This is a genomic window from Burkholderia sp. 10_S31 (assembly GCF_056930375.1).
The window spans coordinates 743726-801396 of record NZ_JBXOWK010000002.1; the positions used below are offsets into that span (position 1 = coordinate 743726).

Below are 57671 nucleotides of genomic sequence, written 5' to 3' on the forward strand. Positions count from 1 at the left end.
CATGTAGGACGGGCCGCCCAGCAGCGCGGGCGTGACGAAGTAGCCGAGCGCCATCACGAACACCATCAGCGCACCGGAGGCCACGCCCGGCATCGCGAGCGGCACGAGGATGCGCCAGAACGCCTGCCAGCGGCTCGCGCCGCACACCGCGGCGGCACGCAGCGTCGACGGGTCGATGCCACGCAGCGTGGCGTGCAGCGGCATCACGAGGAACGGCAGCATGATGTAGGTCATGCCGATCGTCACGCCGGTCAGGTTGTTCACGAGCGACAGCGGCTCGTGAATCACGCCGATCGCCATCAGCGCGCGGTTGATCGGCCCGGTCCCCTGCAGCAGCACCATCCATGCGAACGTCCGCGCGAGCAGGTTGGTCCACATCGACAGCAGCAGGATCGCGAACAGCACGGCACTGAGCTTGCGCGGCGCGATGGCGAGCAGCCACGCCATCGGAAAGCCGACCAGCAGCGTGACGAGCGTCACGACCGTGGCCACGAGAAACGTATTGCCGAACACGCGCACATACGTCGTCGAGCCGAGCAGCTGCGCGTAGTTGTGCAGCCCGGGCGTCGGCTCGAGCACGCTGCGCAACAGCAGCGACAGCACCGGCAGCAGGAAGAAAATCACGAGCAGCAGCATCGCGGGCGTCAGCAGCCGCATGCTGCGCCAGTCGCGCCGCTTGCGCGCTTTCGCCGCGGGCGGATGCGCGACGGTACTCAATACGTTTGGCATGGTGTCTCCTTTATCGGCCAGGGCCGGCGCTTCAGCGCCGGTTACCCTGGCCCCATGCAGATGCGTTGCTCGGCCGGCCCGGTTCGATTCGGTTCGTCATCCTGACCGGAACGCGTGCCGGTACCCTGTATCCAGGCCTGCTTACTTCGACTGCCACGCGTACCAGCGCTTCGCGATCGCGTCGCGGTTCTCGGCCCAGTACTTCATGTCGAGATTGATCTGCGAGGTCTTGTACTGGTCGGGCAGCGTCTTGGCGATCGCCGGCGGCATCAGCGCGGCAGACTTCACGTTGATCGGCGCATAGCCGGTGTCGGCCGCGAATTTCGCCTGGGCCTGCGCGCTCGTCGCGGCGGCCAGGAACTTCATCGCCGCGTCGCGATGCTTCGCGCCCTTCGGGATCACGAGCATGTCGGCGGCGGTCAGGTTCTGGTTCCACGACATGCCGACCGGCACGCCGGTCTGCGCGAGCGCATGCAGGCGGCCGTTCCAGAACATGCCGACCGGCGCTTCGCCCGACGCGAGCAGCTGCTGCGACTGCGCGCCGCCGCTCCACCAGACGATGTCGCCCTTGATCGAATCGAGCTTCCTGAACGCGCGGTCGAGGTCGAGCGGATACAGCTTGTTGGGCGCGACGCCGTCGGCGAGCAGCGCGATTTCGAGCACGCCCGGCGCCGACCACTTGTAGAACGTGCGCTTGCCCGGGAAGCGCTTGGTATCGAACAGGTCCGCCCAGTTTTGCGGCTGCGCGCCCGTGTACTTCGCCTTGTTGAAGCCGAGCACGAACGAGTAATAGAAGCTGCCGACCGCGGAAGGCGTCGCGAAGCGCGGGTCGAGCTCGGCCTTCTTCACCACCGAATAGTCGATCGGCTCGATCAGCCCGGCCTTTTCGGCTGCGTAGGCAAAGTCGCCTTCGACGTCGACCACGTCCCAGCTCACGTTGCCGCTGTCGACCATCGCCTTGAGCTTGCCGTAGTCGGTCGGCCCGTCCATCAGCACGTTGATGCCGCTCGCCTGCGTGAACGGCTGCGCCCAGTCCTTCTGTTGCGACGACTGGGTCGTGCCGCCCCAGCTCGTGAACACGATCGGGTCCGCGGCCAGCGCGGGCGCGGCGCACAGCGCGACCAACGGGGCGATACAGGCGAGGCGCGATGCTGCGAAACGCGGGATGCTTCTGCTGCTCATGGTCTCTCTCCAGGGGGAAACGGTTGCGGCTCGCGGCCACCGGGGCGGCAGCCATTCGAATACGCGTGTTCAGGCCGGCAGCGCCCGCCGCGCCGGCTTCTCGATCTTGTTGTTCATCGCTGTGCCGCGATCGCGATGGCACGGGGGCAACCCGCGCGGCACGTCGGTTTTGTCCGGCGCCGTCAGTGCGCGAGCGCGAGCGGCTGCACCGTGCCGGCTTCCGTATCGCCGACATAGATGCCGTACGCGTCCTGCCGGCGTTCGCGCACGTAGCGTTCGAGCATCGCGCGCACGGCGGTGTCGGCGATCTCGTCCCACGGCACCTGCCAGAGCGGCACGATGCGGATGCTGCTGTCGAACCATGGCGAACCGGTGGGAATCACGCGGCCGCGGTAATAGATATGGACGCCCGGCTCGCGCTCGCCGGCCGATTCGAATACGGCGAACAGGAAGTCGAGATGCGCGTTGAGGCCGAGCTTCGCGAGCACGCCGCGCAGGCTCGCCGCGTCGCTCGCCGGATCGAGCCGGATGCCGGTCGGCAAGCGCAGGCCTTGCGGCGTATCGACGAGCACGAGCCCGTCGCGATGTTCGAGAATCGCGCCCACCTGCGCGCGGCGGAATCCGAGCGTGTCGAATACCTGTTGCCGCGCGGTTGGTCCGGTCATCGACTCAGTCATGGCGTGCTCCCGTGGTCACTGCGTTACTCGATGAGATTATGGTATGCCATCTTATGGACTACAACAATGAGCATCGTATTATGGAATACCATGAGTTGAACCCGTCGAATCGACAGACAAAACAAAAGGCCGCCGGTGTGATGCCGGCGGCCTTTGCTGTTCAATCGTGCGTTTCGATCCCGCGCCCGGGATTCCGTCAGTTGTCGGTGACCGCCTCGTCCTGTTGCTGCGCGAGCGCCGACAGCGCCAGCTCGGAAACCCGCTTGATGTGCGCGGCGGACGCCGCCGAAGCCGCATCGCCGTCACGCCGCTCGATCGCGTCGAGCAGGCGGTTCATCTCGGTGTTCGAGTCGCCGCCGCGGCCCGGCATCGCGATGGTCAACGCGCGCAACCGGTTGATGCGCGCGTTGAGCGTCTTGACGACCGTCAGCGACACCTGCTTCCCGGCGGCTTCGAACAGCGCTTCATAGAAGCGCTCGGTGTACTCGAGCACACGCGGCAGCTCCTGCTTCTCGAATGCATCTTCGATCGTCGCGCGGATCTCGCGCAGCTGCTGCACGACTTCGGGTGTCGCGCCCTCGGCACAGGCACGCGCGGCATTGGCTTCGAGCAGGCCGCGCAATTCGTAGATCTCGCCGACTTGCGCCGGATCGAGCCGCGCGACCACCGGCCCTTGCCGCGACACGGTCTCGACCAGCCCTTCGGTCTCCAGATGTCGGAGCACCTCGCGCACCACCGTGCGGCTGACGCCGAGTTCATCGCACAGCGTGCGCTCGACGAGCCGCGCGCCGGGACGGAAATAGCCCTGCACGATCGCACCGCGCAGTTTGTCCAGCGTCAGTTCGCGCAAAGTCTTGGCATTGCGGTCGATTTTGAGGTCTTGCATGGGTGGCACTCTGAAAACGGGTGGGCGGCCTGCACCCGGCGATGCGCCGGGCACAGACATGGAATGCCATATTATGACCGAACTGTCAGCGGGCTTTCCATCCCGCCCGCCGCACACCCGCCGTCAACCGCGCGTTCAGCCCTCCAGGCCCTCGACGATCGATATCTGCGCGCGGCAATGTCCATCGCGTTTCGCCTTCGCCGCCTGGTATTCGGGCGAGTGATAGCACGCGAGCGCCGTCCGCATATCCGGGAAGCGGATCACGACGTGGCGCTCGAACGATTCCCCCTCCAGCACCTCCGATGCGCCACCGCGCGCCAGGAACACCGCGCCGAACTTCTTGAACGCCTGCGGCGCGAGGTCCGTGTAGTCCTTGTATCTCACAGGGTCCAGCACCTGCACGTGGGCAATCCAGTACGCACTCATTTTTCGCCTCCAGATTCGGGAAATTCCCGGACACGGGTTAACACTCATGGCATGCCGTAACATGGTATACCACAATGAATCCCACAATCAACGCACGAAAGGAAGGTGCCATGAGCCTGATTCGGAAATCCGTCCTCCATGTCGAGACGCTCTATGTGGATGGTGACAAGGTCGCTGCCAAACCGCTGAAGATGATCGGGGCGGTCGCCGTGATCAAGAACCCGTGGGCAGGCCGCGGGTACGTGGAGGATCTGTCGCCGGAGATCCGCGCGCTGGCGCCGCAGCTCAGCGAACACCTGACGAAGATGATCCTCGACGAAGCCGGCTCCGGCGACGCGGTCGAGGCGTTCGGCAAGAGCGCGATCGTCGGCCTCGACGGTGAAATCGAGCATGCATCCGCGCTGATCCACACGCTGCACTTCGGCAACACCTATCGCACGGCGGTGGGCGCCAAGTCGTACCTCGCGTTCAACAACACGCGCGGCCCGGCCAATGCGCCGCTCCTCATTCCGATGATGGACAAGAACGACGAAGGCCGCCGCTCGCACTACCTGACGCTCCAGTTCGCGATTCCGGACGCACCGGCCGCCGACGAACTGGTCATCGCCATCGGCGCCGCCACCGCCGGCCGTCCGCATCACCGCATCGGCGACCGCTACAAAGATCTCGCAGAGCTCGGAAATGACGTCAAGAACCCTGCCGCTGTCAAATAAGCGCGTCGCCCACTATCTCGACCAGGGCGCCGGCGAACCGCTGGTGCTGATTCACGGCGTCGGCATGCAGGCGAGCGCGTGGTATCCGCAGATCGACGACCTGTCGCGCGATTTCCGCGTGATCTCCGTCGACATGCCGGGCCACGGCATGAGCGATGCGCTCGACACCGGCGCCGACCTGCAGCAGTTCGTGCAATGGGCGATCGAATTCATCGAGGCGCTGCAGGTCGGCCCGGTCAACCTGGCCGGCCACTCGATGGGCTCGCTGATCGCCGCCGGCGTCGCGGTGACGCGGCCCGACCTGGTCAAGCGCGTCGCAGTCCTGAACGGGGTGTACCGCCGCACCGAAGAGGCGCGTGAAGCCGTCCTGCAACGCGCCGCCGAACTGCGCTCGGGCACCATCGACGTCGATACGCCGCTGCGGCGCTGGTTCAACGCGGAGGAAGCGCAGCAGGCCGCCGCGCGGAAGGTGCAAGCATGGCTGCAATCCGTCGACCTGGCCGGCTACGCCACCGCGTACACCGCGTTCGCGAAGGGCGACGAAGTGTATGCCGACGGCTGGCACCGGATCGCCTGCCCGGCGCTCGTGCTGACCGGATCGGACGACCCGAATTCGACGCCCGAGATGGCCCGGCAGATGGCGCAGGCCGCGCATGACGGCCGGGCCGTCGTGATCGAGAACGAGCGCCACATGGTGAACCTGACCGCGCCCGAGCAAGTCAATCGCGCGCTGCGTGCCTGGTTGCAAGCCGTGCCGCAGGCGGAAACCCTGAAATCGGAAGTGTGACATGAGCCAAGCAACCCGCCAGGAAGTCCCGACGATCAACACCCGCGAGCTGCGCGATGCGTTCGGCGCGTTCATGACCGGCGTGACGATCGTCACCACCGCGCGCGACGACGGCCAGCCGCTCGGCTTCACCGCGAACTCGTTCTCGTCCGTGTCGCTCGACCCCGCGCTGCTGCTCGTCAGCATCGCGAAGACGTCGAGCAATTTCCAGACGTTTTCCACCACGGGCCACTTCGCGATCAACATCCTCGCGGAAGGGCAAAAGGACCTGTCGAACACCTTCGCGCGGCCGAGCGACGATCGCTTCGCGCAGGTCGGCTGGCACCTGAGCGCGCATCGCAACCCGCTGATCGACGACGTCAGCGCGTGGTTCGACTGCACGACGCACGCGGTGATCGACGCGGGCGATCACGCGCTCATCATCGGCAAGGTCGAGGCGTTCCATTCCGCCGGCTACGCGGGGCTCGGCTATTACCGCGGCGGCTATTTCACGCCGGCGAAGCTGTCGGCCGAAGTGATCGCCGGCCCGAAGGTGATCGTGAGCGCGATCATCACGCGCGACGACAAGGTGCTCCTGGTGAAGACGGCCGACGGCAAGTGGGCGCTGCCGACGAAGGAGATCGGCAACGAAGGCGCCGACAAGGCGCTCGCCGAACTCTTCCGGCAGTACCAGCCGGACGCATCGGCAAGCTTCATCTATTCGGTCTACAACAATACCGAGACGCACTACCAGTACATCTCGTTCCTCTGCAGCGCACCGGACGAAGCGGCGGTCGCCGGCGAATTCGTGAGCCTCGACGACATCGAGGCCGGCGCGTTCCAGGACAGCGCACTCGCCAGCATGCTCGAACGCTATCGCAGGGAGAGCCAGTTGAAGAGTTACGGCCTGTACTTCGGCGATCACAGCACCGGCACCGTCCGCCCGCTTCTTTCCTGAAAGGTCACATCATGCGTTTTTCGCTTTTCGTCCACATGGAGCGCGTCTCCGACCAGACCAGCCAAAAGCAGCTGTACGACGAGATGGTCGAGCTCTGCCAGATCGCCGATCGCGGCGGCATGCACGCCGTCTGGACCGGCGAGCACCACGGCATGGACTTCACGATCGCGCCGAACCCGTTCATCAACCTCGCCGATCTGGCCAACAAGACGAAGCGCGTGCGGCTGGGCACCGGCACGGTCGTCGCGCCGTTCTGGCACCCGATCAAGCTGGCCGGCGAAGCCGCGATGACCGACATCATCTCGGGCGGCCGCCTGGAACTCGGGATCGCGCGCGGCGCATACTCGTTCGAATACGAGCGCCTGATGCCGGGCCTCGACGCATGGGGTGCGGGCCAGCGCATGCGCGAACTCATTCCCGCGGTGAAGAAGCTGTGGGAAGGCGACTACGCGCACGAAGGCGAGTTCTGGCAATTCCCGGCGACGACGTCGTCGCCGCTGCCGCTGCAGCAACCGCATCCGCCGATCTGGGTGGCCGCGCGCGATCCGAACAGCCATGAGTTCGCGGTCGCGAACGGCTGCAACGTGCAGGTCACGCCGCTGCACCTCGGCGACGAGGAAGTCGAGAAGCTCGTCGGGCACTTCAACGCCGCGTGCGAGAAGTTCAGCGACGTGCCGCGCCCGCAGATCATGCTGCTGCGTCACACCTACGTGGCGAGCAGCGAGGACGACGCGCAAGTAGCCGCCGACGAAGTCAACGTGTTCTACAACTACTTCGGCGCGTGGTTCAAGAACGAGCGGCCGGTCAGCCGCGGGATGATCAAGCCGTTGAGCCGCGACGAAATCGCCGCGCATCCGTTCTACACGCCGGAAGCGATGCGCAAGAACAACGTGATCGGCACGCCCGCCGAGGTCATCGAGCGTCTGAAGGCATACGAGGCGCTCGGCTTCGACGAGTACTCGTTCTGGATCGATACCGGCATGAGCTTCGAGCGCAAGAAGGCGTCGCTCGAGCGGATGATCCGGGACGTGATGCCTGCGTTTCAATAAGGTGCCGATGCCATGAACGTGCCTTTTCAGCTGTATATCGACGGGAAGTTCGAACCCGGCGCCGCGACCTTCGGCAGCATCAATCCGGCGACCGGCGCCGTGTGGGCGCAGATGCCGGAAGCGCGCACCGACGAGGTCAACCGCGCGGTCACGGCGGCCGGCCGCGCATTGACCGATCCGGCCTGGGCGGGACTGTCCGCATCGGCGCGCGGCAAGCTGCTGTACAAACTCGCCGATCTCGTCGAGCGGGCGGCGCCGCGACTCGCTGAAATCGAAACGAACGACACCGGCAAAATCATCCGGGAGACGTCGAGCCAGATCGCGTACGTCGCCGAGTATTACCGGTACTACGCCGGCATCGCCGACAAGCTCGAAGGCAGCAGCATCCCCGTCGACAAGCCCGACATGCAGGTGTGGCTCGAGCGGCAGCCGGTCGGCGTGGTCGCCGCGATCGTGCCCTGGAACAGCCAGCTGTTCCTGTCCGCGGTCAAGGTCGGCCCGGCCCTCGCGGCCGGCTGCACGGTGGTGCTCAAGGCGTCCGAGGAAGCGCCGGGGCCGTTGCTGGCGTTCGCGCGGCTCGTGCACGAGGCGGGATTCCCGCCGGGCGTCGTCAACGTCATCACCGGCTTCGGCCCGGAATGCGGCGCGGTGCTGAGCGGCCATCCGGGCGTGGACAAGGTCGCGTTCACCGGCGGCCCCGAGACCGCGCGCCACATCGTGCGGAACACGGCCGGCAATCTCGCGAAGGTGTCGCTGGAGCTCGGCGGAAAGTCGCCGTTCATCGTGTTCGCCGATACCGACATCCAGAGCGCGGTGAATGCACAGGTCGCCGCGATCTTCGCGGCGAGCGGCCAAAGCTGCGTCGCGGGTTCGCGCTTGCTGATCGAGGCTTCCGTCAAGGAGCAATTCCTTTCCCTGCTGGTCGAGCGCGTGTCGCGCATTCGCGTGGGGTTGCCCAACGAGCGGGAAACGGAGTACGGCCCGCTGTGCACCGAGCGCCAGCTTCGCAACATCGAGGCGGTCGTCGAGCGCTCGGTGCGCCAGGGCGCAAAGGTACTCACAGGCGGAAAGCAGCTGGCGCGCGACGGCTATTACTACGCGCCGACGATCCTCGACTGCACCGGCGTCGAGCATGCCGACAGCATCACGACGGAACTGTTCGGCCCGGTGCTGTCGGTCGACACGTTCGAATCCGAGCAGGAAGCAATCGAAAAAGCCAACAGCACGGCCTACGGTCTCGCCGCCGGCATCTTCACGACCAACCTCACGCGCGCCCACCGCGTATCGAAGCGCGTGCGCTCGGGCATCGTGTGGATCAACACCTATCGGGCCGTGTCGCCGCTCGTGCCGTTCGGCGGCTTCGGCCTGTCCGGGCACGGCCGTGAGGGCGGCCTGAGCGCCGCGCTCGAATACACGACGACCAAGTCCGTGTGGCTGCGTACGTCGGACGAGCCGATCAGCGACCCGTTCGTGATGCGTTGAGCGAAAACGCATTCGCCTGCAGTATCGATTCAAAGCCGCAGAAGCCATGTCGTGCCATGCCGCGCCGCGCCAGCGAGCCCGTGCGGCGCGGCATGGCCCCGGCAATAAAAATGGAGACAGCATGACAAAGCAGGAAAGCGACGGCAGCGTTCTCGCCATCGAAAGCAACTCGATCGAGTATGTTGCCCCGAAGGCGCGGCACGGCAAGCCGGCCGACCTCTTCACCCTGTGGTTCTGCACCAACGTCGCACCGCTGGCCGTGATCTCGGGCGCCACGTCGGTGCTGGTGTTCCACCTCGACCTGGTGAGCGCGATTCTCGCGATCGCGGCCGGGCAATGCTTCGGCGCGATCTTCCACGCGCTCACCTCCGCGCAGGGGCCGCTCGTCGGCGTGCCGCAGATGATCCAGAGCCGCGCGCAGTTCGGCCGGTACGGGTCGCTGCTGGTGGTGGGGTTCACCACGCTGATCTACCTCGGCTTCTTCGTGTCGAACATCATTCTCGCGGGCAAGACGCTGCACACGGCAGCGCCCGCGGTGCCCGTGCCGGTCGCGACCGTCATCGGCGCGGTGCTCGCGACGCTGGTCGGCGTGATCGGCTGCCACTTCATTCATCGCTTCAACAAGGTCGGCGCGTGGTTCATGGGCGGCGCGCTGCTGATCGGCATCGCGCTGATGGCGCCGGGCCTCGATGCACGGATCTTCCAGCAGGGTCATTTCGATCTCGCGAACTGGTTCGCGATGTTCGGGCTGTGCGCGGTGTGGCAGATCAGCTTCGCACCCTATACGTCCGATTATTCGCGCTACCTGCCGGCCTCCACCGGATTCGGGAAGACCTTTGCGTATACGTATCTCGGCACGTCGCTGGGCACGATCTTCGCGTTCCTGTTCGGCGTGCTCGCCGTCAGCACCGGGCATTCGACCGACGCGATGCAGGCGGTCCGCGAACAGACCGGCGCGTTCGGCTACGTGCTGATCTTCCTGTTCCTCGTCAACATCATCGGCCACAACGGGATGAACCTGTATGGCGCGGTGCTGTCGTTCATCACCGCCGCGCAGACGTTCCGCCCGCGCTGGGTGCCCGGGCGCAACGTGCGCGTCGTCGTGTCGGCGGTGCTGCTGGTGGCGTCGACCGCGACCGCGTTATGGGCGTCGAGCAACTTCATCTCGATCTTCCTCGGCGCGATCTTCGCGTTGCGCATCGTGCTGGCGCCGTGGATCGCGATCAACCTGATCGACTTCTACCTCATCAACAACCGGCACTACCGCGTCGCGGAAATCATCAGCAACAATGGCGGCGCTTACGGGTCGTTCAACGTCAAGGCGATCGCGATCTACGTGTTCGGCATCGCGGTCCAGGTGCCGTTCATGGAAGAAAGCTTCTTCCACGGCCCGTGGGCGTCGATTCTCGGTGGCGCGGACGTGTCGTGGATGGTGGGCCTCGTCGCCACCGCGCTGGCGTGCTACCTGTTCGCATCGAAGGACGGTGCGCGCTCGCGCGGCCGGTGTCCGGCGGGCGCCGGGGCTTTGGATTAACAAAGGAGATCAATCATGAATGAAGACGATGCGCTGTTTCAGAAAGGCTTGCCGATCCGCCGGGAAGTGCTCGGCCCGGAGTACGTCGATGCATCGATGGAGAAAGCCGACGCCTTCATGATGGCGTTCCAGCGCGCGACCACGGCCTGGGCGTGGGGCTGGGCATGGGGCGACGACACGCTCGACCGCAAGACGCGCAGCCTGCTCAACCTCGCGATGCTGACCGCCGGCGGCCATACCAACGAACTCAAGCTGCATGTGAAGGGTGCGCTGAACAACGGCGTGAGCGTCGACGAGATCAAGGCGACGCTGCTGCATGCAACCGCTTATTCGGGCATCCCGCATGGGCTCAGCGCGTTCAAGGCCGCGCATGAGGTGCTGGTGGCCGAAGGGGCGTTGAAGTAATCGACCGGCGACACGCCGGTGCTTCCGATCGCAGGAAGCACCGGCATGGATGAGTTGCCCCACCACACCCGTCACAGCGCGTTCGGCGCCGCCCTCCCGTCCAGCACCGCCGCGACGTTATCGAGCGCGGTAAACCCCATCTGGTCGCGCGTCTCGATCGTCGCGCTGGCCATGTGCGGCGACAGAAACACATTGTCGAGCGTGGCGAAGCGCGGATCGATGTTGGGCTCGTTGCGATAGACGTCGAGCCCCGCGCCAAACAGCCGCCGCGACGCCAACGCATCGTACAGCGCATCCTCGTCGACGAGACTTCCACGCGCCGCGTTGACGAACACCGCACTATCGCGCATCAAACCGAACTCGCGCCGCGTCATCAACGGCGTGCCGCCGCCCGGCACGTGCAGCGTGAGGATGTCGCACTGCGGCAGCAGCGTGTCGAGATCCGCGCAATAGCGCGCGCCCGCCTCGATCTCGGGCGGAGCCGGCCGCCGGTCGGTATAGACGATCCGCATCCCGAACCCGCGCGCACGCTGCGCAACCGCGCGGCCGATCCGGCCGAAGCCGACGATCCCGAGCGTCTTGCCGTTCACGCGCGTGCCGAGCATGTCGGTCATGCCGAACGACTTGCCCCACCCCGCGCGCACGATGCGCTCGTACTCCGATGCACGCCGGCACGCGGCCAGAATGAGCAGCATCGTGAAATCGGCCGTGCAATCGGTCAGCGCGTCGGGCGCATTGCTGACCACGATCCCGCGTGCGCGCGCGGCGCCCACATCCATGTGGTCGTAGCCGGCGCTCGCGTTCGCGATGATCTTCACGCTCGGCGGCAATGCCGCGATGTGCTCGGCCTGCAGCCCCGATTTCTTGCCGATCAGCACCGCCGGTGTTTCGTAACGGTTGCAGAACTCGACGACGGACCGCGCATCCATGTCGGCGTCCGTCACGTACGCATGGAATTCGGCTTCGGCGCGTGCGGCCACGGCCGCGGGAACCCGTCGCGCTACCAGCAGGCGGGGGCGATTGTTATCAGGCATGGTCTCGTCCTTGGGTCGGAAAACGGAGCACAGCCTACGAAGCGCACTCGGCGCGGGTCAATATTGATTGATTCAATCAACGTGTCGGCGCGGCATTGGCCGCGCGCCTGCAGGGCCGGTTCGATTGCGCCGCCCGATGCGTACCACGCCATGAAGGCCCGGTGAACGACGTGCCCGCGAACTCAGGAAAACCCTGACGCTGCCCCGTCGCGACGGGACAGTTGATATTGATTGAAAGAATCAAGATTGCTGGGGAATCGTCACCGCGCAATGCTTTTTGCATGTTCAACGGACTGAAGACGAGGTCGTGAAAATGCAGGAACGAAAAAAAATCGCGGCAGTGACGGGCGCCGGCACCGGAATCGGCCAGGCCGCGGCCGTCGCGCTGGCGCAAGCCGGATTCGGCGTGGCGTTGCTCGGCAGGCGCATCGAGCCGCTGCTCGCGACAAAGGAGATCATCGAGCAGGCCGGCGGCGTGGCCGCGGCAATCCCGACCGACGTCGCCGACGAGGCATCGGTGGACGCGGGCTTCGCACGAATCGAGCGCGAGTTCGGACACCTCGACGTGCTGTTCAACAACGCCGGCCGCAACGCGGGCGCCGTGCCGCTCGACGACTACTCGCTCGAATTCTGGAACGACGTGGTCGCGACCAACCTGACGGGCGTCTTCCTGTGCGCACGCGCCGCGTGGCGCCAGATGAAGCGCCAGACGCCGCAAGGCGGCCGCATCATCAACAACGGTTCGATCTCCGCGCATACGCCGCGCCCGAACACGATCGCGTACACGGCCACCAAGCATGCCGTCCTCGGCATCACGCGCTCGCTCGCGCTCGACGGCCGGCCGTTCAACATCGCGTGCGGCCAGATCGACATCGGCAATGCCGCCACGTCGCTCACCGAGCGCATGAACAGCGGCGTGCCGCAGGCCGACGGTCGCGTCGCGCCCGAGCCGCGCGTCGACGTCGCGCACGTTGCGCACGCCATCGTGCAGATGGCGAGCCTGCCGCTCGAGGCCAACATTCTGAACATGACGATCATGGCGACCGCGATGCCCTTCGTCGGGCGCGGCTGACCGGACGCTCGCCGGCGCACACGACAACCACGCGCCGGCCCACCCATCAGGAGACGATATTGAAAACCGCAGAAGAACAGGTTTCGGTCATGCGCGAGTTCGACTCGCACGCGGGCGTCACCAGAAGATCGCGCGTGCGCTACGGCGTGCTGTCGATGCTGCTGGTGGCGACCATCCTCAACTACGTCGACCGCTCGGCACTCGGCATCGTCGCACCGGCGCTGTCGAAGGACCTCGCACTCACCCGCGTCCAGATGGGCGAGCTGTTCGCCGTGTTCGGCCTTGCATACTCGCTCGCGCTGCTGCCGGCGGGCGTGCTTGCCGACATGCTCGGCTCGCGCGTCGCCTATGCGCTGTCGCTGGTCGGCTGGTCGCTGGCGACGCTGACACAAGGGCTCGCGCACGGCTACCACATGCTGCTCGGCTCGCGGGCCGCGATGGGCGCGCTGGAAGCGCCGGCCTTTCCGTCGAATGCCCGCGCGGTGACGATGTGGTTCCCGGTGCAGGAGCGCGGCTTCGCGACCAGCGTCTACGTGATGGGGCAATACATCGGCACGCCGCTCTTCACCGGGCTGCTGCTGTGGATCTCGTCGGCATTCGGCTGGCGCGCCGTGTTCTTTGCGACCGGCGGCTTCGGCATCCTGTTCAGCGTCGTCTGGTACCGGCTCTATCGCGATCCGTCGCGGCATCGCAGCGTCAATGCGGCCGAGCTGCAATACATCACCGAAGGGCGCCCGGTCGTGACCGCGCGCGAGCGTTTCGACTGGCGCATGGCGCTGCGCCTGCTCGGTTACCGGCAGATCCTCGCGATCTGTCTCGGCAAGTTCTGCAACAACACGCTGCTGGTGTTCTTCACGACCTGGTTCATGACCTACCTGGTCGAGGAACGGCACATGTCGATGATCAAGGTCGGCTTCTTCCAGGCGATGCCGTTCATCGGCGCGACGCTCGGGATCCTGATCGCCGGCTACCTGTCCGATCTTTGCATCCGGCGCGGCGTGTCGATGTCGTCGTCCCGCAAGGCGCCGCTCGTGATCGGCACCTTCCTCGGCGCGTCGATCGTGCTCGTCAACTTCGTGCACTCGAACGCGCTGGTGATCGCGATCCTGACCGTCGCGTTCTTCGCGCAGGGGATCGGCTCGATGTCCTGGGCCGCGGTATCCGAGATCGCGCCGAAACGCTATGTCGGGCTCACCAGCAGCATCACGAGCCTCGCGGCCAATATCGCGGCCGTCACCACGCCACTGATGATCGGCTACGTGACGCAGCACACCGGCAGCTTCTTCTGGGCACTGAACCTGATGGGCGCGATCTGCCTCGTCGGCACGCTGTCGTACTCCGTGCTGCTCGGCAAGTTGTCGCGCATCGAGCTCTGACCCCGTTCGAATCTCCTTACCTGCCGCTCTTGCGGCTTCACCCAATCCAGTCTGCGCTCATGATCGAATTCAAATGGGATCACCTGCAACTCTGCTCGGCTGACGCCGAGGCCACCGCCGCGTGGTTCGCGCGCTGCCTGAACGCCGACATCGTGCGGCGCCCCGGCCGCGTCGACCTGCGGATCGGCACCATCAACCTGTTCATCACGGCCCTGCCCGACGCACGACCGGCCGCCGTGCCCGACGGCGCGCGCGTGCAAGGCATCGATCACTTCGGCGTGCTGGTCGACGATCTCGATGCCGCGTATGCACACCTGCTCGAGCATGGCGCCGACATCGTCCAGCCCGTCACACAGATCCGTGCCGGCGTGCGCGGCTGTTTCGTGCGCGCGCCGGGCGAGATCCTCGTCGAGGTGCTCGAGCGGCGCCCGGCCGAGATGACATTCAGTTGAACCCGGTCTATAGTCGGCGCAAGCGGCCGCGCACCGGCCGCGTCCTCATCACGACTCCCCATGCACAACTGGATCACCCTGACCGAAGCCGCACGGCGGCTCGGCGTGCGAGCGCAAACCGTCTATGCGTATGCGAGCCGCGGCAGCATCGCCGTGATGCAGGATCCGGACGATCCGCGCAAGAGCCTGTATCGCGTCGAGGACGTGGTCGCGCTGTGCCGCAAGAAACAGGTCGGCCGCAAGCATGCGGCGCTGGCGGCGAGCACGATCTTCGGTGCCGAGCCCTGCATCTACAGCGGCATCACCACGTTCGCCAAGGGCCGCGCGTGGTATCGCGGCCGCGACAGCATTCAACTGTCGGACACCGCCACGCTCGAGGAAACGGCCGCGCTGCTGTGGCAGGCCACCACGCCGGTGTCGTTCGATACGCCCGCGGTTACGCTGCCGCCCGGCGAGCGCGATCGGCAATGCGCGTTCACGATGCTCGCGACGCTGGCCGCGCACGGGCACTCGACGCTCGGCCGGCTCGACAGCGCGCTGCACGCCGAGGCCGGGCAGCTCGTCGCGATCGTCTCGCGCGCGTTCGGCGCGCATGACGACGCCGATGCGGGCCCGCGCTGGACCCATCAGCGGCTCGCAGCCGGCTGGGGCCTCGACGACCATGGCGCGGATCTGCTGCGCCGCGCGATGGTGCTGGTCGCCGATCACGAGATCACGAGCTCGGCGTTCGCCGCGCGCATCACCGCATCGACCGGCGCGTCGCTCGCGGGCTGCCTGCTGACCGGACTCGCGACACTCTCGGGCCCGCTGCACGGCGACGCATCGGGACGCGTGCGCGCGGTGTTCGACGACGTGGAGCGGCTCGGCGCCGAGCACGTGGTCGATCATCACCTGAAGTCCGCGATCCCGATTCCCGGTTTCGGCCATCATCTTTATCCGGATGGCGATCCGCGCGCGGCCGCATTGCTCGCGCGGCTCGATCCGCCGGCGGAACTGGCGCACTTCATCGACAAGGTGACGACACTCACCGGCCAGCGGCCGACCATCGACGTCGCGCTCGCGATGCTGTCGGTGCAGCTTCGGTTGCCGCGCGACGCGGCTTTCGGGCTGTTCTCGATCGCGCGCAGCGTCGGGCTGCTGGCCCACTGCATCGAGCAGCTGCGCGTGGGCAAGGTGATCCGGCCGCGCAGCCGGTATACGGGGCCGGCGCTCGACGAACGGCATCTGCGCGCCGAGGCCGATGACGACGGCAAATTGCCGAAAGCCGGCGTGATCGAGAAGAATCGCGTGTTCAAGATTGTGGATTGACTGCGGCTACGATCGACTGCCAGGCATCGACGCGGTCTTTCGACCCATCATTGTTCCGAGCAAAGATTGCACTCGGCGTCGCGACCCAACGCGTCGACCGATAGTATTCACGAGCGATACGCCCCTAAAACCCGAACGTTTCACGACTGAAACATTTCCCATGCGGATCCGGCACCGCGCCGGCCGCGTTTTCCGCGTGTGCCGCCGCATGCAGCCTTCTCCAGTGCGCCGTTGCCGGTGCGTCGGTACGAAAGCGCGCGGCGTTCGCGCAGACGAAACGTATCAGACCTGAAACCAAATCGGCATTCGAGCCCCGCTGCCGCCGACGGCATGCCTCCTTCCGCCGTCAGACGCACCCGCCGCCGCATCTGGCCCGCTCCTTGCTGTTGCTCCGATGCAAACACAAGCAGTCGCACCAAGCGACCAACAGCACAAAATAATATCGGGGTGAGCGATGAACAAGACGGAGCGCTTGGCGGCCGGCATGTGCGCGCGCGGCGAGTTGCCGCGGCGGTCGGACCGTCATCAGGCTGGCGGCGCGCTGTAATGCAGGCCGCCGCCACGCAAGCCGCTGCCGCGGCCGGGGAGCCGTGCGCCGATCACGGCTGGAATCTGCCACACGGATCGGGTATCGAAGACGATCCGCTGCTCGGCTGCCTGCTCGTGCTGACGCGGCTGTTCGACCGGCCGGTGGGCATCGACACGCTCGTGGCCGGGCTGCCGCTCGCCGGCCGGCGCCTGACGCCGGCACTGTTCGTGCGGGCCGCGGCGCGCGCCGGCCTCTCGGCCAAACTGGCCCGGCGCGCGCTGCGCGACATCCCGGATGCGGTCCTGCCCGCGGTGCTGCTGCTCGACGACGGCCAAGCCTGCGTGCTGGTTCGCCGCAACGCGTGCGGCACCTTGCAGGTGATCCTCCCTGAAACCGGCATCGGCGAAGAAACCGTCGACGCGACTGAACTCGCGCAACGCCATGCCGGCCATGTGCTGTTCGCGCGCCCGGCCCACCGGTTCGATGCGCGCGACACGGAAAGCGTCGTGCCGCGCCCGCGCCACTGGTTCTGGGGCGTGGTCGCGCAATCGTGGCCGATCTATGCCGAAGTCATGCTCGCGTCGACGCTGATCAACCTGTTCGCGCTGGCGATGCCGCTATTCACGATGAACGTCTACGACCGTGTCGTGCCGAACCGGTCGCTCGAGACGCTGTGGGCGCTGGCGGCCGGCATCGCGCTGGTGATCGTGTTCGACGTGGTGATGCGCACGTTGCGCGGCTATTTCATCGACGTGGCGGGCAAGAAGATCGACGTGATCCTGTCGGCGAACCTGTACGAGAAGGTGCTCGGCATCCGGATGGCGGCGCGGCCGCCGTCCGTTGGCGGGTTCGCGTCGCAGATCCAGGAATTCGAAGCGGTGCGGGAGTTCCTCACGTCGGCGACGGCGGCGGCGCTGATCGACCTGCCGTTTTCGATCGTGTTCGTCGCGGCGATGTTCTGGGTCGGCGGCGGGCTCGGCTGGCTGCCGCTGCTGGCGTTGCCGCTCGTGATCGGCGCGGGCATCGCCGTGCAGGGGCCGCTCGCGCGTGCCGTGCAGGCCAGCCAGCGCCACGCGAGCCAGCGCCAGGCCCTGCTGATCGAGACGCTGGTCGGGCTCGAGACGATCAAGGTCAACGGCGCGGAAGGACCGATGCAGGCGCGCTGGGAGCAGCAGCTTGGCGAGATCGCCCGGCTCGGGCTCAAGTCGCGCCTGCTGTCGGGCTGCGCGGTCAATTTCGCGATGTTCGCGCAGCAGGCGGCCTATCTCGCGGTGGTCCTGTGCGGCGTGTACATGATCGGCGACGACCGGCTCACGACCGGTGGACTGATCGCCTGCACGATCTTCACCGGCCGCGCGCTCGCGCCGATGGGCCAGGTGGCGTCGCTGCTGACCCGCTACCACCAGTCGCGCAGCGCGCTGGCGTCGATCGACGGCGTGATGAACCTGCCCGGCGAGCGTCCGGCCGAGCAGCGCTTCGTCCATCGGCCGGCGCTGCGCGGCGAGATCGAATTCCGCAACGTCAGCTTCGCTTACCCGGGCCAGAGCGGCGTTTCGCTGGACGGCGTGTCGTTCCGCATCGCCGCGGGCGAGCGCGTCGGCATCATCGGGCGCGTCGGCTCGGGCAAGACCACGATCGAAAAACTCGTCCTCGGCCTCTATCCGCCGGCTTCCGGCAATGTCCTGATCGACGGCGTCGAGCTGCGTCAGTACGACCCTGCCGCGCTGCGGCGCGGGATCGGTCACGTGCCGCAGGACGTGATGCTGTTCAACGGCACCGTGCGCGACAACATCGTGCTGGGCGCACCGGGCACGGACGACGACGCCGTGCTGCGCGCCGCGCAGGTCGCCGGCGTCGCGGACTTCGTCAACCGTTTGCCGAACGGCTTCGATCTCGCGGTGGGCGAGCGCGGCGAAGCGCTGTCCGGCGGACAGCGCCAGGCCGTCGCGATCGCCCGCGCGATGCTGCTGTCGCCGCCGGTGCTGTTGCTCGACGAGCCCAGCAGCGCGATGGACAACCGCTCCGAAGAGCTGTTCAAGGCACGTCTGTCGGTCCAGTTGGCCGGCCGCACGCTGCTGCTCGTCACGCACCGTCCGTCGCTGCTCACGCTCGTCGACCGCCTGATCGTGATGGATCAGGGCCGCGTCGTCGCCGACGGCCCGAAGGACCAGGTCCTCGCGGCGCTTGCAGGGAGAACGCTCCATGTCGCTGCTGGCTGAACCCGACGGCGCCGGCGCGCCGCCGACGACGCGCATCGCCGCGCTCAACGCGCTGCGCGGGCGAATCGGCGCCGCGCTGAAGCCGCGCGCCGACGATACCGCGTTCATGCGCGAACGCTGCGCGGCCGCGCTGGAGGGGCCGCGCTACTTCACCCATTGGATCCTGTGGGCGACGCTCGCGTTCTTCGTCGTCGCCCTCCTGTGGGCCGCGTTCGCCGAAGTCGATGAAGTCACCGTCGGGGAAGGCAAGGTGATCCCGTCCAGTCGCGTACAGGTGGTGCAGAACCTCGAGGGCGGGATCGTCTCCGAGATCATGGTGCGCGTCGGCCAGGTCGTGCAGAAAGGCCAGCCGTTGATGCGCATCGACGATACGCGGTTCACGTCGTCGTACAAGGAAGGACAGGCGAAGGATGCCGCGCTGCTTGCCCGTATCGCGCGCCTGAGCGCCGAAGCGAACGGCACCGCCTTCGTCGTGCCCGATCGCCTGGCACCGACGAACCAGGGCCTGCTGGACGAGGAACGCTCACTGTTCGAGTCCCGTCAGCGCGAATTGCAGGCCAATCTCGACGTGCTCCGGCAACAGGCCGAACAGCACCGTCAGGAACTCGCGGAGAAGCGCTCGCGCGAGGCGCAGCTGCAGCGCAGCTACGGGCTCGTCGCGAAGGAGCTGGCGTTGACGAGCCCGCTCGTGGCCAAAGGCGCGGTATCCGACGTCGAGGTGCTGCGGCTCGAGCGGCAGGCGACCGACATGAAGGGCGACCTCGATGCGACGCGCCTCGCGATGCCGCGGCTGGAAGCCGCCTATCGCGAGGCACGCCAGAAAATCGACGAAACGACCGCGCATTTTCGCGCCGATGCAATGAAGGAACTGAACCTCGCGCGTGCCGATCAGTCGGCGCTGAGTGCGGCCAATGTCGCGCTCGAGGACCGCGTCACGCGCACGCTGGTGCGCGCGCCGCTGAAGGGCATGGTCAAGCAGATCAAGATCAATACCGTCGGCGGCGTGATCCAGCCGGGGATGGACCTGCTGGAAATCGTGCCACTCGACGACACGCTTTTGATCGAGGCACGCGTGCGACCGTCGGACATCGCATTCCTGCACCCGGGGCAGGACGCGACCGTCAAGCTGTCAGCGTATGACTTCTCGATCTACGGCGGCTTTCCCGCCGTCGTCGAGGACATCAGCGCCGACACGATCGTGCCGGACCGTCCCGGCGAGAAGCCGGACAGCTATTACCGCGTACTGGTGCGTACCCGGCAAAGCAAGCCGAGCGGACGGAGCCAGCCGGTCGCGATCGTGCCGGGCATGATCGCGACCGTCGACATCCGCACCGGACGCCGGACCGTACTGCATTACCTGCTCAAGCCCGTCATCAAGACCAAGGAAATGGCATTGCGCGAGCGCTGACACGAGAACCGATTTGCAGTTCATCGGGCATGCGCCGCATCGGGTGGCGCAGCGCCCGCATCAAAACATGACAGGACGGGGAGCACGACATGGCGACGACTTCAAGCGGAACCGCGGTTTCCATGAGCAATACGCCGCAGGCAACGAACGACGTGTTTACGTCGGCTCAGACGGGGCTCACGGACAATACGCTCACCACCGTTTACCTGAACGTGATGGCGAACGACCTCGGCGGGGCGGCCAAGACGCTCTACTCGCTCGACTCCGGCACCGAAACCACCGTCGCGCTCGAACAAACCGCGTTGCTGACGCAGGATACGAGCCGCGCGGAATCGGTGAGCGCGGATTTCAGCGCGCACGGCGCGCACATCTGGATCACGTCGGACGGCAAGGTCGGGTATGACGCGAGCCACCTCGACGCATCGTGGCTGTCGAACAGCTTCAATACGCTCGGTTACGCGCAGGACAGCTTCACGTACGCGATCCGGCTGGGCAACGGTACGCTGAGTTGGGCAACGGCCTATGTCGATATTGCGCCGCCCGCCCCTGTCGTCGCGCTGGCGCACGACATGGGGATCTCGGCCACCGACGGCATCACATCGGACGGTACGCTGTCGGTCGGCGGGGTGGCGCACGGCGCGACCGTTCAGTACAGCACCGACAACGGCGCGCACTGGAACACGAGTTTCAGCGCGGTCGAAGGAACGAATACCGTGCTGGTGCGGCAGATCGATGTGACCGGCAACGCGTCGTGCGTGTGTTCGTGCTCGTTCACGCTGGATACGACGGCCGGGACAGCACCTGGGGTGGCGCTGGCGGTCGATTCAGGCAGCAGTGTCAGCGATCACATCACCAACGTCGGCACCTTGAATGTCACTGGCGTCGAAACGGGTGCCACGGTGCAGTACAGCGTCGATGGCGGTTCGCATTGGAACACGAGCTTCAGCGCGGTTGAAGGGTTGAACAACGTGCAGGTCCGGCAGGTCGATGTCGCGGGCAATACGTCGTCGGCTGCGGCGATCAGTTTCACGCTCGATACGTCGGCTGCGGCGCCCAACGTCGCGCTGACGACCGACTCCGGTAGTAGCGCTACCGATCACGTCAGCAATGTCGGGACGCTCAATGTCACTGGCGTCGAAACGGGTGCCACGGTGCAGTACAGCGTCGATGGCGGATCGCATTGGAACACGAGCTTCAGCGCGGTCGAAGGACTGAACAACGTGCAAGTCCGCCAGATCGATGTCGCGGGCAATACGTCGTCGGCTACGTCGTTCGGTTTCACACTCGATACGTCGGCTGCTGCGCCCGGTGTTGCGCTCGTGACCGACTCCGGTAGTAGCGCTACCGATCATGTCACCAATGTCGGGACGCTCAATGTGACCGGTGTCGAGGCAGGTGCGACCGTGCAGTACAGCATCGACGGAGGTTCGCATTGGAACACGAGCTTCAGCGCCGTCGAAGGACTAAACAACGTGCAGGTTCGCCAGGTCGATGTTGCAGGCAATACGTCGTCGGCTACGTCGTTCAGCTTCACGCTCGATACGTCGGCCGCTGCGCCCGGTGTTGGGCTGACGACCGACTCCGGTAGCAACGCGACCGATCACGTCACCAATGTCGGTACGTTGAATCTCACCGGTGTCGAAACCGGCGCCACGGTCGAATATTCGATCGATGGCGGTCATACCTGGAACACCAGTTTCAGCGCCGTTGAAGGCGTGAACGACGTGCAGGTTCGGCAGGTCGATGTCGCAGGCAATACGTCGTCGGCTACGTCGATCAGTTTCACACTCGATACGTCGGCCGCTGCGCCCGGTGTCGCGCTCACGACCGACTCCGGTAGCAACGCGACCGATCACATCACCAATGTCGGTACGTTGAATCTCACCGGTGTCGAAACCGGCGCCACGGTCGAATATTCGATCGATGGCGGCCATACCTGGAACACCAGCTTCAACGCCGTTGAAGGTGTGAACGACGTACAGGTTCGGCAAACCGATATCGCAGGCAACACCTCGTCGGCTACGTCGTTCAGCTTCACGCTCGATACGTCGGCCGCCGCACCCAGCGTTGCGTTGACCACCGACTCCGGCAACAACGCCACCGACCACATCACCAATGTCGGTACATTAAATCTCACCGGTGTTGAAGCCGGCGCGACCGTCGAATACTCGATCGATGGCGGCCATACGTGGAATACCAGCTTCAGCGCGGTTGAAGGCCTGAACGACGTACAGGTTCGGCAGACCGATATCGCGGGCAACACCTCGTCAGCCATGTCGTTCGGCTTCACGCTCGATACCTCGGCGGCGGCACCCAGCGTTGCGCTGACGACCGATTCCGGCAGCAACTCTACCGATCACATCACCAACGTCGGCACCTTGAATCTCACCGGTGTCGAAGCCGGCGCCACCGTCGAATATTCGATCGATGGCGGCCATACCTGGAACACCAGCTTCAGCGCGGTTGAAGGCGTGAACGACGTACAGGTCCGGCAGACCGATATCGCGGGCAACACCTCGTCGGCTACGTCGTTCAGCTTCACGCTCGATACGTCGGCCGCTGCACCCGGTGTTGCGCTCACGGCCGATTCCGGTAGCAACGCCACCGACCACATCACCAATGTCGGCACGTTGAATCTCACCGGTGTCGAAACCGGCGCCACCGTCGAGTATTCGATCGATGGCGGCCATACCTGGAACACTAGCTTCAGCGCCGTTGAAGGCGTGAACGACGTGCAGGTTCGGCAGGTCGATGTCGCAGGCAATACGTCGTCGGCTACGTCGATCAGTTTCACGCTCGATACGTCGGCCGCTGCGCCCGGTGTCGCGCTCACGACCGACTCCGGTAGCAACGCCACCGACCATATCACCAATATCGGCACGTTGAATCTCACCGGTGTCGAAACCGGCGCCACGGTCGAATATTCGATCGATGGCGGCCATACCTGGAACACCAGTTTCAACGCCGTTGAAGGCGTGAACGACGTGCAGGTTCGGCAGGTCGATGTCGCAGGCAATACGTCATCGGCTACGTCGATCAGTTTCACACTCGATACGTCGGCCGCTGCGCCCGGTGTCGCGCTCACGACCGACTCCGGTAGCAACGCGACCGACCACATCACCAATGTCGGCACGTTGAATCTCACCGGTGTCGAAACCGGCGCCACGGTCGAATATTCGATCGACGGCGGTCATACGTGGAACAGCAGCTTCAACGCCGTCGAAGGCGTGAACGATGTACAGGTTCGGCAAACCGATGTCGCAGGCAATACCTCGTCGGCTACGTCGTTCAGCTTCACCCTCGATACGTCGGCCGCTGCACCCGGTGTTGCGCTCACGGCCGACTCCGGTAGCAACGCGACCGACCACATCACCAATATCGGCACGTTGAATCTCACCGGTGTCGAAACCGGCGCCACGGTCGAATATTCGATCGATGGCGGCCATACCTGGAACACCAGCTTCAGCGCCGTTGAAGGTGTGAACGACGTACAGGTTCGGCAAACCGATATCGCAGGCAACACCTCGTCGGCTACGTCGTTCAGCTTCACCCTCGATACGTCGGCCGCTGCACTCGGTGTTGCGCTCACGGCCGATTCCGGTAGCAACGCCACCGACCACATCACCAATATCGGCACGTTGAATCTCACCGGTGTCGAAACCGGCGCCACGGTCGAATATTCGATCGATGGCGGCCATACCTGGAACACCAGCTTCAGCGCGGTTGAAGGCGTGAACGACGTACAGGTTCGGCAAACCGATATCGCAGGCAACACCTCGTCGGCTACGTCGTTCAGCTTCACCCTCGATACGTCGGCCGCTGCACCCGGTGTTGCGCTCACGGCCGATTCCGGTAGCAACGCCACCGACCACATCACCAATGTCGGCACGTTGAATCTCACCGGTGTCGAAACCGGCGCCACCGTCGAGTATTCGATCGATGGCGGCCATACCTGGAACACTAGCTTCAGCGCCGTTGAAGGCGTGAACGATGTACAGGTTCGGCAAACCGATATCGCAGGCAACACCTCGTCGGCTACGTCGTTCAGCTTCACGCTCGATACGTCGGCCGCTGCGCCCGGTGTTGCGCTCACGGCCGATTCCGGTAGCAACGCCACCGACCACATCACTAACATCGGCACACTCAACGTGTCAGGAGTTGAGACCGGCGCCACCGTCGAATACTCGATCGATGGCGGTCATACGTGGAACGCTAGTTTCAGCGCCGTCGAAGGCGTGAACGATGTACAGGTCCGGCAAACCGATATCGCGGGCAACACCTCGTCGGCTACGTCGTTCAGCTTCACACTCGATACCTCGGCCGCTGCACCCAGCGTTGCGCTCACGACCGACTCCGGCAGCAGCGCCACCGACCACATCACCAATGTCGGCACGTTGAATCTCACCGGTGTCGAAGCCGGCGCAGTTGTCGAATACTCGATCGACGGCGGCCATACGTGGAACACCAGCTTCAACGCCGTTGAAGGCGTGAACGATGTACAGGTTCGGCAAACCGACGTCGCAGGCAACACGTCGGATCCGACGTCGTTCAGCTTCACGCTCGATACCTCGGCCGCTGCACCCAGCGTTGCGCTCACGACCGATTCCGGTAGCAGCGCCACCGACCACATCACCAATGTCGGTACATTGAATCTCACCGGTGTCGAAACCGGCGCCACCGTCGAGTATTCGATCGATGGCGGCCATACCTGGAACACCAGCTTCAGCGCGGTTGAAGGCGTGAACGACGTACAGATCCGGCAAACCGATGTCGCAGGCAACACCTCGTCGGCTACGTCGTTCAGTTTCACCCTCGATACCTCGGCCGCCGCACCCAGTGTTGCATTGACGGCCGACTCCGGTAGCAGCGCCACCGATCACATCACCAACGTCGGTACGTTGAATCTCACCGATGTCGAAACCGGCGCCACCGTCGAATACTCGACCGACGGCGGCCATACGTGGAATACCAGCTTCAGCGCGGTTGAAGGCCTGAACGACGTACAGGTTCGGCAGACCGATGTCGCAGGCAACACCTCGTCGGCTACGTCGTTCAGTTTCACCCTCGATACCTCGGCCGCCGCACCCAGTGTTGCATTGACGGCCGACTCCGGTAGCAGCGCCACCGATCACATCACCAATGTCGGTACGTTGAATCTCACCGGTGTCGAAACCGGCGCCACGGTCGAATATTCGATCGACGGCGGTCATACCTGGAACACCAGTTTCAACGCCGTTGAAGGCGTGAACGACGTGCAGGTTCGGCAGGTCGATGTCGCAGGCAACACGTCGGATCCGACTTCGTTCAGCTTCACCCTCGATACCTCGGCCGCTGCACCCAGTGTTGCATTGACGGCCGACTCCGGTAGCAGCCCCACCGATCACATCACCAACGTCGGCACCTTGAATCTTACCGGTGTCGAAACGGGCGCCACCGTCGAATACTCGACCGACGGCGGTCACACCTGGAATACCAGCTTCAGCGCGGTCGAAGGCCTGAACGACGTACAGGTCCGGCAAACCGATATCGCGGGCAACACCTCGTCGGCTACGTCGTTCAGCTTCACACTCGATACCTCGGCTGCTGCACCCGGTGTTGCGCTCACGGCCGACTCCGGTAGCAGCGCCACTGACCACATCACCAATGTCGGCACGTTGAATCTCACCGGTGTCGAAGCCGGCGCAGTTGTCGAATACTCGATCGACGGCGGCCATACGTGGAACACCAGCTTCAACGCCGTTGAAGGCGTGAACGACGTACAGGTTCGGCAGACTGATATCGCGGGCAACACCGCGGATCCGACGTCGTTCAGCTTCACGCTCGATACCTCGACCGCTGCACCCAGCGTTGCGCTCACGACCGATTCCGGCAGCAGCCCCACCGATCACATCACCAATGTCGGTACATTGAATCTCACCGGCGTCGAAACCGGCGCGACCGTCGAATATTCGATCGATGGCGGTCATACCTGGAACACCAGCTTCAGCGCCGTCGAAGGCCTGAACGATGTACAGGTTCGGCAAACCGATGTCGCAGGCAACACCTCGTCGGCTACGTCGTTCAGTTTCACCCTCGATACGTCGGCGGCTGCGCCCAGCGTTGCGCTCACGACCGACTCCGGCAACGCCACCGATCACATCACCAATGTCGGCACATTGAATCTCACGGGCGTTGAAGCCGGCGCAGTTGTCGAATACTCGACCGACGGCGGTCATACGTGGAACAGCAGCTTCAACGCCGTCGAAGGCGTGAACGATGTACAGGTTCGGCAAACCGATGTCGCGGGCAACACCTCGGATCCGACGTCGTTCAGCTTCACGCTCGATACCTCCGCCGCTGCACCCAGCGTTGCGCTCACGACCGATTCCGGCAGTAGCGCCACCGACCACATCACCAACGTCGGCACCTTGAATCTCACCGGTGTTGAAGCCGGCGCGACCGTCGAATATTCGATCGATGGCGGTCATACCTGGAACACGAGCTTCAACGCCGTTGAAGGCATGAACGATGTACAGGTCCGACAAACCGATATCGCGGGCAACACGTCGTCGGCCACCTCGTTCAGCTTCACGCTCGACACCTCGGCGGCTGCACCCAGCGTTGCGCTGACCACCGACTCCGGTAGCAGTACTAGCGATCACATCACCAACGTCGGAACGCTCAATGTAACCGGTGTCGAGACAGGTGCGACCGTGCAGTACAGCGTCGACAACGGTTCGCATTGGGGCACGAGCTTCAGCGCCGTCGAAGGGTTGAACAACGTGCAGGTCCGGCAGATCGACGTCGCCGGCAACACCTCGTCGGCGACGTCGTTCAGTTTCACGCTCGATACGTCAGCCGCTGCCCCGAGCGTCGCGTTGACGACCGACTCCGGCAGCAGCGTCACCGACCACATCACCAACGTCGGCACGCTCAATGTCGCTGGCGTCGAAACGGGGGCCACGGTGCAGTACAGCGTCGATGGCGGTTCGCATTGGAACACGAGCTTCAGCGCCGTCGAAGGGTTGAACAACGTGCAGGTCCGGCAGATCGACGTCGCCGGCAACACCTCGTCGGCGACGTCGTTCAGTTTCACGCTCGATACGTCAGCCGCTGCCCCGAGCGTCGCGTTGACGACCGACTCCGGCAGCAGCGTCACCGACCACATCACCAACGTCGGCACGCTCAATGTCGCTGGCGTCGAAACGGGGGCCACGGTGCAGTACAGCGTCGATGGCGGTTCGCATTGGAACACCAGCTTCAGCGCGGTTGAAGGGTTGAACAATGTGCAGGTCCGGCAGGTCGATGTCGCGGGCAACACGTCGTCGGCTACGTCGTTCAGTTTCACACTCGATACGTCGGCCGCTGCCCCGAGCGTTGCGCTGACCACCGACTCCGGCAGCAGCGCCACCGATCACATCACCAACGTCGGCACGCTCAACGTCACCGGCATCGAAACCGGCGCCACCGTGCAATACAGCATCGACAACGGCGCACACTGGAACACCACATTCAGCGCCGTCGACGGCGTGAACAACGTGCAAGTCCGCCAGACCGATGTCGCAGGCAACACCTCGTCGGCGACGTCGTTCAGTTTCACGCTCGATACGTCAGCCGCTGCACCCAGTGTCGCGCTGACGACCGACTCCGGCAGCAGCGCCACCGACCACATCACTAAGATCGGTACGCTCAACGTGACCGGTGTCGATGCAGGTGCGACCGTGCAGTACAGCATCGACGGCGGTTCGCATTGGAACACGAGCTTCAGCGCCGTCGAAGGACTGAACAACGTACAGGTTCGGCAGATCGACGTCGCGGGCAACACATCGTCGGCCACGTCGTTCAGCTTCACGCTCGACACGTCGGCCGCTGCCCCCAGCGTTGCGCTGACCACCGACTCCGGCAGCAGCGCCACCGACCACATCACCAACGTCGGCACGCTCAACGTCACCGGCATCGAAACCGGCGCCACCGTGCAATACAGCATCGACAACGGCGCACACTGGAACACCACATTCAGCGCCGTCGAAGGCGTGAACAACGTGCAAGTCCGTCAGATCGACGTCGCGGGCAATATCTCGAACGCCACCAGCTTAAGCTTCACGCTCGACACCACCGCGCCGTCGACGCTGTCATGGCAATACACGAACAGCAGCCACACGCTGACCGCCACCACCGACACGTCCGGCGTATGGAAAGTCCTGGTCCACGACAACACGCACAGTGGCGATTACACCGCAACGCAACAAACCGCCGGAACCTGGACCGTCGCGCAAACGGGCCTCAACAATGACTCCCTCACCGTGACCGAGTGGGACACCGCGGGCAACTCGCTCTCGTTGACGCAGAAGGCGCCCGCCGGGGTCGCCGGATCCGAGATCAACCTGGCGCTCGCCGATCCGTCCGGCCACGCGTCCGATCTCGCGGTGACGATCGCCGGCATCCCGTCCGGCTGGACGCTGAATGCCGGCACCGACCTCGGCAACGGCGCATGGGTCGTGCCGACGAACGACCTCGGCGCGCTCACCGTCACGCCGCCCACCTCCTTCACCGGCGCCACCGTGCTCACGGTGACCGAAACCTGGACCGCCGCCGACGGCAGTCACGCAACCGCCACGATCGCGGACAACGTCGAAGCGTACGCGGCCAACGCGCCGATCTTCGCATGGTCGGGCGACGACCAGCTGACGGGATCCGCCGGCCACGACCTGTTCGTCCTCTCGCAGCCGATCGGCAACGACACGCTGCACACGTTCGACCTCGCCGCCGACAAGATCGATCTCGTGGGCTTCACGGGCATCGCAAGCTTCAGCGACGTCCAGGCGCACCTGGCAGACGACGCCAACGGCAATGCGGTGCTCACGCTGGGCGACGGCGCCACCATCACGGTGACGGGCGTTCATTCGGCCGACCTCACCAGCGGCAACTTCGTGTTCGACCAGGAACCGGTGATGCAAAACGCCGGCATCATAACCGTGAACGACGGCGCGATGCTGCCGATCGGCGGGACCGTGGAGAACACGGGCACGATCGCACTCGGCTCGACCGGCGACATCACCCGGTTCGAAATCCTCGCGAAAAGCACGACGCTGGAAGGCGGCGGGCACGTGACGCTGTCCGACGACAGCCACAACGTGGTGTTCGGCAGCACGCCGGATGCAACGCTCGTGAACGTCGACAACACCATCGCGGGCGCCGGCCAGCTCGGCGCCGGCCAACTGACGCTCGTCAACGAAGGAACGATCGTCGCCGACGGCGCCAACGCGCTCGTCATCGACACGGGCACGCACGCCGTCGCCAACGCCGGCACGCTCGAGGCGACGGGCAGCGGCGGCCTCGTGATCGAAAGCGCGGTGACCAATACGGGCAACCTGTGGGCCAACAACGGCAACCTGACGATCCACGGCGACGTAACGGGCGCCGGCAGCGCGACGATCAGCGGCGCCGCAACGCTGGAGTTCGGCGGCGCGTCCGCGGAAAACACGACGTTCGCCGATGGCGCTGCGGGGACGCTCAAGCTGGATCACTCCGCCGGCTTCACCGGTACGGTCAGCGGCTTCGGCGCCGGCGACTCGCTCGACCTGACCGACGTTCTGTTCGGCGATCACACGACGCTGAGCTTCACGGCCAACGGCGCGGGAACGGGCGGCACGCTGACGGTCAGCGACGGCGTCCACACCGCGCAGGTCGCGCTTCAGGGCGATCTGTCGGGCGGCAGCTTCCAGCTCGCGCACGATCAGGGCAGCGGCACCGTGGTCACTTACGTCCCGCCGCCGCTGCCGCACGTTCAGGACGTTTGAGCCGATCATGAACAAGAACCGTCCTCTGCTTGCCGTGCTCGCACTCGCGTCGGCGCTCGCGGGCACCGCCGCGCCCGCCGCCGCGCAAAGCCTGCAGGAGGCGGTCGAGCAGGCGATCCGGACCAACCCCGAGGTCCTTGCCACGACCTACAACCGCGAAGCGGCGGATCAGGGCCTGAAGCAGGCGCGGGCCGGCTACCTGCCCCGCGTGGACGTCGACGCATCGATCGGCAAGGAGCAGCGCGACGACGTCGAAACGCGTCTGCTCGGGCTGAACCGAACGACGTTCACGCACCGGACGGCCAACGTGACGTTGTCGCAAATGCTGTTCGACGGTTTCGCGGTCAGGAGCGAAGTGGCGCGGCAACGGGCACGCATCGACTCATCCGCGAATCGCGTCGCGTCCACGTCGGAGGATGTGGCGCTACGCGTGGTGGGCGCGTACCTGGAAGTCCTGCGGCGCCAGGAAACGGTCGCCGCCGCCACCGACAATCTGGAGTCCCACCGCCGGATCCACGATCAGATCAAGCTGCGCAGCGACCGCGGCGTCGGCCGGCGCGCCGACCTTTACCAGGCGGAAAGCCGGCTGGCGCTCGCCGAGGACAACTTGCGGTCCGAGCAAAGCAACCTGAAAGACGCCGAAGTGGCCTACGCGCGGCTGGTGGGCGTGCCGCCTGATGTGCTCGTCAAGCCGGTCGCGCCGGAGGCCGCGCTTCCGCCGACGGAACGACTCGCACTGGATACGGCGCTGGCAAGCCACCCGTCCCTCGCGGTCGCCGATGCGGACGTCGCCCAGGCCAATGCGCAATATGACGTGGCGAAGGCCGCACTATGGCCGCGCCTCGACCTGGAGCTCAGCGCGAGCCACGACCGCGACGGCGTGCTCGGTCCGACGAACGACCGTCGCGTAATGCTGCGGCTGCGCTACAACCTGTTCCAGGGCGGCGCCGACAAGGCGCGAATCGGCGAAGCGCATGCGCAGATCCGGGAAGCCGAGGAAGACCGCAACCGCACGCGCCTCGAGATCGCGGAAAGCGAGTCGCACGCCTACAACGCGTACGTCACCGCACGTGATCGCCTGGTCGTGCTCAAGCAGTACGTCGATTCCAGCGCGTCGACGCGCGAAGCGTACCTGTTGCAGTTCGGCATCGGTCAACGTTCGCTGCTCGACCTGCTCAACGCCGAGAACGAGTATTACAGTGCCCGCGTCGATTACATCAGCGGTCAGTATGCGGAAGTGGCGAGCGCGTACCGCGTGTTCGCAGGGATGGGGCAGCTGCTCGACACGCTTCACGTCGCGCGGCCGGCGCAGGCATGGGGCGCGGGCGCCGTGCAGCCGGCAATGGCCTTCGACCGGCGCGCATCCGATCCCGGCAAATGACACGACCCCGGGTTCGGCATTCCGCCCCCGGGGCCCCTGTCGTCGTCGAAGCAGCCTGAGGCGTCGGGCATTATTCGCAGGCCCGACGCCCGCGACGGTCAATGCACTTCGCGTCGCATCAGAACCGATACCCTGCGCCCACCACCGCACCGAAGTCCGACCGCGTGTTGCCCGTCACCGACGCCTTGACGGCCCAGCGATTGCTCTCCGTCACGTACGAATAGCCGGCCGCGAACGCGATTGCGCGTCGCACCGAGCCTGCCTCCATTCCCGTCGTTTCGACACGCTCCGTCGTGCTGTCGCGGCCCTGCCAGCCAAGACATGCTTTATCGCCGGACCTGTCGCGCACGAGTCGGTGCGCGTCGGCCTGCGACCCGCGGGCGTGCATCGCGATGTGAGACCCTTTTCATGTCATCCGTCGTATGACAACACTATTAAATAGTAGGAATCCATCGCTTTGCACACCTGAAAAGCCTCCATCCCGGCAGCCGACGACGATCATATCTCGCAAACGTATCAATCGTCATTTTATCGCCCATTATTAGCATATTAATAAACAAAATCATTACAATCGGCATCCGAAAAATATGTCGTGTCGTGACGAACAGGTCATCGAAAAAGCCGATCCTTCCAGTACAATCCGCGTCGTCATGCGATGACTGATTTCACGTGGGCGCTGCCTCATTTCAACCGGGTCCCGTCAAGGAAGGAACGAACGCAACATGAACGACTCGCGGCTTCGACTTGAATCCGGTGTGCACATTTCCCGGCGCACGTTCCTTTACAGCATCGGCGCGCTCGCGCTTTCCGCATGCGGCGGCACGGGGGCAAGCGAAAGCGCCGCCGGCACCGCGGTCGCCGCGGCCGGCAACCGTGCGCTCGCGCGCATGGCGACCGGCACCCCGGCCATTGCCACGAACGAAGCGTTCGCGCATCCGGGCCTGCTGCACACGCAAGCGGATTTCGACCGGATCGCGCAGAAGGTGGCGGCCGCCGCGTCGCCCTGGCTGGAAGGCTGGAACACGCTGATCGCGAACAGTCATGCGCAGCTGACGTGGTCGCCGCGCCCGCAGGCCGTCGTCACGCGCGGCGGCACCGGCGCGCAGAACTACCCGGTGCTGTACAAGGACATCGCGGCCGCCTACGCATGCGCGCTGCGCTGGAAGATCTCGGGCAATACCGCAGTTGCGTATGCGAACAAGGCCGTGCAGATCATGAACGCGTGGTCGTCGACGCTGCAGAACCTCGCCGGCGACTCGAACGTCGATCTCGCGGCCGGCATCTACGGCTACGAATTCGCGAACGCGGGCGAAATCATGCGCACTTATCCCGGCTGGGCCGCGGCCGACTTCGCCGCGTTCCAGGCGATGATGGCCGACAAGTTCTACCCGATCAACGCCGACTTCCTGACTCGCCACAACGGCACGGACATCACGCACTACTGGGCGAACTGGGATCTGTGCAACATCGCATCGATGATGGCGATCGGCGTGCTGTGCGACGACCACGCGAAGTTCGACGCAGCCGTCAACTACTTCATCGACGGGCCGGGCAACGGCGCGATCGCGCAGGCGGTCTACTACCTGCATCCCGGCCATCTCGGCCAATGGCAGGAGTCCGGCCGCGACCAGGGGCACAACACGCTCGGCATCGCGCTCGGCGGCACGATCTGCGAAATGGCGTGGAACCAGGGCATCGACCTGTACGGCCACGACAACAACCGTTTTCTCGCGGGTGCCGAATACGTCGCGAAGGCGAACCTCGTGCAGCCGGACGGCACGTTCCTCCCGGTGCCGTACGTGCCGTACGCGAACGTCGACGTGACGCAAGCGCAGTTCTCGACCGCCAGCCAGGGGACGATCCGTCCGTGCTGGGCGCTCGTCTACAACCACTACGTGAACCGCAAGGGGCTGGCCGCGCCGTGGTCCGAGAAGTTCGCCCGCGCGATCCAGCCCGAGGGCGGCGGCGGCAACTACGGCGAAGCGAGCGGCGGCTACGATCAGCTCGGCTACGGCATGCTGACCTGCACGCGCGACCCCGTTGCGCCCGCAACCGCACCGAGCGGGCTGACCGCGTGGCCGGCCGCCGGGCAGGTCGTGCTGTCGTGGTGGGGTGTCGCAAACGCAGCGAGCTATGACGTGAAACGTGCGTCCGTCCCTGGCGGTCCGTATACGACCGTCGCAAGCGGCATCGTCGATCCGTTGACGTACACCGACAGCCCGGCGTCAGGCGTGTGGTACTACGTGATCAGCGCGCGCAACGCCGCGGGCGAATCCGCGAATTCGCCGGAACTCGCCGCATCGACGGCGCTGCAACTGCATACGCTGCTGTCGTTCGACGAGACAAGCGGCACGAGCGCCGCGGACGCGAGCGGCACCGGCCATGCGGGCACGCTCGCCGGCGGCGCATCGCGCGTCACGGGCAAGCTCGGCAATGCGGTGTCGCTCGACGGCTTGACCGGCTACGTCGCACTGCCGAACGACATCGTCGCCGATGTGTCGGATTTCACGATCGCGGCGTGGGTCAACTGGCGCGGCGGGCAGACGTGGGCCCGCATCTTCGATTTCGGTTCGGGCACCGGGCGCTATCTGTTCGTCACGCCGAAGAGCTCACGCGGGACGATGCGCTTCGCGATCACGACCAACGGCGGACATGGCGAGCGCGTAGTCGACGGCAGCACCGCACTGCCGGCCGGGCAATGGGCGCACGTCGCGGTCACGCTGTCGGCCGCGACCGCGACGCTCTATCTGAACGGCGCCGCGATCGGCTCGGCAAGCGACGTCATCTTCGCGCCATGGCGCGTCGGGAGAACCGCGCAGAACTGGATCGGACGTTCGCAGTATCCGGGCGATCCGTTCTTCAACGGCATGATCGACGAATTCCGCATTCATCGCGGCGCGCTGACGGCCGAGCAGGTAAAGGCGCTCGCGCAGGGCGCGTGATGGGCGCCGGCGTGCATGGGTTCAGCGGCGGCGCCCGATATCGCGACGAGTGCCGCAGCATCCCGCGGCGTCACTCGTCGCGATAATCAAGGATTTTTCGCGCGCCGTGTGCATGGGCTCACGCCGGTCAATCGCGTGAAAGTCGGCGTGAAGTGATTTCGATCGGCGAAACCGCCTGCCTCCGGGATCACGCTCAGCGGCAGGTACCGAAGTAACGCTGCGCCAGAGCAACCCAATACCGGACCCCGGCCGGAATGATGTCGTCGTTGAAATCGTATTTCGGGTGATGCAGCGCCGGGGCGGCCGCTCCGCCCGGCGCATTGCCGATCAGCACGTACGCGCCGGGGCGCTCCTCCAGCATGAAGCCGAAATCTTCGGAGGTCATGTTCGGCGGCACGTCGCGGTACAGGCGTTCATCGCCGAACGTGTCGCGAATCACCGCTTCGCAGAGCGCCGTCTCGGCCGGCGTGTTGACCGTCGCGGGGTAGTACTGAAAGAACTCGACGTCGACCTGCGCGCCATAGGCGCCGGCCAGCCCCTCGCACATGAGCTGGATATCGCGCTGCAGCTGTTGCTGCAGTGTCGACGACAGCGTGCGGATCGTCCCGCGCAGCTCGGCGCTGTCCGGAATGACGTTGTCCGTCGTTCCCGCATGGAACATGCAGACGGAAATGACGGCGGGATCCACCGGATCCTTGTGCCGCGCGGCGATGGTCTGGCATTGCAGCACCATCGAACAGGCGAGCGGCACGGGATCGATGCCCAGATGCGGCTGGGCCGCATGCGCGCCTTTGCCGGTTACCGTGATCCTGAACCGCGAGCCCGCGGCCATGATCGGCCCGGTGCGCAACCCGAAATGCCCGGCAGGCAAACCCGGCCAGTTGTGCATGCCGAATACCGCTTCCGTCGGATATTGCTCGAACAGCCCGTCGTCGATCATCTTGCGCGCGCCCGCGCCGCCCTCTTCTCCGGGCTGAAACACGAAATGAACCGTGCCCGGCAGCTGCGGCAAGTCCTTCAGCACGCGCGCGGCTCCAAGCAACATGACGGTATGGCCGTCGTGCCCGCACGCGTGCATGATCCCGTGCGCGCACGACGCATGCGCGAAGTCATTCGCTTCGTGAATCGGCAACGCATCCAGATCGGCGCGCAGCACGATTCCCCGGCCCGGATCCGCACCGGGCAGGCTCGCGACGACGCCCGTGCCGCCCAGACCGCGCGACACCGCATAGCCGAGCGCTTCGAGCTCGCGGGCCACGACGTCGGCTGTCCTGTGTTCTTCGAATCGCAATTCGGGATGCGCATGCAGGTCGCGCCGCAATCTCGCCCAGTGCGCGTGATGCGCGCGCAGCGACGCTTCGGGGATGACGGGGTTTTCCAATTTCGGCACCTTCGGAAAATAGACGGCTTCCATTCGACACGGCCGCCGCGTTCGCGCGCGGCAACTGCGTCAGTCGTAGAAGCCCACGATCGACTTGACCTCCATATACTCTTCCATCCCTTCGATCCCGTACTCGCGGCCGTTGCCCGACTGCTTGTACCCGCCGAACGGCGCCTGCGGGTCCCAAGCCGGGTAGTTCAGATGCACCTGGCCCGACCGGATGCGCGCGGCCACCGCGCGCGCGCGTTCCTTGTCGGTGCCCTGCACATGCGCGCCGAGCCCATAGACGGTATCGTTCGCGATCGCAACGGCTTCGTCGACGGTGTCGTAAGGCAGGATCGCGAGGACCGGACCGAAGATCTCCTGCTGCGCGATCGTCATGTCGGTGCGAACGTCGGAAAAGATCGTCGGCCGCACATAAAAACCGCGATCCAAACCGGCGGGCCGTTCGGGCCCGCCAGCGATGAGCTTCGCCCGTTCGTCGATGCCTGCATCGATCATCTGCCCGACCCGGCCGAACTGCGCGCGATTGGCCAGCGGCCCATGCGTCGTCGCCTCGGCGAACGGATCGCCGACGATCATCTGCTCCATTGCCGCGACGGCCAGCTCCTCTACCGCGCCGAGCACGCTGCGCGGCACGATCATTCGGGTCGGCGCGCTGCACGACTGGCCCATGTTCCGGAACGCGGCGGCCACGCCCGGCGCGATCGCGCGCGACAGGTCCGCATCGGGCAGCACGATGTTCGGCGACTTGCCGCCGAGCTCCTGCGCGACGCGCTTGACGGTCGGCGCCGCCGCCTGCGCAACCAGCACGCCGGCACGCGTCGACCCGGTGATCGACACCATGTCGACCTGCGGGTGCGACGAAAGCGCGGCGCCCACTTCCTCACCACTGCCGCTCACCAGGTTGAATACGCCCGCGGGCACGCCCGCATCGGCGATCACTTCGGCAAACAGCAACGCGCTGAGCGGCGACAGCTCGCTCGGTTTCAGCACCACCGTGCAGCCCGCCGCGAGCGCCGGGCCGACCTTCGCCGTGATCTGATAGATCGGCCAGTTCCACGGCGTGATCAGCGCGCATACGCCGATCGGCTCGCGCGCGATCGCGGTCGTCCCGCGCTGCTTCAGGAACGGATAACTGGCCAGATTGTCGCGCGCGACCCGGATATGTTCGGCCGCGAGCGGCACATGGGCGCCGCGTGCATAGCTGATCGGCGCGCCCATCTCCAGCGCGAGCGCCGTGGCGAACTGCTCGGCGCGCTCCAGCATCAACGCATGCACGCGGTCGAGCAGCGCGGCGCGTTGCTGCGGCGACGTCGCGGCCCAGCGTTCGAAAGCGTTGCGCGCGGCCTGCACCGCGCGGTCGGCGTCGCGCGCGCTCCCGAGCGGGATGTCGCACAGCGTTTCTTCGGTGGACGGGCAAACGACCGCGAACCGGTCGCCGCCGTCGGGCAAGACCCAGTCGCCGTCGATGAAGAAGCGATCCAGCCTGCCGGCTTCCATCAGGTGACGAACCGGTGAATTGTCGGGTGAATTCATTTCAGGGTGTCCTTGCATACCATGCGCCGACGAACGGCGGAAACCATCGCTTGCCGAAGCGGCCGTGAAGCACCGCGGCCATCCGCCATCGCAGGATCGGCCGGCTTCCTTCGTTCGACGGTCCGGACCCACACGAGTCCGGAGTCCGGAGTCCGGAGTCCGCCGCCATCGTCCGCGAAATGGCTTCAAAACTAGAAATCGGCAACCTTGCCCCATGCGGAATCGACGAACCGGCCCGGCCGATACGGTACCGGGTCCACGATCGGCTCCGCGCCCGTGGCGAGATCCGCGATCAGGTGACCGGCACCGGGGCCGATGCCGAAGCCGTGCCCGGAAAAACCTGCCGCCAGGATCAATCCCGGCACGCCCGGCACTTCGCCGATACCCGGCACGCCGTCCGGCGTGCTGTCGACGTACCCGGCCCATGCGTGCGTGATCGTCGCTTCGCGAAGTTCGGGCAGCAGTTCGACCGCACGGCGGTATGTTTCGGCGACCGTCGGCATGTCGGGCTTCGGATCCAGAATGCGTACCGCCTCCATCGGCGTCGGCGCATCGAGGCGCCAGCGCTTCAGCGTTTCATGGCCGCCGCGCACCCCTTCGAGGCCGCCCGGCAGAAGATTGCGCCAGCGCTTCGCGAACATCGGCACGAATTGCGGCGCGAAGCGCAGGAACTGCGGCGTCAGGTCCACGCGCGCGCGGCCGCTGATCGCCAGCGCGTAGCGTCCGTCGCAGCGGCGCGTCACGGACACGCCGGACGTATACAGCGCATCCGGCAGCGGATGCTCGACGGGCGACACGCTCAGGATCGACTGACGGATCGACGCCTGCGGAAAACGGATACCGAGCTGGCGGCAGAACGACGACGCCCACGCACCGCCCGCGAGCACGACCGTCCGGGTCTTGATGACGCCCGCCTCCGTGACGACGGCGCTGACGCGCCCGCCCTCGAGTTCGATCCCGCGCGCGGCGCAGTGCTGGTGAACGCTGCCGCCGAGCTTCATCAGTGCGGCGGCCACGGCCGGCGCGGCCTTGCCCGGATCGGCCGTGCCGTCGCTCGGCGAGAACACGCCGCCTTTCCACGACCGACCGGTCGCATGCCCGCGCTCGCCGGCTTGCTTGCTGTCGAGCATGTACGTCGTCACGCCGGCGGTCTTCGCGAAGTCGCCCCAGCTGGCCCAGCGCGACAGCTCGGCCTCGTCATTGCTCAGATACAGCAGCCCGCAGCGATGAAAGCCCGTGTCCTCGCCGGTTTCGGCGGCGAATCGTTCCCACAGATCGATGCTCTTGCTCGCCATCGGCAGCTCGCGCGCGTCGCGGTTCTGCTGCCGGCACCAGCCCCAGTTGCGGCTCGACTGCTCGGCGCCGATTCGGCCCTTCTCGACCAGCGCGACCGACATCCCGCGCCGGGCGAGGTAGTAGGCGGTGAAGACGCCGATGATGCCACCGCCGATCACGACGACGTCGGCCGAAGCCGGCGGCGTGGGCGAAGTTTCTATATGGCGCAGCGGAGGGGACATGTTCAGTCTCGGTCGGTGGATGCTTGGACGTTTTGCACAACGTAGAACTTCGCCACGCGTTCGCTGCTTTCCCACCCGATCGATGCACCGCGCGGCACGAACAGCGCGTCGCCGGCGCCGAGCGACAGCACGCTGCCGTCGGGCGCGGCGAACCGTACGCTGCCGTCCAGCAGCAACATGAACTCGTTCACGCGATGCGGGCGAATGATGCGGTGATAGGGCGTCGAATCCCACGTGCCCGCGCAGCACTCGGCACCGTCGTCGAGGAACACGTTGTCGCTGCGGCATTGCGGCGCGGGCCCGAGCAGCACCTCCGCGGGCAGCGTCGACGACGGCTTGAAGTCCGCGTCGGCGCGCAACGGAAAGAGGCCCTGCTTCGTCGGTCTCGTGCACGCGGCGGCGCAGAACGTCAACAGCACGGGCGCTTGCGCCGTGATGCGAAGCGCGGTGCCGCCGCCGATCACCACCCCCTCGCGCGGGCCGAGCACCAGCGGCGCGGCCCCGGCCGCTTCGAGTGTCAGCTCGCCTTCGACGACCACGAGGGTCTCGATGTGCGGAAAGCTCGCCACGTCGAGCTCGCCGACGAAGCCGATACGCCCCGCGGCCATCGCGTCGGGCCCTTCCCACGCAATTTCCCGATGTGGCGCGAAGGGATCGTTCTCGCCGAACGCCCGCTTGCGGAACGCGGTTGAAGAAAGTGTGCCGTCGGCACGATGCAACACGAAAGCTGCAGTCATTCCTGCTCCTGTGCAATGCGCGGCGGCCTGGTCGAAACCCGTCGCGCGATATCGGAAATCGTCGTTCACCGGCATCGAGCCGGAAACCCGCGGGCGGCACGCCGCCCGCGCTTGGCGCCTACGCGGCGTGACACGACACGTCGCGGCGTTCGGCGCGCGGGCGCGTCGACGACGTTCGCGCCGGCGCGCCGCCCGGCCGCGTGTGCACGTAGTCGCGCGGCGTGATCCCGAGCACCCGCCGGAAATGCCGGCACAGATGGCTCTGATCGAAAAAACCGACGTCGGTCGCGACGACCGACGGTGCGAGACCGGCGCGCAGCAAGTCCTGCGCACGCCGCACACGCACGAGGCACAGATACCGGTGCGGCGACAACCCGGTTTCGCTGCGAAAGCGCGCGGTGAAGCGCGACACGCTCAACCCGGCCACAGCCGCGAGCGTGTCGAGGTTCAGCGGCTGCGCGAACGACGCGTCGATCGTGCGCAGCACGTCGCCGATCGCGGTCGATACGGGCCGCGCGACACGAGGCGTGCGGGGCGTCACGCCCTCGAGCGGATCGTGGAACGGGATGGCCATGATCTCCGTCCTCATGCCGCCGCCTGCACGATAGCGGCCGGCGCGGCGAAGCCCACGATCGGAGACGGCTCGATCGACGTATCGGCCGCGCGAGCGGCGAGCGAACAAACAAAGCGCACTTTCATATCGAATCCTCCGGAGCGCTGGCTTCAGTGCAGGAAGTCCTGCATCCGGTAATACGCGCCGACGATCGGCAGGAACCACGCGTGCCCGAAATGGCCGGGTATGGCCGGCCAGTCGAGCTCGCGCCACGGATTCGACGCGGCCGCGCCGTACAGCACGTCGGCCATCACGCGGCCCATGTGCACGGACATCTGCACGCCGTGGCCGCTGTAGCCCATCGAGTAATAGAGTCCGTCGTGCTGGCCCGCGCGCGGCAGCCGGTCGGCGGTGATGTCGACCAGCCCGCCCCAGCAGAAATCGAGCCGCACCTTGGCCAGCTCGGGGAAATAGTCGGCCATGCCGGCGCGCAGGATGTCGCCGCTTTTCGCGTCGGAGTGCGGGCTCGACATCGCGAAGCGCGCGCGGCCGCCGAACAGCAGCCGGTTGTCGGGCGTCACGCGGAAGTAGTTGCCGATCTGGCGCGACGTCACGTAGGCACGGCGATGCGGGAACAGGCGGTTCAACTGCGCGTCGGGCAGCGGCTCGGTGACGACGATGAAGCTGCCGACCGGCGCGATGCGCCGCCGGAACCACGCGAACGGCCCGTGCTGCGATGCGCCGGTCGCGACCAGCACGCGATCGGCGACGATCGTGCCGCGCGAGGTGGTGAGCGTGTGGCGCTCGCCGTCGAGCCGCTCGAGCTGCGTGACCGCCGCATGCTCGTAGACGCGGGCGCCCGCCTGCACGGCTGCGTGCGCGAGCCCGACGCCGAACTTGCCCATGTGCATCTGCGCGCCATTGCGCTGCAACAGGCCGCCGTGGAAACCGTCGGAGCCGACTTCATCGCGGATCCGCGACGGCTCGATCAATTCGATGTCCGGATCGACGTCGTGCCGCAACGCGTCGAAGGTCTTGGCGAGCCCCGCGAAATGCTGCGGCTTCGCGGCGAGCTTCAGCTTGCCCGCACGCCGGAAGTCGCAGTCGATCGCGTGCTCGGCGACGATCGTCTCGACGCTCTTCACCGCGCTTTCGTACGCGCGATAGAACCGTTTCGCCTGCTCGACACCGATTCGCGCGGCAAGCGACGCATAGTCCTGCGCGACGCCGGTATTGCACTGGCCGCCGTTGCGGCCCGACGCTTCGCCCGCGACCTGCGCGGCTTCGAGCACGACCACCGATACGCCGCGCTGCGCGAGCGCGAGCGCCGCCGACAACCCGGTGAAGCCGCCACCGATCACGACCACGTCCGCGCGCCCTTCGACGGGCCCTTCGCTGCCGGCGCGAAACGCGGGGCGAGTATCCAGCCAGTACGATTCCAGTTTCATCGGATCCTTCTTTTGCATTCCGGCGACGGCACGCAACGGCCGTTCATTGCAAGTTATTTAATCACCGTCAAAAAGCGCAGTTGCCGCGTATTCGCGCGCGGCGCGCGTACAAATCTCCGTTTTGCGCGACCGCCGCAGCAGACTATGCGGGACGTCCGCTGCCGCGGCCCGCGCGCTACAGACGCACCGGCTGCGCCGGCGCGACGTCGGCCTGCCCCGGCTCCGCCTGGAAGCGCGCGAGGTCTTCCTCGCTGCGATGGCACAGCACCTGCGCGCCGTTCTCGAGCGTGCGCAGCGCGGGGGCGGTCCGGTTGCATACGCCGTCCACCCGCATCGCGCAGCGCGACAGGAACGGACACAGCTCGGCATCGTCGGCGCTCGCGCCGATCGGCACCAGCGGCCGGTGGCAACGCTCGGCCGCATCGTCGAGCCAGCCCGCGCGCAGCTCCGGCGCGGACGACACGAGCAGGTGCGAATACGGGTGATAAGGCGGCGCGCACAGCGCATCTCGGCTGCCCGTCTCGACACGACGGCCCGCATACAGCACGACGATGTCGTCGCTGATCGCGCGCACTTTCGCGATGTCGTGCGTGATGAACACATACGACACACCGAGCTTCGCCTGCAGGTCGCGCAGCAAATCCATGATCGCGGCACCGACCACGGTGTCGAGCGCCGACGTCACCTCGTCGCACAGGATCAGGTCGGGCTCGGCCGCGAGCGCACGCGCCAGGTTCACGCGCTGCTTCTGTCCGCCGGACAGCTCGCCGGTGCGCCGCGCGGCCACCGCCTGCGGCAGCCGCACGAGTTCGAGCAGTTCCGCGACGCGCTGCCGCGCACGCGCGCCCTTGATCCCGTGATAGAACGCGAGCGGCCGCGCGAGCGTGCGCTCGACGGTATGCACCGGATTGAGCGCGGTATCGGCGTTCTGGAACACGATCTGCACGCGGCGGTGCTGCTCCTTGGTGCGCTTGCCGATGTCGAGCGCGAGCGGCTCGCCGTCGAGCAGGATCTGTCCGCCCGTCGCGGGCACGAGACCCGCGATCACCTTCGCGAGCGTCGTCTTGCCGGAGCCCGACTCGCCGATCACGCCGACCGTCTGCCCGCGCCCGATGCGCAGGTCCACTTCGTGCAGGATCACCTTCGCGGGCCAGCCCGTCGCGGTACGACCGCCGTAGCCGGCGATCGCGCCGCGCACGTCGAGCAGCGGCGCCGGTGCGGCGCGCGCCGCCTTGGCGTCGCGTTCGGCATCGGCCGGCGTGACGGCCGCGATCAGGCTTTGCGTATACGGGTGCGCTGGCGCATGCAGGATCTGTTCGGTATCGCCCGACTCGCGGATCACGCCGTCGCTCAGCACGACGATCCGGTCGGCCATCTGCGCGACCACCGCCAGATCGTGCGACACGTACACCGCACTCATCCCGTAGCGCCGGATCACGCTCTTGAACGCCTGCAGCACGTCGATCTGCGTGGTCACGTCGAGCGCGGTGGTGGGCTCGTCGAGGATCACCAGCTCCGGATCGGTGATCAGCGCCATCGCGGCCATCAGCCGCTGCAGCTGGCCGCCCGACACCTGGTGCGGATAGCGCTTGCCGATCGTTTCCGGCTCGGGCAGCGCGAGCGCGCGGAACAGCTCGACCGCCTTCGCCTGCGCGTCGCGCTTCGACAGCGTCTTGTGGATCAGCGCGCTCTCGATCACCTGGTCGAGGATCGTGCGCGACGGGTTGAACGCGGCGGCCGCGCTCTGCGCGATATACGCGACGCGGCGGCCGCGCAATGCGGTCAGCGCCTGCGCGGACAGCGCGCACACGTCCGTGCCGCCGATCTTCACCGAGCCGCCGGCGATCCGGCAACCGGCGCGCGCATGCCCCATCAGCGACAGCGCGATCGTCGTCTTGCCCGAGCCGGACTCGCCGATCAGCGCGAGCACCTCGCCGCGCCCGATGTCGAAGTCGACGTCGTGAACGATCGTCGTTTCCGCGCCACCCGGACGGCCGCCGACCACGCGCAGCCCGCGTACCTCGACGAGCGGAGTCGATTCATCTCGCATCAGTGTTCTCCCGCGGCCGCGGCCGCGCCCTTACGGCGGCCGCGATGCGGCAGGCCGTCGATCAACAGGTTGACGCCCACCGTCAGGATCGCGATCGCGACCGCGGGCATGATCGCGACGGCCGAGCCGTCGCCGAGGCTGGCGATGTTCTCGCGCACGAGCGAGCCGAGGTCCGCATACGGCGGCTGCACGCCGAGCCCGAGAAAGCTCAGGCCGCTCAGCAGCAGCACGACGAACGTGAAGCGCAGCCCGGTATCCGCGAGCATCGGGTGAATCATGTTCGGCAGCATCTCGACGCAGGCGATGTACAGCGCGCTCTCGCCGCGTGCACGCGCGACCTGCACGAATTCGAGCGTGCTGATGTTGACCGCCAGCGCGCGCGCGATCCGGTACGAGCCGGGCATGTAACTGACCGCGGCGGTGAGGACCAGCAGCGGCAGCGACGAGCCGAACGCGGCGACGAACATCAGCGCGAACATCTTCGACGGAATCGACGTGAGCGCGTCGAGCAGCCGGCTCATCGTCTCGTCGACCGCGCGGCCCGACACGGTCGCGAGCAGCCCGAGCGTCGTGCCGGTCAGCGCGGCGAGCAGCACCGCGGCCAGCGCGAGCAGCACGGTCAGCCGCGTGCCGTACAGGATCCGGCTCAGCATGTCGCGGCCGAGGAAGTCGGAGCCGAACGGCAGTTTCGCGCCGAACGGCGCGAACACGTCCGTCGTGACGATCGCGCCGACGTCGTGCGGCGCGAGCAGCGGCGCGAACACGGCGACGAACAGCATCAGGGCGACCATCGACAGGCCGACGCGGCCGCCTGTCGTCAGTTGCACGCGGAGGGCGCGGCGCTTGCGCGGCTGGTCGGGGGCCGGCGCGGCGGGCGGCGGCGCGCCGCCCCACGGTGGTTGCTGATCGCCTGACGGCGGCAGCGCACTGCTGCGTTGTACGGGTTCGGTCGGGTGCATGGTGGGCATCTCGTAAGGAAGACGGGGCGCTCAGGTCCGCAGTCGCGGGTTCGACACGATCGAGCACAGGTCGGCGAACAGCACGAGCGTCAGGTAGGCGACGCAGAAGATCAGCGTGCACGCCTGGACCAGCGGGAAATCGCGGTTGCTGACGGCGTCGACCATCAGGCTCGCCAGACCCGGATAGTTGAAGATCGTCTCGACGACGATCACGCCGCCGAGCAGATACGACAGGCTCAACGCGATCGCATTGGCGATCGGGCCGATCGCGTTCGGCAGCGCATGGCGCAGCACGACGCGTGCGGGACTCGCGCCCTTCAACACGGCCATCTCGACATACGATGCGCTCAACTGCTCGATCACCGCGGCGCGCGTCATGCGTGCCATCTGCGCGATCACGACCGCGCACAGCGTCAGCACCGGCATCGCATATGCACGCAGGAAATCGTGCAGGCTTTCGATCGGGCCGCTGTACGACAGCGCGGACAGCCAGCGCAATTTCACCGCGAACAAGAGCACGGCGACCGTCGCGATCAGGAATTCCGGCGTCGCGACGAGCGACAGCGTGCCGAGGCTGATCGCGCGATCGACCACCGACTCGCGCTTGACGGCCGCGAGGATGCCGAGCAGCAGCGCGATCGGCACCGACACGGCGGTCGTGATCGCCGCGAGCGTGAGCGATTTCGGCAGGCGTGTGCCGATCATCTCGGACACCGGCATGTCGCCGGACAGCGACCGACCGAAATCGCCGTGCAACAGCCCGGCGAGCCAGTGCACGTAACGCACGTGCGCCGGCATGTCGAGACCGAACTGCTGGCGCAGCGCGGCGACCGTCTCCGGTGTCGCCGACTGGCCGAGGGCGGCCTGCGCGGCGTCGCCCGGCAGCAGATTCGTAATGGTGAAGATGATCGCGGACACGATCAGCAACGTCAGCGCGGTGACCGCGATGCGTCGGCCGATCAGGCCGATGAGAATTCGGTTCATGAAGCGACACTCCCGAAAAGGCCGCGCGCGGCCGGCGCGGTGACCCGCACCGGCCGCATGGCGGCCGCCAGCCACAACGTCATGCGTTCCACCACACGTTCTCGGCGAACATGAAGCCCATCATCCCGCCGGTCGGGATCGAACCGAGACCGGCGAGCCGCTTGTCATAGCCGTCGAGGAAGCTGATGAAGGCCGGAATGCCGACGCGGCCCTGTTGCGACACGATCACCTGCATGTCGCCGTACATCTGCTTGCGCTTCGCGTCGTCGGTTTCCGAACGCGCGGCGAGCAGCAGCTGGTCGAACTTCGCGTTCTTCCAGCCCGACTCGTTCCACGACGCATCCGACTTGAAGAACTGCGTGAACAGCACGTCGGCGCTCGAGCGCGGGTTGATGTTGCCGAAGGTGAGCGGGTGCTTCATCCAGTGGTTCGACCAGTAGCCATCGGGCGACGCGCGGTTGACCTGCAGGTTCAGCCCGATCTTCTGGCCGGCCTGCTGCAGCAGCACGGCCATTTCGATCGAGCCGTTCGCGTCGGACGTCGCATAGATCGGCGGCAGTGTGGCGCCCAGCGCGCCCGCCTTCTGGAACAGGAATTTCGCCTTGTCCGGATCGTGCGGCCGCTGCGGCAGCGACGCGTTGAAGTAGCGATGCCCCGGCGGAATCGGCTGGTCGTTGCCGATCACCGAGTAGCCGCGGAACACCGCCGAGCGGATCTGCTCGCGATCGAACAGGTACTTCATCCCTTCGACGAAATCGGGGTTCGCGACGAGCGGGTTGTCGCTGCGCATGATCAGGTCGGTATAGAGCCCCGACTTGGTTTCCTTCAGCGCGTAGCCCGGCGTCGACGCAACCCGCTGCGTCGAGCGCGGATCGATCGCGTTGATCAGGTGCACGTCGCCCGACAGCAGCGCGTTCAGGCGCGCGGCGCTGTCGCTGATGCCGATCAGCTCGATCTCGTCGAGATACGGCCTGCCCGGCTTGAAGTAGCTGTCGTTGCGCACGCCGACGGTCGACACGCCCGGCTTGAACGATTTCAGCTTGTAAGGGCCGCAGCCGATGGCGGTCGCGAAGTCGGTCGTGCCGTCCTTGACGATCACGAGCTGCGGCGTCGCGAGGATCACCGGCAGGTCGGCGTTCGCGCTGGCGAGCGTGAGCGTGACTTCGTCCGGGCCGCTCGCCTTCGCATCGGCGAACTGGTCGGCGAGCGGCTTGACCTTCGACGCGGTGGCCGGGTTCTTGTGGCGCATCAGCGAAAACACCACGTCGGCCGGGCCGACCGATTTCCCGTCGTGGAACGTGACGCCCTTGCGCAGCTTGATGACCCACGTCTTCGCGTCGGTCGTATGCAGCGACTCGGCCAGATTCATCTGCGGCGTGAGGCTTTGATCCAGCTGCGTGAGGCCGCTGTAGAACATGAAGAAGCGGATGTAGTCGGCACCCGTCGAGCCCTTGGCCGGATCGAGCGTATCGGCCGTCGAACTCGATTCGTTCGCGACCCGGATCTTGCCGCCGCGCTTGGCGGCCGGTGCTGCGAATGCGGATTGCATGCCGGTCAGCAGCCCGCCGCCGCCGACGGCCATCATGCCGCTCGCCGCCATGACCCGCATCATGTCGCGGCGCGTGATGCCGCCCTTGCCGCCGTTGTCGATATCGTCGCTCATCCGAACTGCTCCTGACTGTGGAAAGTGGGGTCTGGGGTCCAGCGTGGTTCGAGAAACCCGTCGCGCCCGCCTGCTGGTAGCGGGCGCGACGCCCTGCGTACTAAGTTCATTTAAGCACCGCCAAAATGCGGGTTATCGCGATTCGGGGCGGCCGCACGATACGATTCGACCGTTTTGAGCCACCCGCGCAGCATGAATTGCTGCGTGCTCGCGCATACCGTCGTTTGCCCGGTGCAGTTGTCGCGACGACCACGTAAGGACGGCGCGACGAACGAAATCGTAAAGCGACGCGCGCCGCAGATTGCACCGACAAAATTGCGCGTTCGGCATCCGAAACGCGTTCCACACGGGCAAACCGCATGTTTGCGTCGAATGCATGCCCGCGCGATTTGCCGGCGCCGTCCAAGGCCTCGCCACCAACGTTCAGGCGATTGCCCGCTTCATCGAAACCGGCCTGCCCCGACGGCCGCGGCACGGCCGGAATACCCGGCGGTACCGCGCCCGCTCGCGGGCCGCGCTGCCGGATCGCGATTCTCACGGCGGTGTGGCGGTGTGGCGGCGATCGGCGTGTTCGACCGCACGTCGGGCATTGGCCAGCGCGACGGGAAGCAGGAGAAAGGGATGCGCACGGGCCGCGCTGGCGGATCGCGATTCGTGCGGCGGTGCGGCGGCGATCGGCGTGTTCGACCGCTCGTCGGGCATCGGCCAGCGCGACGGGAAGCAGGAGAAAGGGATGCGCACGGCGCGCGCCGCCGGATCGCGATTCGCGCGGCGGTGCGGCAGTGCGGCCGTGTGACGGCGATCGACGAATTCGACCGCACGCCGGGCATTGGCCGGCGCGACGGCAAGCAGGAGGAAGGGATGCGCACGGCGCGCGCCGCCGGCACGTTCGAACCGGAAGGCGCGGACGCGCTCGAATCCGCCACGGGCGATACGCGGCTCTTCGCCGCGAATGTCGAAGGACTATGACAGGCAAGTGCGCGAGACAACGCGCCAAGCCTGCGCGATCGTCGAACGCCGACGGCCTGCCGCGCGCACGGGTTTTCCCGGCGCACGGGTTTTCCCGAATCTCGCGGCGGGCCGGGCCGCGCCGACGATGCGTCGCTTACAGCCCGAGCTGCGTCGCGAGATGGCCGATGTCGGACACCTCGTAGTAGTTGTAGAACGGCGTGCCGGGCTCGTGGCCGCGGTTGACGAACGCCTTGTGCTTGATCCCGAGATCCTCGGCCGTCATCAGATCGTAGCGCAGGCTCGACGACACATGCAGCACGTCCTCCGGCTTGCAGCCGAGCTTGTCGAACATGTATTCGAAGCCCTGCATGCGTGGCTTGTACGACTGCGCCTGCTGCGCGGTGAACACCGCATGGAACGGCGCGCCGAGCTTGTCGACATTGCTCATGATCTGCTCGTCCATCGCGTTCGACAGGATCACCAGCTTGTACTTCTTCGCGAGTCGCGACAGGCCGGCCGGCACGTCCGGATGCGGGCCCCAGGTCGGAACCGCATGATAGAAACGCTCGGCCTCGGCTTCGTCGAACTTCGTGCCGATGCGCGCGCAAGTGCGCCGGATCGCGTTGACGACGACGTCGCGGTACGGCTTCCATGCGCCGAGCACTTCGTCGAGCCGATAGGCGGCGAACGCGCGCACGAAGTCCTCCATCGCGACCGGCGACAGCCGCTCCGCGTAAATCTCGCGCGCCAGGTCCGCCATCTGGAAGCGGGTCAGCGTGCCGTAGCAGTCGAAAGTGATGTACTTCGGTTCAAACTGAATCATGATACGTCCTGTCGGTGTGAAGCCCCGGCAGGGCCGGGGACGGGCTGGGTTCAACGAAATTGAATCAGGGCAAAAAATCCGTCGCGCGTCGTTCGGCACCGCTCGAAACGCAGAATCGCCGCGTGTTGCACGCCACGGGCAGCACGATCTGCGGCGCGATCGAGCGCGGCGCTGCCGCGCGGACCAGCGGGCTTCGGCGGGCTTCACGAAACCGGGCCGCCGCTCGCCGGCACGCAGCAGCGCCGCCTTATTTCCATCGTAGTGGCATTCACACAGCAGAAGCTGTCGGATTGACCGGCCCCGCCGGCACGAAGCGCGCGTTCGTCCGCGTCGATCGAGCCGGCTTGCATCGATCTCGCACAACCGCCCGCTCGCACCGTAGAACAGGCGAATCGTCCTATCCGCGCCATTGTGTCGCTGGCAGAGTGGATGCGTCATTCCTACCCATCCGGAGTCCGGCGTGGCCGACCTCAACACTTCCAGCACGCTTATCTATCGCCCGTTCGCCGAAACCGACCTGCCCGCCGCACACCGGCTGTCGGAAGCGGTCAAGTGGCCGCACCGCCTCGACGACTGGCGCTTCGCACTCCAGCTCGGCGGCGGCTTCGTCGCCGAAGACGAAGCCGGCATCGTCGGCACCGCGCTCGGCTGGCGCTTCGACGACTCGCACGCATCGCTCGGCATGGTGATCGTGTCGCCCGAGCGCCAGGGCCGCGGCATCGGCCGCGAACTGCTCGCGCGCGTCGTCGACAGCCTCGGCGCGCGCACGATATTCCTCCATGCGACACCGTCCGGCGAACCGCTCTATGTGAAGTTCGGCTTCCAGGCGATCGGCACGATCGACCAGCACCAGGGCGCCGCGTTCCAGCCGCCGCTGATCTCGCTGCCGCCGGGCGAGCGCCTGCGCCCGCTCGGCACGAACGACGGGCCGCGCCTCGCGGCGCTCGCGTCGCGCGCGGCAGGCTACGAGCGCGGCGCGGTGGTCGATGCGCTGCTCGACGTCGCGAACGGGATCGCGCTCGACCGCGACGGCGAACTGCTCGGCTTCGCGCTCTTTCGCCGCTTCGGCCGCGGCCATGCGATCGGGCCGGTGGTCGCGCCGGACGCGCTGCGCGCGCAGGCGCTGATCAGTCACTGGCTCGCGCTGCACGCAGGCATGTTCGTGCGCCTCGACGTGCCGGGCGACAGCGGGCTGTCGGACTGGCTGCAGGGGCTCGGCCTGCCGCGCGTCGATACCGTCGTCGCGATGGCGCGCGGTGCGGCGCCGGCACGCGACCCCGCGCTGCGCGCGTTCGCGATCGTGAACCAGGCGCTGGGCTGAGCGGCACGCACGATGAGCTTCCTGTACAAGGCCGACCCGGTGCGCGGTGCGCAATGGGCGCAGCGCTTCGCGCAACAGGCGCCCGACCTCGCGTTCCGGATCTGGCCGGACATCGGCGATCCGCACGCGGTGCGCTACCTCGCCGCGTGGCAACCGCCGGACGACCCGGCCACGCTGCTGCCGAACCTCGAGATCGTGTTTTCGGTGGGCGCCGGCATCGATCAGTTCGACCTGTCGCGCGTGCCCGCGCACATTCCGGTCGTGCGGATGATCGAGCCCGGCATCGTCGAAGGCATGGTCGAATATGTGACGCAGGCCGTGCTGACGATCCACCGCGACCTGTTCGACTATGCGGCGCAACAGCGCACCCAGGTGTGGCACGAGAAGCCGGTGCGCGCGGCCGCGTCGCGGCGCGTCGGCGTGCTCGGACTCGGCACGCTCGGCCAGGCCGTGCTCGACACGCTGCGGCGCTTCGGCTTCCCGTGCGCCGGCTGGAGCCGCACGCCGCGCACGCTCGACGGCGTCGACTGCTACGCGGGCGACGCGGCGCTCGATGCGTTCCTGGCCCGCACCGACATCCTGATCTGCCTGCTGCCGCTCACCGACAGTACACGCGGGCTGCTCGGCGCGCGCGTGTTCGACGCGCTGCCGGCCGGCGCATCGCTCGTGCAGGTCGGGCGCGGCCCGCAGCTCGATGCGCTCGCGCTGCTCGCCGCGCTCGAGCGCGGCCAGCTCGACAGCGCGATCCTCGACGTGACGGACCCCGAACCGTTGCCGGCCGGCCACCCGTTCTGGACGCATCCGCGCATTCGCATCACGCCGCACATTGCGAGCGCGACGCGGCCCGACACCGCGGTCGACGCCGTGCTCGAGAACCTCGCGCGCCATCGCGCGGGGCAGCCGATGATCGGCGTCGTCGATCGCGCGCGCGGCTACTGACGCGCTCGCCCGGCCCCGCGGGGCGCGCAGCAGAAAATGCCGCAGCGCCCCGTGCAAACGCCGCGGCCGTACGTTTCAGGCGGCAAATTGAAGGCGCACGCGGATTTCTCGCCCGTTAGCATGAACTTACCGCTGACACCCGACAGAGAGTCCCGCACTACCATGAACCAAGCCGCGCTGATCGAAGCCGATCGTCAACACCTGATCCACCCCGTCGTCAATTACCGCGTGCACGAGGCGCGCGGCGTCACCGTGCTCGAATCCGCCGACGGCGTGTTCCTGCGCGACGGCGACGGCCATACGCTGCTCGATGCGTTCTCGGGCCTGTGGTGCGTCAACGTCGGCTACGGCCGCGACAGCATCGTGAAGGCCGCCGCCGAGCAGATGGCGAAACTGCCCTACGCCACCGGCTATTTCCATTTCGGCTCGCAGCCCGCGATCGAGCTTGCCGAACGGCTCGCGACGCTCGCGCCGCCGTCGCTGAACCACGTGTACTTCACGCTCGGCGGCTCGGACGCCGTCGACTCCGCGGTGCGCTTCATCACGCACTATTTCAACGCGACCGGCCGCCCGTCGAAAAAGCAGATGATCGCGCTCGAGCGCGGCTATCACGGCTCGTCGTCGATCGGCGCCGGCCTCACCGCGCTGCCCGCGTTCCACCGCCATTTCGACCTGCCGCGCGCGGACCAGCACCATATTCCGTCGCCCTACCCGTATCGCCATCCGCTCGGCGACGATCCGCAGGCGCTGATCGCCGCGTCGGTCGCCGCGCTCGAGGCGAAGGTCGCCGAGCTCGGCGCGGACAACGTCGCGGCGTTCTTCTGCGAGCCCGTGCAAGGCTCGGGCGGCGTGATCGTGCCGCCGGTCGGCTGGCTGAAGGCGATGCGCGACGCATGCCGGCGCCTCGGCATCCTGTTCGTCGCCGACGAGGTGATCACCGGCTTCGGCCGCACCGGCCCGCTGTTCGCGTGCGAGACCGAGCAGGTCGATCCGGACCTGATGACCGTCGCGAAGGGACTGACCGCCGGCTATGCGCCGATGGGCGCGGTGCTGATGTCCGACGAAGTCTACGAAGGGATCGCGGGCAGCCGCACCGAGTCGGCCGCGGTCGGCCACGGCTATACGTATTCCGCGCATCCGGTGAGCGCGGCGATCGGCCTCGAGGTGCTGAAGCTCTATCACGAAGGCGGGCTGCTCGCGAACGGCCAGGCGCTGGCGCCGCGCTTCGCGGCCGGGCTCGATGCGCTGCGCGCGCATCCGCTCGTCGGCGATTCGCGCTCGATCGGCCTGCTCGGCGCGCTCGAGCTGGTAGCCGACAAGGCGCACAAGACGCGCTTCGACCCGGCGCTGAACGTGCCCGACAAGATCGCGGCGGCCGCGTACGCGAACGGCGTGGTGTTCCGCGCATTCGGCGACGGCGTGCTCGGCTTTGCGCCGGCGCTGAGCTTCACCGCGGGCGAGTTCGACCTGATGTTCGAACGCGTGCGCAAGACGCTCGACGACGTGCTGGCCGACGCGGGTGTTCAGCGCGCGCTCGACGCCGCGCACGCGCAGCCGGCATGACGGGTCAAGGGAAAGCCGGGCTTGTGGCGGCAATCGTTCGACTCTAAAGTAACCGGACATTCCATTTTTTCCCTTTCACGTGAACATGACGGACAGCAAGCTGGATCGCATCGACCTGCGCATCCTCTCCCAGTTGCAGAAACGCGGCCGCATGACCAACGTCGAGCTGGCCGATGCGGTCGGGCTGTCACCCAGCCCCTGCCTGATCCGCGTGAAGCGGCTCGAGAAGGCCGGCTACATCGGCGGCTACGGCGCGCATATCCAGCTCGAAAAACTCGGCGACGTGCAGGTCGTGTTTACCGAGGTCACGCTGGCCGACCACCGCCGCGAGGACTTCGACCGTTTCGTCGCGGCGATCCGCAATGTCGACGAGATCGTCGAGTGCCACCTCGCGAGCGGCGGCTACGACTATCTGCTGAAGTTCATCACGCGCAGCGTGAGCCATTACCAGACGATCGTCGAAGGGCTGCTCGAGCAGAACATCGGCATCGAGAAGTATTTCAGTTACGTGATCATCAAGTCGCCGTTCGTCAAACGGCACTACCCGCTCGAATCGCTGTTCGGCGAACGTCACTGACGGACAGCGCGCGACACCCGGGAACGCGGCAGCACGCTGTCCGCGCGGGGTAGTCGCGCGCCCGCGCCGCCGTCGCCGGACCGCATCACCCAAGGACCTGTCATGCCGCTTACGCTGTCCCGAACCGAACTCGTGCGCACCGCCAACCTCATCGACGGCACCTGGCGCGACGCGCTCGACGGCCGTCGCTTCGACGTCATCGATCCGGCGACGCTCGAGACCGTTGCCCACGCACCCGATAGCGGCGCCGCCGACGCGCGCGCCGCGACCGACGCAGCGGCGCGCGCGCTGCCCGCATGGCGCGCGACGCCCGCTCGCGAACGCGCCGCGATCCTGCGTGCGTGGCACGCGGCGATCGTCGCGCACACCGACGATCTCGCGAAGCTGATGTCGCGCGAACAGGGCAAGCCGCTCGCCGAAGCGCGCGGCGAAGTCGCATACGGCGCGTCGTACGTGCTGTGGTTCGCCGAGGAAGCGACGCGCACCTACGGCGACCTGATTCCGCAGCAGCAGCGCGGCAAGCGGCTGAGCGCCGTGAAGGAACCGATCGGCATCGTCGCCGCGATCACGCCGTGGAATTTCCCGCTCGCGATGATCGCGCGCAAGATCGCACCCGCGCTCGCGGCCGGCTGCACGGTCGTCGCGAAGCCGGCGGAGGACACGCCGCTCACCGCGCTCGCGCTCGCCTTCCTCGCGCAGGAAGCCGGCGTGCCGCCCGGTGTGCTGAACCTGATCACCGCGTCGCGCGAACGCGGCATCGACGCGGCAGCCGACTGGCTCGCCGACGGCCGCGTGCGCAAGATCACGTTCACCGGCTCGACGCCCGTCGGCAAGCTGCTCGCGCGCGAATCGGCCGCGACGCTGAAGAAGCTGTCGCTGGAGCTCGGCGGCAATGCGCCGTTCATCGTGTTCGACGATGCCGAGCTCGACGCCGCGGTCGACGGGCTGATGGCCGCCAAGTTCCGCAACGGCGGCCAGACCTGCGTGTCGCCGAACCGCGTGTACGTGCAGGCCGGCGTCTACGAAGCGTTCGCCGCGAAGCTCGCCGCGCGTGTCGCCGCACTGAAGGTCGCGCCGGCAACCGACCCGGCCGCGCAGATCGGCCCGATGATCAACGCGCGCGCGGTCGACAAGATCGCGCGTCATGTCGGCGACGCGGTCGAGCGCGGCGCACGCGTACTCACGGGCGGCAAGCGCCTGCCCGAACTCGGGCCGAACTATTACGCGCCGACGGTGCTCGCCGACGCCACCGCCGACATGCAGCTGACCTGCGAGGAAACCTTCGGCCCGGTCGCCGCGCTGTTTTCGTTCGATTCGGAAGACGAAGCCATCGACGCCGCGAACGACACGCCGTTCGGGCTCGCCGCGTATTTCTACACGCAGGACGTACGCCGCATCGCGCGTGTGTCCGCACGGCTCGAAACGGGCATCGTCGGCATCAACGAGGGCGCGCTCGCGAGCGAAGCCGCACCGTTCGGCGGCGTGAAGGAATCGGGCTACGGCCGAGAGGGGTCGCGCTACGGCCTCGACGATTACCTGTCGATCAAGTACCTGTGCCAGGGCGGGCTCGACTGACGCTTCGCCGCCGCCCTCATCCACCGCTGTTACGCAGTCGTTGCGGGGCGCGTCGTTGCCGGCGCGCCCCGCTCGCACACGTTTGCGGTATCCGTGCAGTCATTGTTTCGCATGCCGGCCTCGATTTTCGGGCAACCCTGCCGTTAACCCGGATTTGACCAGCGCCGCTGCGGTCGCAGCCGCCTTTCCGTACGAGCGCGAGCAATGCCTGCATCCCCTTCGATCGAGAAAATTGCCGACTGGGCCGGGCGCCACCATCTGATCGTCGGCGCGCTGGGCACGCTGATGTCGGTCGCGGCGCTCGGCATCAGCGCGGCAACGCTGTGGGCCGCGCGAAGCGAAGTCGTCGAGCATGCGCACGAGACGTCCCGCAACGTCGCTGCCGTCCTCGTCAGCGAGATCGCGCGCACCGTCGAAACGTCCAATAGCGCGCTGGTCTCACTCGCCGCCGATATCCGCAACCCCGCCGTCTCGCGCATGGACGCCGGGCTGCGTCACGACGTCCTGTTCGAGCGCACGGCCGCGCAATACGTGACCGGCATGGGCGTGACGGACCGCTCCGGCCGGCTGATCGACGGTTGTTGCGGCCCGACCCACAACTGGGACTTCAGCGATCGCGATTACTTCAAGGTCCATCGCGATGCCGACAACGTCGGCCTCTACGTATCCGAGGCGTACCGTGCGCGTTCGCGTGGCGGCACGGAATCGATCGCACTGTCGCGACGCATCGAACGGCCGGATCACACGTTCAATGGCATCGCGGTGGTCGCCATCGACCTCGCCTACTTCGATCGGCTTCTTTCCCGCCTGAATGTCGGGCCGCATGGCGTCAGCGCGATCCTGCGCGCGGACGGCACGATCCTCGCGCGCAATCCGCCGTTGAGCGATCACCAGATGGTTCGCCTGCGCCGCTCGAAGTCGTTCGAGCGGATGGTGAGCCGCGAATCGGGCTTCTATGGCGCGCGCTCGAGCATCGATGGAACGTTGCGGCTGTATACGTACCAGCGGGTACCCGGCACGCCGCTGATCGCCGTGGTCGCGCCGGCCGAGCATGACGTGCTGGCCGGCATCACGCACCTGACGTGGACGGTCGGCGTGTCGGCGTCCGTCATCGGCGCGCTGTTCTGCGCGGTGGTATGGCTGCTCGCATTCGCGCTGCGGGGCAACCTGCGCAAACAGACGCTGCTCACCGACATGACGCGCACCGACCCGCTGACGGGCCTGCACAATCGACGCGCGCTCGATGCCGCGCTCGTCGACGAGTGGGAGCGGCTGCAGCGCGGCAACGACGGCAGCCTGTCGGTGCTGTTCATCGACGCCGATCACTTCAAGCAGTACAACGACCGGTACGGCCACGCGCAAGGCGACACCGCGCTGCGGTTTCTCGCCGAATGCATCCGCGCGCATACGCGCCGGCGCGGCGATCTCGCCGCACGTTACGGCGGCGAGGAATTCGTCGCGGTGTTGCCCGATACCGACGAAAGCGGCGCCGCGAAAGTCGCCGAAGCGATTCGCCGCGCGGTGGAACGCAACCGGCTCGACGGGTTCGCCGAGACGGTGCCCGCGTTTACGGTCAGCATCGGCTGCGCGACCGGCCATCGCGCACGGCCGGCGTCCGTGCATGTGCTGACGCATCAGGCCGACCTCGCCCTCTATGCGGCCAAGCACAGCGGCAGAAACCGCGTGTGCCGCACCGGCGCGCAATCATGCGCCGAACCGGCGTGACCGTTCCCGCTCCGATCATTTCTTGAACGCTCACGCGCGGCCGGACGCACGCGCGAGCGGCGCGTAGCCGCCCGCCGCCGGATCTCGCCGACGGCCGGATCGGCCCGACCGCTACGTTCAGCATCACGAATTCACCAGATAGTGAGCATTCGGGCGCATCGACAGCGCTCCGAAACAAATCCGTAACGGCTGCGTCACGATCGCCCACGACAATCCGCCATCTTCGATACTCAGGATGGAGTCTTGCATGTTCGCGTCACGAAGCCGTTTCCCGCTGCACGTCGCAGCGCTTTCGAGTGCGATTGTCCTCGCCGCGTGCGGCGGCGGCGACGATGTCACGCCGACCACCACGACCAGCGCGGCCGTGCCGGCCCCGCCGGCCGACCCGGGCTTCGTCGACAGCGCGCCCGTGCCGAGCGTGCCGGCCTTCGTCGACAACATCGCGACCAACCAGCGCGGCGACGCGCGCTATGCCACGCTGTCGACCAACGCCGCCGTGCGCGTCGTGAGCCGTTTCCTCGACCTGTGGCAGCCGTCGACGATGCTGGTCGATGCAGGCGTGAGCGCGCAGGCGTTCGGCGCGTTTCCGGCGATCTCGCCGTCGACGTGCTCGGGGCTGCCCACCAGCGGCACGCCGTGCGGCACGATCGTGAACGGCACGGTGCTCGCGGCCAACGTGCAGTACGTGGTCAACGCAACGACCGCGCGCACGCAGCAGCAGGCCGACGCCGCCTACTTCGACGACCGGCGCGGCAAGGGCTACAGCGTGACCGACGGCATGGGCCCGCTCACCAGCGCGTGGCGCACGGCCGCGCAGCAGACGACCAGCATCACCAACGTGCCCGCCGACGCGACGACGGTGCTCTACAACGATTCCGGCAACAACACCGGCGTCGGCAGCAGCACGAACACGAGCTTCGGCAAGGTCGTCGACCTGCTCAACGAAATGGGCAACAACGCGTCGACCGAACCGTCGAAGCGTTTCTACAAGTACGCGCGGCCGTACCGCTGGAGCGCGAGCGTCGTCGTCGCGCCGACGCTCGTTCCCGCGGAAAGCAC

General features: G+C 66.6%; 41 protein-coding genes and 2 pseudogenes (2 of these 43 running past the window's edge). 25 read left to right on the plus strand and 18 right to left on the minus strand.

Annotated features, from left to right (window positions below; all coding sequences use genetic code 11):
- From AC1Z3W_RS17955 to AC1Z3W_RS17975, 5 genes and pseudogenes are all read right to left on the minus strand, one after another.
- A protein-coding gene (locus AC1Z3W_RS17955) for an ABC transporter permease (protein WP_057927330.1) crosses the window boundary here: on the minus strand, positions 1-729 show its 5' portion. It extends 156 nt beyond the left edge of the window; only the first 729 of its 885 coding nucleotides appear in the window; it begins with the start codon at positions 727-729; its stop codon lies beyond the left edge, outside the window.
- Between the two features lie 141 nt (positions 730-870).
- On the minus strand, positions 871-1911 hold the full coding sequence (locus AC1Z3W_RS17960; protein WP_483508143.1) for an ABC transporter substrate-binding protein: 1041 nt from the start codon (positions 1909-1911) through the stop codon (positions 871-873).
- Between the two features lie 182 nt (positions 1912-2093).
- Positions 2094-2525 (minus strand): annotated as a pseudogene (locus AC1Z3W_RS17965) (NUDIX hydrolase); the annotation flags it as partial.
- Positions 2526-2784: 259 nt separating this feature from the next.
- A complete protein-coding gene (locus AC1Z3W_RS17970; protein WP_124835442.1) occupies positions 2785-3474 on the minus strand; it encodes a GntR family transcriptional regulator in 690 nt (229 codons plus the stop codon).
- 135 nt (positions 3475-3609) lie between these two features.
- Entirely contained in the window at positions 3610-3900 is a 291-nt protein-coding gene (locus AC1Z3W_RS17975; RefSeq protein WP_124835441.1) for a DUF1330 domain-containing protein, read from the minus strand.
- A gap of 110 nt (positions 3901-4010) precedes the next feature.
- On the opposite strand from AC1Z3W_RS17975, the gene AC1Z3W_RS17980 reads away from it, so the two are divergent.
- From AC1Z3W_RS17980 to AC1Z3W_RS18010, 7 genes are all read left to right on the plus strand, one after another.
- Positions 4011-4613 carry an amino acid synthesis family protein gene (locus tag AC1Z3W_RS17980; RefSeq protein WP_057927334.1) on the plus strand — a complete coding sequence of 201 codons (603 nt, stop codon included), beginning with the start codon at positions 4011-4013 and terminating at the stop codon, positions 4611-4613.
- Positions 4582-5400 (plus strand): alpha/beta fold hydrolase, encoded by an 819-nt coding sequence (locus tag AC1Z3W_RS17985; RefSeq protein ID WP_483508144.1) that lies wholly within the window; start codon positions 4582-4584, stop codon positions 5398-5400. Before AC1Z3W_RS17980 ends, AC1Z3W_RS17985 begins: the two co-directional genes overlap by 32 nt.
- A gap of 1 nt (position 5401) precedes the next feature.
- On the plus strand, positions 5402-6337 hold the full coding sequence (locus AC1Z3W_RS17990) for a flavin reductase (protein WP_175826337.1): 936 nt from the start codon (positions 5402-5404) through the stop codon (positions 6335-6337).
- 11 nt (positions 6338-6348) lie between these two features.
- Positions 6349-7386, plus strand: a complete 1038-nt coding sequence (locus AC1Z3W_RS17995; RefSeq protein ID WP_483508145.1) for an LLM class flavin-dependent oxidoreductase — start codon at positions 6349-6351, stop codon at positions 7384-7386.
- 12 nt (positions 7387-7398) lie between these two features.
- Positions 7399-8868, plus strand: a complete 1470-nt coding sequence (locus tag AC1Z3W_RS18000) for an aldehyde dehydrogenase (protein ID WP_483508146.1) — start codon at positions 7399-7401, stop codon at positions 8866-8868.
- A gap of 121 nt (positions 8869-8989) precedes the next feature.
- Positions 8990-10402: a purine-cytosine permease family protein gene (locus AC1Z3W_RS18005; protein ID WP_483508147.1), complete on the plus strand. Its 1413-nt coding sequence runs from the start codon at positions 8990-8992 to the stop codon at positions 10400-10402.
- Between the two features lie 15 nt (positions 10403-10417).
- Positions 10418-10807, plus strand: coding sequence for a carboxymuconolactone decarboxylase family protein (locus AC1Z3W_RS18010; protein ID WP_059516993.1), 390 nt, complete (start codon positions 10418-10420; stop codon positions 10805-10807).
- A gap of 71 nt (positions 10808-10878) precedes the next feature.
- Here the strand turns inward: AC1Z3W_RS18010 and AC1Z3W_RS18015 are convergent, their stop codons facing one another.
- The gene (locus AC1Z3W_RS18015) at positions 10879-11841 is read right to left on the minus strand and encodes a 2-hydroxyacid dehydrogenase (protein ID WP_124835423.1); all 963 of its coding nucleotides are present in this window, start codon (positions 11839-11841) and stop codon (positions 10879-10881) included.
- Positions 11842-12154: 313 nt separating this feature from the next.
- Here AC1Z3W_RS18015 and AC1Z3W_RS18020 point away from each other — a divergent pair, with 313 nt between their 5' ends.
- From AC1Z3W_RS18020 to AC1Z3W_RS18055, 8 genes are all read left to right on the plus strand, one after another.
- Positions 12155-12913, plus strand: a complete 759-nt coding sequence (locus tag AC1Z3W_RS18020) for an SDR family oxidoreductase (RefSeq protein ID WP_057927342.1) — start codon at positions 12155-12157, stop codon at positions 12911-12913.
- 89 nt (positions 12914-13002) lie between these two features.
- A complete protein-coding gene (locus AC1Z3W_RS18025; protein WP_057927343.1) occupies positions 13003-14289 on the plus strand; it encodes an MFS transporter in 1287 nt (428 codons plus the stop codon).
- A gap of 59 nt (positions 14290-14348) precedes the next feature.
- On the plus strand, positions 14349-14741 hold the full coding sequence (locus tag AC1Z3W_RS18030; RefSeq protein ID WP_057927344.1) for a VOC family protein: 393 nt from the start codon (positions 14349-14351) through the stop codon (positions 14739-14741).
- A 60-nt stretch (positions 14742-14801) separates the two neighbouring features.
- Complete coding sequence (locus tag AC1Z3W_RS18035; protein ID WP_124835422.1) at positions 14802-16049, plus strand: citrate/2-methylcitrate synthase; 1248 nt, start codon at positions 14802-14804, stop codon at positions 16047-16049.
- Positions 16050-16595: 546 nt separating this feature from the next.
- A complete protein-coding gene (locus AC1Z3W_RS18040; RefSeq protein WP_483508333.1) occupies positions 16596-18797 on the plus strand; it encodes a type I secretion system permease/ATPase in 2202 nt (733 codons plus the stop codon).
- Positions 18781-20205, plus strand: a complete 1425-nt coding sequence (locus AC1Z3W_RS18045; protein WP_483508148.1) for an HlyD family type I secretion periplasmic adaptor subunit — start codon at positions 18781-18783, stop codon at positions 20203-20205. Before AC1Z3W_RS18040 ends, AC1Z3W_RS18045 begins: the two co-directional genes overlap by 17 nt.
- Positions 20206-20327: 122 nt before the next feature.
- Complete coding sequence (locus AC1Z3W_RS18050) at positions 20328-29984, plus strand: Ig-like domain-containing protein (protein ID WP_483508149.1); 9657 nt, start codon at positions 20328-20330, stop codon at positions 29982-29984.
- A 7-nt stretch (positions 29985-29991) separates the two neighbouring features.
- Complete coding sequence (locus AC1Z3W_RS18055; protein WP_483508150.1) at positions 29992-31365, plus strand: TolC family outer membrane protein; 1374 nt, start codon at positions 29992-29994, stop codon at positions 31363-31365.
- Between the two features lie 118 nt (positions 31366-31483).
- Here AC1Z3W_RS18055 and AC1Z3W_RS18060 read toward each other — a convergent pair.
- A pseudogene (locus AC1Z3W_RS18060) lies at positions 31484-31600 on the minus strand (YadA-like family protein); the annotation flags it as partial.
- A gap of 487 nt (positions 31601-32087) precedes the next feature.
- Here AC1Z3W_RS18060 and AC1Z3W_RS18065 point away from each other — a divergent pair.
- Positions 32088-34307, plus strand: coding sequence for a LamG-like jellyroll fold domain-containing protein (locus AC1Z3W_RS18065; protein ID WP_483508151.1), 2220 nt, complete (start codon positions 32088-32090; stop codon positions 34305-34307).
- A gap of 193 nt (positions 34308-34500) precedes the next feature.
- On the opposite strand, the gene AC1Z3W_RS18070 is transcribed toward AC1Z3W_RS18065, so the two are convergent.
- From AC1Z3W_RS18070 to AC1Z3W_RS18115, 10 genes are all read right to left on the minus strand, one after another.
- Complete coding sequence (locus AC1Z3W_RS18070; RefSeq protein ID WP_057927433.1) at positions 34501-35688, minus strand: M20 aminoacylase family protein; 1188 nt, start codon at positions 35686-35688, stop codon at positions 34501-34503.
- Between the two features lie 69 nt (positions 35689-35757).
- A complete protein-coding gene (locus AC1Z3W_RS18075; RefSeq protein ID WP_057927351.1) occupies positions 35758-37227 on the minus strand; it encodes an aldehyde dehydrogenase family protein in 1470 nt (489 codons plus the stop codon).
- Positions 37228-37418: 191 nt separating this feature from the next.
- Positions 37419-38744 (minus strand): NAD(P)/FAD-dependent oxidoreductase, encoded by a 1326-nt coding sequence (locus AC1Z3W_RS18080; protein WP_057927352.1) that lies wholly within the window; start codon positions 38742-38744, stop codon positions 37419-37421.
- 2 nt (positions 38745-38746) lie between these two features.
- Positions 38747-39481 carry a cupin domain-containing protein gene (locus AC1Z3W_RS18085; RefSeq protein ID WP_057927353.1) on the minus strand — a complete coding sequence of 245 codons (735 nt, stop codon included), beginning with the start codon at positions 39479-39481 and terminating at the stop codon, positions 38747-38749.
- Between the two features lie 118 nt (positions 39482-39599).
- A complete protein-coding gene (locus tag AC1Z3W_RS18090) occupies positions 39600-40055 on the minus strand; it encodes a helix-turn-helix domain-containing protein (protein ID WP_124835036.1) in 456 nt (151 codons plus the stop codon).
- 149 nt (positions 40056-40204) lie between these two features.
- The gene (locus tag AC1Z3W_RS18095) at positions 40205-41482 is read right to left on the minus strand and encodes an NAD(P)/FAD-dependent oxidoreductase (RefSeq protein WP_483508152.1); all 1278 of its coding nucleotides are present in this window, start codon (positions 41480-41482) and stop codon (positions 40205-40207) included.
- Positions 41483-41657: 175 nt separating this feature from the next.
- Positions 41658-43532 (minus strand): ABC transporter ATP-binding protein, encoded by a 1875-nt coding sequence (locus AC1Z3W_RS18100; RefSeq protein WP_057927354.1) that lies wholly within the window; start codon positions 43530-43532, stop codon positions 41658-41660.
- Entirely contained in the window at positions 43532-44491 is a 960-nt protein-coding gene (locus tag AC1Z3W_RS18105) for an ABC transporter permease (protein ID WP_057927355.1), read from the minus strand. Before AC1Z3W_RS18105 ends, AC1Z3W_RS18100 begins: the two co-directional genes overlap by 1 nt.
- Before the next feature lie 30 nt (positions 44492-44521).
- Positions 44522-45475: an ABC transporter permease gene (locus AC1Z3W_RS18110; protein ID WP_057927356.1), complete on the minus strand. Its 954-nt coding sequence runs from the start codon at positions 45473-45475 to the stop codon at positions 44522-44524.
- Between the two features lie 79 nt (positions 45476-45554).
- Complete coding sequence (locus AC1Z3W_RS18115) at positions 45555-47138, minus strand: ABC transporter substrate-binding protein (RefSeq protein WP_057927357.1); 1584 nt, start codon at positions 47136-47138, stop codon at positions 45555-45557.
- Positions 47139-47439: 301 nt separating this feature from the next.
- Between AC1Z3W_RS18115 and AC1Z3W_RS18120 the strand changes: the two genes are divergently transcribed.
- Entirely contained in the window at positions 47440-47934 is a 495-nt protein-coding gene (locus tag AC1Z3W_RS18120; protein ID WP_483508153.1) for a hypothetical protein, read from the plus strand.
- Positions 47931-48107, plus strand: a complete 177-nt coding sequence (locus AC1Z3W_RS18125) for a hypothetical protein (RefSeq protein WP_185734569.1) — start codon at positions 47931-47933, stop codon at positions 48105-48107. The genes AC1Z3W_RS18120 and AC1Z3W_RS18125 overlap by 4 nt, the downstream gene beginning before the upstream one ends.
- 136 nt (positions 48108-48243) lie before the next feature.
- On the opposite strand, the gene AC1Z3W_RS18130 is transcribed toward AC1Z3W_RS18125, so the two are convergent.
- Positions 48244-48912: a haloacid dehalogenase type II gene (locus AC1Z3W_RS18130; protein ID WP_057927358.1), complete on the minus strand. Its 669-nt coding sequence runs from the start codon at positions 48910-48912 to the stop codon at positions 48244-48246.
- Between the two features lie 460 nt (positions 48913-49372).
- Here AC1Z3W_RS18130 and AC1Z3W_RS18135 point away from each other — a divergent pair, with 460 nt between their 5' ends.
- From AC1Z3W_RS18135 to AC1Z3W_RS18165, 7 genes are all read left to right on the plus strand, one after another.
- Positions 49373-50233: a GNAT family N-acetyltransferase gene (locus AC1Z3W_RS18135; RefSeq protein ID WP_057927359.1), complete on the plus strand. Its 861-nt coding sequence runs from the start codon at positions 49373-49375 to the stop codon at positions 50231-50233.
- 12 nt (positions 50234-50245) lie between these two features.
- On the plus strand, positions 50246-51172 hold the full coding sequence (locus AC1Z3W_RS18140) for a 2-hydroxyacid dehydrogenase (RefSeq protein WP_057927360.1): 927 nt from the start codon (positions 50246-50248) through the stop codon (positions 51170-51172).
- Between the two features lie 162 nt (positions 51173-51334).
- Positions 51335-52735 carry an aspartate aminotransferase family protein gene (locus AC1Z3W_RS18145; protein WP_124835039.1) on the plus strand — a complete coding sequence of 467 codons (1401 nt, stop codon included), beginning with the start codon at positions 51335-51337 and terminating at the stop codon, positions 52733-52735.
- 85 nt (positions 52736-52820) lie between these two features.
- Positions 52821-53312, plus strand: coding sequence for an Lrp/AsnC family transcriptional regulator (locus tag AC1Z3W_RS18150; protein ID WP_006749694.1), 492 nt, complete (start codon positions 52821-52823; stop codon positions 53310-53312).
- Between the two features lie 102 nt (positions 53313-53414).
- Positions 53415-54887 carry an NAD-dependent succinate-semialdehyde dehydrogenase gene (locus AC1Z3W_RS18155; protein ID WP_057927362.1) on the plus strand — a complete coding sequence of 491 codons (1473 nt, stop codon included), beginning with the start codon at positions 53415-53417 and terminating at the stop codon, positions 54885-54887.
- Positions 54888-55091: 204 nt separating this feature from the next.
- Complete coding sequence (locus tag AC1Z3W_RS18160; protein WP_124835040.1) at positions 55092-56612, plus strand: GGDEF domain-containing protein; 1521 nt, start codon at positions 55092-55094, stop codon at positions 56610-56612.
- A 247-nt stretch (positions 56613-56859) separates the two neighbouring features.
- A protein-coding gene (locus AC1Z3W_RS18165; protein ID WP_124835041.1) for a phosphatase PAP2 family protein crosses the window boundary here: on the plus strand, positions 56860-57671 show its beginning. It continues 1147 nt past the right edge of the window; 812 of the gene's 1959 nt are visible here — the first part of the coding sequence; it begins with the start codon at positions 56860-56862; its stop codon lies off the right edge, out of view.

What these genes read in the sequence shown, in the direction of transcription:
- AC1Z3W_RS18020 (WP_057927342.1), top strand. Translation starts at nt 12,155, where the DNA reads ATGCAGGAACGAAAAAAAATCGCGGCAGTGACGGGCGCCGGCACCGGA.
- AC1Z3W_RS18160 (WP_124835040.1), top strand. Translation starts at nt 55,092, where the DNA reads ATGCCTGCATCCCCTTCGATCGAGAAAATTGCCGACTGGGCCGGGCGC.
- AC1Z3W_RS18110 (WP_057927356.1), bottom strand. Translation starts at nt 45,475, where the DNA reads ATGAACCGAATTCTCATCGGCCTGATCGGCCGACGCATCGCGGTCACC.
- AC1Z3W_RS18040 (WP_483508333.1), top strand. Translation starts at nt 16,596, where the DNA reads ATGCAGGCCGCCGCCACGCAAGCCGCTGCCGCGGCCGGGGAGCCGTGC.
- AC1Z3W_RS17985 (WP_483508144.1), top strand. Translation starts at nt 4,582, where the DNA reads ATGACGTCAAGAACCCTGCCGCTGTCAAATAAGCGCGTCGCCCACTAT.
- AC1Z3W_RS18095 (WP_483508152.1), bottom strand. Translation starts at nt 41,482, where the DNA reads ATGAAACTGGAATCGTACTGGCTGGATACTCGCCCCGCGTTTCGCGCC.
- AC1Z3W_RS18045 (WP_483508148.1), top strand. Translation starts at nt 18,781, where the DNA reads ATGTCGCTGCTGGCTGAACCCGACGGCGCCGGCGCGCCGCCGACGACG.
- AC1Z3W_RS18000 (WP_483508146.1), top strand. Translation starts at nt 7,399, where the DNA reads ATGAACGTGCCTTTTCAGCTGTATATCGACGGGAAGTTCGAACCCGGC.
- AC1Z3W_RS18010 (WP_059516993.1), top strand. Translation starts at nt 10,418, where the DNA reads ATGAATGAAGACGATGCGCTGTTTCAGAAAGGCTTGCCGATCCGCCGG.
- AC1Z3W_RS18030 (WP_057927344.1), top strand. Translation starts at nt 14,349, where the DNA reads ATGATCGAATTCAAATGGGATCACCTGCAACTCTGCTCGGCTGACGCC.
- AC1Z3W_RS18140 (WP_057927360.1), top strand. Translation starts at nt 50,246, where the DNA reads ATGAGCTTCCTGTACAAGGCCGACCCGGTGCGCGGTGCGCAATGGGCG.
- AC1Z3W_RS18155 (WP_057927362.1), top strand. Translation starts at nt 53,415, where the DNA reads ATGCCGCTTACGCTGTCCCGAACCGAACTCGTGCGCACCGCCAACCTC.
- AC1Z3W_RS18115 (WP_057927357.1), bottom strand. Translation starts at nt 47,138, where the DNA reads ATGAGCGACGATATCGACAACGGCGGCAAGGGCGGCATCACGCGCCGC.
- AC1Z3W_RS18015 (WP_124835423.1), bottom strand. Translation starts at nt 11,841, where the DNA reads ATGCCTGATAACAATCGCCCCCGCCTGCTGGTAGCGCGACGGGTTCCC.
- AC1Z3W_RS18075 (WP_057927351.1), bottom strand. Translation starts at nt 37,227, where the DNA reads ATGAATTCACCCGACAATTCACCGGTTCGTCACCTGATGGAAGCCGGC.
- AC1Z3W_RS18090 (WP_124835036.1), bottom strand. Translation starts at nt 40,055, where the DNA reads ATGGCCATCCCGTTCCACGATCCGCTCGAGGGCGTGACGCCCCGCACG.
- AC1Z3W_RS17995 (WP_483508145.1), top strand. Translation starts at nt 6,349, where the DNA reads ATGCGTTTTTCGCTTTTCGTCCACATGGAGCGCGTCTCCGACCAGACC.
- AC1Z3W_RS17970 (WP_124835442.1), bottom strand. Translation starts at nt 3,474, where the DNA reads ATGCAAGACCTCAAAATCGACCGCAATGCCAAGACTTTGCGCGAACTG.
- AC1Z3W_RS18080 (WP_057927352.1), bottom strand. Translation starts at nt 38,744, where the DNA reads ATGTCCCCTCCGCTGCGCCATATAGAAACTTCGCCCACGCCGCCGGCT.
- AC1Z3W_RS18105 (WP_057927355.1), bottom strand. Translation starts at nt 44,491, where the DNA reads ATGCACCCGACCGAACCCGTACAACGCAGCAGTGCGCTGCCGCCGTCA.
- AC1Z3W_RS18055 (WP_483508150.1), top strand. Translation starts at nt 29,992, where the DNA reads ATGAACAAGAACCGTCCTCTGCTTGCCGTGCTCGCACTCGCGTCGGCG.
- AC1Z3W_RS17960 (WP_483508143.1), bottom strand. Translation starts at nt 1,911, where the DNA reads ATGAGCAGCAGAAGCATCCCGCGTTTCGCAGCATCGCGCCTCGCCTGT.
- AC1Z3W_RS18035 (WP_124835422.1), top strand. Translation starts at nt 14,802, where the DNA reads ATGCACAACTGGATCACCCTGACCGAAGCCGCACGGCGGCTCGGCGTG.
- AC1Z3W_RS18145 (WP_124835039.1), top strand. Translation starts at nt 51,335, where the DNA reads ATGAACCAAGCCGCGCTGATCGAAGCCGATCGTCAACACCTGATCCAC.
- AC1Z3W_RS17990 (WP_175826337.1), top strand. Translation starts at nt 5,402, where the DNA reads ATGAGCCAAGCAACCCGCCAGGAAGTCCCGACGATCAACACCCGCGAG.
- AC1Z3W_RS17980 (WP_057927334.1), top strand. Translation starts at nt 4,011, where the DNA reads ATGAGCCTGATTCGGAAATCCGTCCTCCATGTCGAGACGCTCTATGTG.
- AC1Z3W_RS18150 (WP_006749694.1), top strand. Translation starts at nt 52,821, where the DNA reads ATGACGGACAGCAAGCTGGATCGCATCGACCTGCGCATCCTCTCCCAG.
- AC1Z3W_RS18050 (WP_483508149.1), top strand. Translation starts at nt 20,328, where the DNA reads ATGAGCAATACGCCGCAGGCAACGAACGACGTGTTTACGTCGGCTCAG.
- AC1Z3W_RS18085 (WP_057927353.1), bottom strand. Translation starts at nt 39,481, where the DNA reads ATGACTGCAGCTTTCGTGTTGCATCGTGCCGACGGCACACTTTCTTCA.
- AC1Z3W_RS18025 (WP_057927343.1), top strand. Translation starts at nt 13,003, where the DNA reads ATGCGCGAGTTCGACTCGCACGCGGGCGTCACCAGAAGATCGCGCGTG.
- AC1Z3W_RS18130 (WP_057927358.1), bottom strand. Translation starts at nt 48,912, where the DNA reads ATGATTCAGTTTGAACCGAAGTACATCACTTTCGACTGCTACGGCACG.
- AC1Z3W_RS17975 (WP_124835441.1), bottom strand. Translation starts at nt 3,900, where the DNA reads ATGAGTGCGTACTGGATTGCCCACGTGCAGGTGCTGGACCCTGTGAGA.
- AC1Z3W_RS18065 (WP_483508151.1), top strand. Translation starts at nt 32,088, where the DNA reads ATGAACGACTCGCGGCTTCGACTTGAATCCGGTGTGCACATTTCCCGG.
- AC1Z3W_RS18005 (WP_483508147.1), top strand. Translation starts at nt 8,990, where the DNA reads ATGACAAAGCAGGAAAGCGACGGCAGCGTTCTCGCCATCGAAAGCAAC.
- AC1Z3W_RS18100 (WP_057927354.1), bottom strand. Translation starts at nt 43,532, where the DNA reads ATGCGAGATGAATCGACTCCGCTCGTCGAGGTACGCGGGCTGCGCGTG.